This is a genomic window from Thermococcus sp. PK, assembly GCF_000430485.1.
Lineage (GTDB): Archaea > Methanobacteriota_B > Thermococci > Thermococcales > Thermococcaceae > Thermococcus_A > Thermococcus_A bergensis.
Genome location: NZ_KE387145.1, coordinates 42,572 through 98,950, shown reverse-complemented (window position 1 = coordinate 98,950; position 56,379 = coordinate 42,572). Strand labels below are relative to the sequence as shown.

The window sequence follows — 56,379 nt, the reverse complement described above, 5'->3', positions numbered from 1 at the left end:
GGATTTCAGGGACTAGAGGACAGTGACCTCCTTTTCAAAGCAGATCCTACCACTTACGTTGAAGTCCCGTGGGAAGGAATTGCAAAGGTATTCGGATATATCTACAAAGATGGAAAGCCCTACTATGCTGATCCAAGAAGGATACTTGGTTCAGTCGTAGAAGAACTGGAAAAGATGGGGATAACAGCCTATATAGGAGTTGAGCCGGAGTTTTATCTCTTTGAGAAGAACGGGTCGTGGGAGCTCAAGCTTCCTGATGGGGGAGGATATTTCGATCTTGTTAATCTGGACAAAGCGAGGGAAATGAAGAGAGTCATAGCCCATTATATGCCTGCGTTCAAGTTAATCCCCGAAGTTCTACACCATGAAGTCGGTCCGGGACAGCATGAAATAAATTTCCGCTTTGCAGATGCCTTAACAACTGCCGATAACATAGTCAGGTTCAAGTACTTAGTTAAAGCAGTTGCAGAAAGTTACGGCCTTTATGCCACATTTATGCCAAAACCCCTTTTCGGAAAGCCCGGCAATGGAATGCATATGCACATAAGCCTCTGGCAAGATGGGGAGAACATCTTCAGGGGAGAAAAAGGATTAAGTGACGATGCTCTTTACTTCATTGGAGGCGTTTTAAAGCACGCAAAAGCTTTAACGGCAGTAACTAACCCCACTGTTAACTCATACAAACGTTTAGTGCCAGGATACGAGGCTCCAGTATATATCTCGTGGGGATACAAAAACAGGAGTGCTCTAATAAGGGTTCCTGCGTATGTGGGCAATGGGGCAAGGATAGAATACCGCTGTCCTGACCCAAGTGCAAATCCGTACCTTGCGTTTGCAGTTATTTTAATGGCTGGTATTGATGGAATAAAGCATAAAATCGAACCGTTTGCTTATGTGGAAGAGAACGTATATGAGATGGGAGAAAAAGAAAGGTGGTCTCTAGGAATAGATGTTTTGCCTACTACTTTGGAAGAAGCCCTCGGAGAACTAAAGAGGGACAAAGTAATTAGAGATGTCCTTGGAAAGGCTTATCACAACTTCATGGAATACAAAACAAAGGAATGGGAGGCCTATCAGAGATACTTAGAAAAGAACGGGATTAACAGAAGGACAATAAAGGTTACAGAATGGGAACTTGAGCGCTACTTCTATGTTTGATCTTTCTCATTTCTTTCTTCTATGTGGAGCATGAGAGAACCTAAAATTATTAATATGGCTCCAATCACTTGTTTGGTTGTTAGGATTTCGTGGAACAGGAAATATGCGAGAAGTAAGGCAACTACAGGTTCCACTGTAGCAATTATCGATGCTCTGCTGACTTCTATTTCTTTAAGTGCGGTGTTGTATAAAATATATGCTAAGAATGTTGGGAAGAACGCCAGTCCAAAAAGGTAGGGTAAAGAAGACAGAGGGATTTTAAAATTTGAAAACGGCGCTAGGAAAAGAGCTCCAAAGCCTATTGTGTAAAGAAGAGCCTCTTCAGGTTTTTCATTTCTTACAGCAAGTTTTGCTAGGATTCCATAGAGGGCATATGTAAGTCCCGATAAAAGTCCCAGTACTACGGCCACCCTGCTCACATTTTCCCCATTGGGATTAACAACTAGAAGGACCCCCATTATTGCCATTAGAAGTGCTGCGAGCTTTATGGAAGTGATTTTTTCACCAAAAATGAAATATCCCAGTATCGTGGAATAAACCGGGGCGGAATACAGTAGAAGGACTGCCAAAGACACTGATGAAATTTTAACAGTGTAGAAATACAATATGTAAAACAAGAACACTGCAAAAAACCATAAAACGCATAAAAAGGCAATCTATGCTTTTTAACCTGAAGACCTTGGGAGAGATTATACACAAAAAGAAGTCCAAACGCTATGATTGCCCTGTAGAATGTTATCGTAAAAGGATCCAATCCAAAGCCATAGAGCAGTTTAGCAAAAATACCAAGGGTTCCCCACATACTCGCGGCTAAAAAGACGAGTAGGTATCCCTTTTTCACTGCATATCACCGCTAAATTTCTGGTCCTATTGGAAGTCTCCTTTTGTGCTCACTTCTTTTGACAAGATTCTCAACATGTTTAACTTTCTCTATTGGCACGTTTAGTTCTTCAGCAATTTTGTTCTTTTCCATTTTTAAATCCACTAGCCTATAGAGGATTTCGTCGAGGAGCTGGTAGCTGATTCCAAGGTCATCTTCGTCGCTTTGTCCTTCCCATAAGCCGGCACTTGGTTTTTTATTTATTATCCTCTCAGGGACTCCCACCCTCTTGGCAATTTCCCAAACTTCCGTTTTGTAAAGGTTGATTAAGGGCGCATAGTCACTAGCTGCGTCTCCCCATTTTGTGAAATACCCCGTCAAGAATTCGCTTTTATTGGAGGTTCCCAAAACAAGATAATTTTTTGAGTTCGCATAAGCATACAAAATTACCATCCTGGTTCTTGACATCAGATTCCCTTTGGAAACTCTGTCAAGCTCAAATCCAATGCTCTTTTCAAACTGATCCACTATTTCTTTTATGTTGATGAGCTTGTGCTCGATTCCAAGTTCTTTACATACCAACAAAGCATCATCAACGTCCTGATTTATGTAGTAGGGCAGAATAAGGCCAAGCACCCTTTCTTTTCCAAGTGCCTTTGTGGCAAGATAAGCCACGGTTGCGCTGTCTACACCGCCGCTGATTCCTAAAACCACTCCCTTGACTTTGGATTCCTCAACTTTTTCCTGGATAAAAGAAATCAACATGTTTATGACTTTTTCGTAGTCTAAGAACCTCATTTTTCCTTCCTCCGTTTTTGTTGTAGTTTGTTTTCTTTTAAAGATTCTAGAAAACTGAAATACCCCCTAATTGCTAAGACACTTCCCACTATCATTATGAAAAGGGCGGGAAAGCTTAGATAGGCATAGGGGTAATCGACCCATTTTACAGTATAAGAGTACGTGACCTCCCCACTTTCGACAAAGATCAACACTCTTGAAGTAGAGTCAAGAGTGAGCAGTTTGCTATTCCCTGTCAAAGTATAACTTGCCCCGTTACCATCTGCAATTATCCTGACCAATGCATTATCAGAGGACATCTCAAGAGTTCTATTAACAACATCAATAAAGTCTTCCATTTCTCCCCCCAGAGTGTAGTTACCGGGTTTCCACGTCCCAGTCCAAGTTTCTTCTCTGAGAACATTATACGATGCCCCCAAAGACATTACAAGCGCTATAAAAAGCAATATGAATCCCACTTTGATTGGAGGATAAGTAAGACCATCTCGAAGTTTAGTCATTAAGATCACCCTCAAACTAAGAAAGAAAAGTGGAAATATAAAGATTAATACTTTCCAGCTAAGTGACACTCAACCCAGTGGTTGTGCTCGTATTCTATCAGTTGTGGATGTTTGGTATCACAGAGTCCTTTCTCCATGTAAAGACATCTTGGGTGGAATCTGCAGCCCGGAGGAATGTTTGCAGCGTTTGGAACTTCACCCTTAATTGGAATCTCTTTGATTATGTTTCTTCTCTCTGGAATTGGCTCTGGTACCGCTGCAAGTAGGGCTCTTGTGTAGGGGTGTATTGGGTTGTCAATTACTACTTTTGCAGGCCCCATTTCGACGATTCTTCCCAAGTACATAACGGCGATATGGTCAGCGAAGTATCTGGCTGTTGAGAGGTCGTGGGTGATGTAGAGGTATGTAACACCCATCTTTTCTTTGAGCTCTTTCATTAATTCAAGAACCTCTGCTCTAATTGAAACATCAAGCATTGAAACCGGCTCATCAGCCACTATAAACGTTGGATTAAGGATTAAAGCTCTTGCGATAGCTACTCTCTGTCTCTGACCTCCCGAGAGCATGTGTGGGTGTCTTCCCACATAGTCTTCGGGTGGAACGATTTTGACCATTTCAAGCGCCTTGTAGATGAGCTCTTCTCTCTCTGCTCTTGTTTCACCGATTCCGTGAATAAGGAGTGGTTCTTCCAATACATCGTATATTCTGAACCTCGGGTTCATTGAGGAGAATGGATCCTGAAAGACCATCTGGACTTTTCTTCTATATGCCTTAATCTCCTCTTGAGTTTTGAGTTCTGTTACATCCTGTCCCTCAAGATAAATCTTTCCATCTGTGGGTTCTAACAGCTTCATTACTAGTTTTCCAGTGGTCGTTTTTCCACATCCACTCTCTCCTACCAGTGCAAAGACTTCCTGTTTGTAAACTTCAAAGCTAACGCCATCTACCGCTCTGACGAACCTAGGGGGCTCTCCTCTAAGTCCTGCTAGGAATCCTCTCCTAACAGGGAAGTATTTCTTGAGGTTCTCAACTTTTAACACAGGTTCCGCCATTTTTCATCCCTCACAACAACCAGCATGCAGCATAGTGATCTTTATCAACTTTCTTCATTTCTGGGATTTGCTCTTTACATTGTTGCGTTGCGTATGGACATCTTGGGTGGAAGCGACATCCACTGGGTGGGTGTATTAGGTTGGGTGGTTGTCCGGGTATAAACTCGAGCCTCTCGACATCCTCATGCAATCTTGGGATTGCTGCTAGGAGTTTTTGGGTATACGGATGAGCTGGTTCATAGTATATCTTTTCGCTGTCTCCAATTTCCACTATTTTTCCTGCATACATTATTGCCACTCTATCGCTTATCTCCGCAAGAATGCTCAGATCGTGGGTAATGAATATCATCGATAGACCCAGTTCTTTTTTCAGCTTCTTCATAAGGTTTATGATCTGAGCTTGGACAACTACGTCCAAAGCTGTCGTTGGCTCATCCGCAATGACGACTTCTGGTTCGAGGAGCAATGCAGTAGCAATAACAACTCTCTGCTTCATTCCACCACTGAGCTCGTGTGGATATCTATAAACTATCTCCGGGGCAAGTCCAACTAGCTCTAGGTATCTCATGGCTCTATCTAAGGCTTCTTCCTTTGACATGCCTTTGTGATATATTAGTGGTTCTATCATTTGGTATCCGATGGTATAAACTGGGTTTAGAGCGTTCATGGCACCCTGGAATATCATTGAGATTTTCTGCCACCTAATTTCTTTCCTGAGGACATCTTCGGGTAATCCAACTATCTCTCTGCCGTCAATCTTGATGCTTCCTCCAACGATTTTTCCTGGTGGAGTGGGCATTCCCATTAAAGTGAAACCAAGCGATGATTTTCCACATCCACTCTCACCTGCAAGTCCTAGAACCTCTCCTTTCTTGAGGTCAAAGCTTATGTCATCGACTGCTCTCACCATACCCCTGTTAGTGAAGTAATACATCTTAAGGTTGCGAACTTCAAGGACATTTGTCATTTTTACCACCACCTCATAGCCTCTTCAGTCTTGGGTTAAGCACTCTGTCAAGGGCAGTACCGATAAGTACGAAAGTCAATCCAACTAGAGCTATTGCAAGTCCAGGTGGAATAACCCACCACCAGTACCCATTCACCGCAGCACCTGCAACTTGTGCGTCGTGGAGTATTTGTCCCCATGTAACTGCAGTTGGATCACCTAATCCAAGGAAGCTAAGAGATGCCTCCGAAAGGACTGCACTTGGGACACTGAGTGCCATCTGGGCGAATGCATATGGAAGAAGTTGCGGCACCATGTGCTTGAAGATTATTCTTCCAGTTCCAGCACCAAGTGCCTTCGCGGCCTCAACGTACGTCTGCTCTTTAATCTGGAGTGCCATACTTCTAGCAACTCTCGCTATTCCTACCCATCCAAAGAGTACAAGCAGTACTACTATCTGCCAAAGCTTTATGTGGCCTCCAAAGTAAGCACCCATAAGTATAAGTATCGGAAGGCTTGGAATTGACGCCATGAATTCTTGGAACCTCATCATAAGTTCGTCACTCCATCCTCCAAGGTATGCACTTGTAACACCATAAAATATTCCCACTATGACACTAAACACTGCCACTGATATACCGATCACAAGAGACACTCTCGAACCCCAGATAATACCCGCAAGTAAATCTCTGCCCTTAAAATCTGTTCCAAGCTTACCGTAGGTTCTTCCTGTGAAAATAATTTTGGCATTCTCAAAGGACACACTGCTTCCTTCCGGAACATTTACGAGGATTGTGAATGTGTATGTGCCGGTAAGTGGCGTAGGTGCCTCAAGGATATTCTCATTGAGTTCTCCGAAGATAACTTTAGTCGCGTCCATGAGAGTTTTATACTGGAATTCTTGAATGGGATCAACATAAATGCCCTCTGACTTAATCCACTTGATCAAGTTGTCTCTAACTTGAGGATGAGACCCCAGCTGAAGGACAAGACTACCGGAAAACTTGTAGTTTTCCAGCAGTGTTATCTTACGGCCATCTGGCCTCTCCACCATAACACTAATGGAAAGCTTACCTCCAGAGGCATCCCCGGCAAGATCCTTTATTACAATATCCTGTGGGGGAATATCATACTCGTTGTTGTAGGATACCTTTATGAGATACCCTGAATCTGTCTTGGTGATTAAGTTTTGGAGTTCATCGCCCGTTATTGCTAAGGGGGTAGCCATTTTTTGACTTGATAAGGCATTAATCCAAGTAGGAGGCACATTTTTGGGATTGTCTAACCAAAAACCCTGCCACTTCTCAGGAATGTCGGGGGAGGTTAATATCGGGGCTGCAGCGGCAGTAAATACAAACAGGAAGAGCAACACTATACCAAGTAGACCAGATTTTTGTCTTCTGAAATCATACCAGAACTCCGAAAGTGAGTCTTTAACATCAACCCATCTCATTACTTCTCACCTCACACGTTTTGTGAAGCACCGACTTTGACTCTTGGATCAAGGAATCCATAAGTCAAATCTGCAAGAATTACTCCGCTAAGGTAAAGTAGCACGTTTACGAAAGTTAGACCCATAATAAGATTTGTCTCGTTGGTCTCGATAGCAATCCAATAAACCCTACCCATTCCTGGCCAGGTAAAGACGCTCTCTGTAATTATAGCACCTCCAAGAGAACCAAGTAGACTGAAGATAATCATGGTTACAACTGGTGGTGCAGCGGCTCTAAGAGCGTGACCATATATTACCTTTCTTTCAGGCACACCCTTTGCCCTTGCAGCCATTATAAAGTCTTCCTGCATTGTACCTATCATAATGTTTCTAATAACCCATGCCCAAGCTCCAAAGGAAACTATAACAATTGTAGCTACGGGAAGGGTCATACGCTTGAGAAGATCAACTATATGAGCCCAACCCGTAAGGTTAGGGTCTGGAATTGCCCTAGATGGGAACCAGCCTAACTTAAATGAGAATATGAGTAGCATTATCATTCCAAACCACCACATTGGAATACTGCTCATAATTAATGCTAAGACTGAAAGTGCCCTGTCAAAGAAGCTGCCAACCATCTGGGCTGCTTTCACGCCAAGGAGTATTCCAAGGGTTATAATGATTATCTGTGCTGTAGTAAAAAGCTGGATTGTACGGGGAATAGCTACCTTGAGAATTGCCATAACGTCCTTTTCAGATCCAAAAACTGGGTTTTTAGTTTTTCCAAAGTTAAGGGTTATAGTGTTTTTGAAGTAGTACTGAACTCTCCACCAGTATGGTTTATCGAGGTGATACTGACTTCTGTAGTGCGCAATTCTTCCCTCTCTCCAGGCATCTGGATCATCAGGAATTCTCCCCCGTTGTTGGAGGCTTTGGAATTCAGCATTCACTTGTTGAACTATTGTGTTCTCCAAGTCTTTTTCAGCGACCTTAACGAAAAGGGCCGACATCACAAGTGTAACTATGGCTAAAACTACAAGAGCGTTTAGTATCCTAATGACCAAATATCTACCAAACCCCATCCAGTTCCCTCCTATACTTTTGTTGTACTATGGGACTCATTTTTGATCATCATCTTTTTCTGTTCTGTAAAACTTTCTTTAAATACTTTTTGGATCAACAACTATCATCATTATCATATCCAAATAACATCAATGGATACATCTGACCATTTCACTAAGAATTTGCCTAAACAAAGCAAACGTGAGTACATAACTTGTTTATCGCGAGACTATCAGAAGAGTACCACATAGACAACGTTACAAAAAGATAAAATTTAAAGAAAAGAGGAAACCTCACTTCTTCTTTCTGAGAAGGAGCGGGATAACTGCAAGGGCTACGATTGCCGCTGGACCACAAATTCCTCCAGTTTCTTCTGTTGGGCTTGAGGAGCTTGTGGTGGTTGGAGTGGTTGTGGTAGGTGTAGTAGTTGTTGGCGGGCTTGCTAGCTTAGCACTTCTGAGAGACCACGAGGCCGCAAGACCTGCAACTGGGTCAACGATTTCAATCTTAACCCTCTTATTCACGGCATAGAACTCCCAGTTCTCATAGAGGAAGACCCTATAGCTTTCGTAGATACCGATGGCAGTGCCGAGTCTGTTGAAATCCCAGTACTTGCCCTCGCTATCCATCTTTACGCCCTTGTTCTCACCCGCGAGTATAACAACAGCAAAGTCGTCGGCAGTCCAGTTGAGGAGGGGCTGAATCTTGTCAATTGTGTTGTAGTAGTCAAGACCGAGTTTGCTTAGACCCGTAGCAATATCCCCGCCACCAAGGTACTTAAGAACTTCTTCAAGTGTGGCTCTTTGGGTGTTCTCTGGGCTCCACTTCCAGCCTACACGGCCCGGAGCATACCAGCTGCTTGAATAGTACTGCATGATTCTGCCTATTGAGAACTTCACGTTGGTTGAGGAAACCCAACCCTCGGTGTAGAAGTTCCACTGGTAGGAGCTTGGGTCAGCGGTGTAAACCATACCGTTCGCAGTTCGTCTGTCCATAATCTTTGCCTCTGCTTCAATACCTGCCTTTGGTAGAATTTCATTAACTACATATAGAGCAATGTCTTTTCTCTCGTCTTCGGTACGACCAATACCAACGATCTTTACTGGCTCACCTTCGAAGTACCACTTACCGTTAACTTTTTCAAGTTTGTATCCCATCTTAGCAAGCTCTTGTGCAGCCTCTTGCATTCCTTCCTCAATCAGTTGAAGTGCGAACGCTTCGTCGGGTTGTTCAGAGAGGTCGTAAGCCTCAACAACTGATTGGATGTACTCATAACCAGTCTCGCTGGATACCCATGGGGTGTACATTGCACCAGCACTACCCTGGAAGATGTTCTGGGTAACGTGTGCCCTACTTATAAGGTATTGGAGACCAAACCTAACCTTCCTAACTGCAAATGGGTTGAAGTACTTCTTGTCACCAACAGTAATCACGTATGGGTTATCTGGGTCGTGAACTGGGTTGAAAACAAGGTCACCGAATGCAGAGGTACTCTTATAAAGGTCAATGCTCTTCCTTTGCTCCTCGCTAAGGCCGGTAAACTTGTAGGCTGGGAATGGATACCACAGGATATCATAAGTGCCCCTGGCGACTTCCAAGATGGCAGTGTCAGGGTTCTGGAGACCATAAATCTCAATGGTCTCAAAATATGGCTCAACCCTGTACTGGTCTTCCGCAAATGCTGGGACAGTCCACTTGTCAAACTTCTCAAGCTTCAGATAAAGGTTCTCCGGCTGGTATTCAGCTACATAGTATGGGCCTTGGCCAATGACGGCATGACCATATTCGTCAATAAAGCTGGCTATTGCATCATAAACACTCTTGGCGGCATTTTCATCCTCAATATACTCCTTGAGGAACTCTGGAATTGGCTTGGTGTTCTTGAGCTCGAGAAGCTTCTCTTTTATGGCTTGAGCGTGGTTGGGGTTGATCTGGTCAAGCTGTTCTACAGTTTCAGTTGATTCACTCCAGGAGTACTTCTCGTTGTGAGCGACGAGCTCGCTCATCGCATACCAGAGCTGCCAGGGAGTTCCAGTGAACGGAACAACGTAGGCTGCAGTCATTATTTCGCTGGCGGGGAAGAAGTAGTTGTGGTAAACGTCGAAGACCATCCTGTCATCAGTCTGCTCGACGAGCTTGAGACCGAGAATGGTGTTCATGCGCTCGCCACTCCAATCAGCCTCACTGGTATCGTAGTATGGGTCGTCGTCACCGTCCTGGTTAATCCACTCCCACTCCCAGGCGAGGCTGTACATGACGTCTGCTGCGCTAACCTTGTGGCCAGTGTGGAAGTACGGCCTGTCACACTCGATTCTCACGTAGGTCTTGGCAGTTTCGCCGGCGTGAGCGGCAACCCAAGTGTCCGTGGTTGAGTTAAAGATTACTGCATCCTCCGGCACCGTCACGTCGCTCTTGTAATCGACGACGTGGCAGTGATACGGGTGTGGGACACCATCAATTCCGTAGGGGAAACCACTGTCGAAGACGAGGTCTGCAATTCTCCTTGAATAAGTGTCACGGTAACCGTTGGAGCTTGGGTTCCAGACACCCATGAAGAGGGCACCAGTTGAAGAGTATATAACAGTCTTCAGGACTTTGTCGTCCTCTGCTGCAGCAACTGGCCTAGCTACTGGGCTTGCTATCAAACTTAACAACAACAAAATTGCAAAAAACATTTTCAATTTTTTCTTCATTCACTTCGGCCTCCTTACATTTTTCCTTCAATACTGCATGCCTTAGTGTATAATGGCATAAGAATATACATCAAAAGACCTATTTAAGAGTTACGCTTCTGTAAAACTAGGCGTAGTTATACCGGGCCAAAACAAGACCTAAAGGAAAACTAAGTACTTAATGCACGTTAAAATTGCTTTGTGACGCATATAACCTCATGAAACTTGAAAAGAGAGCCATGTTCCAATATAACTGGCATGACAGCTTTTAAAATAGCGCAGAAATCGGGAAAAAGCGTTTGAACACTTTTTAAATATTTTAACTACCCGGCTTTTTAGGATTTAACTTGTTATCCAAAGGCTCGTCAATTCTCGACATAAAGCTTGAACATTTGACAAAAAATAAACCGAAAATCCAATTTTACCTGTAGGCAAGGTTAAGACGGTGATACTCATGAGGGGGGAGTGGGAAACCAATCGATAAAGAAAAAGAAATGGGCTATTCTGAAATCGAAATTTTAGGTGAAATTTTGAGGGAAGGACTATACTGGGCTTATATGGGTCGATCCTTCGAAGTGCTACCGTTTTTGAGGGGTTTACTCCAAACTCTTTCTGTATTGTTGGTAATGCTGGAGTCAGCATTGCTTCGGTGTACATAACTAGCAGAGGAAGGATTACCACGACCAGCATTGCCCTCTTGGCATAGGCAATGTCATAGGTTCCCTCGTTTCTCGCAACTTTCATTTTCATCACCGATGTATCGGTTGATATATGGTTTATAAAAGTTAATAATTGGTCAGGAATTAAAGATATGATTTGGAAGAGTGTAGAAAGAATGCTGTTGTTCCGGCAATCCAAACGAGGCTAAATACACCTGCGGAAATCTGAGGACTTTGAGAATTACATTGGGCGGGCATATGATTAGGCAAAGGAGCTTTGTCTAAAGAGAACGATACTGTCAGAATAAGCTATAGGGCACAGGTTTAGGTTAGAGTTATAAACACTCCTCATGAATTCTTAACATGCATCCACTTTTAAAAAAGGCCATAGAAGAAAAGTTCGGGGGCCTTAATGAGCTCCAAATAAGGGCTTTTGAAGAAGTTAGCTCAGGGAAGAGCGTTTTAATCGTAGCACCCACAGGAAGTGGAAAAACCGAGGCTGCTGTGCTTCCTGTTTTTAACGCAATTTTAGAAGAAGGATTGGCCCCTGTTTCTGCTCTCTACATTGCTCCATTGAAAGCCCTCAATAGGGACTTACTGGATAGATTGCTGTGGTGGGGGGAAAAGCTCGGACTCAATGTGGAGGTCAGACATGGGGACACATCATCGTACAAAAAAGCCCAGCAGGTGAAAAACCCTCCCCACCTGCTCATCATAACCCCCGAAACGCTCGGAGTAATACTCACGATGAAGTCTTTTCGAAAAGCCCTCAAAAACATTAAGTTTGTGGTGATTGACGAGATAGTGGAGCTTGTTGACAACAAAAGGGGCGTCCAGCTCAGCCTGTCCCTCGAGAGGCTTGCTGAAGTTGCAGATTTTCAGAGAATTGGCCTTTCGGCAACCGTTGGGAACGAAGAGGAAATCAAAGCATGGCTCAAAGCCGATGTTGTCGTAAAGCCAAAGATTGAAAAGGACTACAAAATTAAAGTCCTCTTTCCGCAGCCTGATGAGAAAGATCTTGAGCTCTCCAACAGCTTAAGCATTTCTCTCGACGTTGCCACAAGGCTGAGGGTTCTCTGGGAGATAGTGGAAAAGCATGAGAGAGCATTGATTTTCACAAACACGAGGCAGTTCGCTGAGATTCTTGCCCACCGATTGAAAGCGTGGGGCAAACCGGCAGAAGTTCATCATGGCAGTCTTTCACGAGAAGCGAGGATAATTGCAGAGAGGGCTTTGAAAGAAGGCAAGATAAAAGCCCTCGTGTGCACATCTTCCATGGAGCTTGGAATTGATATCGGAGATGTGGACGTTGTAATCCAATATATGAGCCCAAGACAAGTAAACCGGCTTATTCAGAGAATAGGTAGAGCTAAGCACAGGGCGGGGGAGGTTAGTGAGGGCTACATCATTGCCACAAATGTTGAGGATTATCTTGAAAGCCTGGTAATAGCTCAGAGGGCACTTGAAGGCAAGCTTGAGGCAGTGAAGCCATATGAAAACGCCCTTGACGTTCTCGGGCATTTTATTGTGGGCCTTTTAATAGAACACAGAAGATTGCCAAAGGAAGTTCCCTTTGAGATCGCAAAGAGGGCTTATCCCTACAGGAATCTGAAGTGGGAGGAGTATGGCGAAGTTTTGAACATGTTGAGTGAGGCAGGTTTAATCGGCTATGATGAAGAGAAGGGCCTTCTCTACCTGAGGAGAGGAGCTTATCGGTATTATTACGAGAACCTTTCCACGATTCCGGATGAGATCAGCTATAGAGTTTTCGACATAAAAAGCGGGAGGATAATTGGCCGCTTGGACGAGAGCTTTGTTATGGATCTTGAAGAGGGCATGGAGTTTATAATGCACGGCAGGAGCTGGATTCTGCTGGGGATTGATGAAGAGTCGAGGCTGCTGAAAGTAAGGGAAAGCAAGAGTCTGGAAAGTGCTGTACCGAGCTGGGAAGGAGAAATGATTCCCGTCCCCTTTGAAGTGGCCCAGGACGTTGGAAGGCTAAAAAGAGAGCTTCTTTTCGATTTTAACTCCGGTAAGGCATTTATCTCCAAGGTCGATTTCAACGATGAGGAACTCGACCTTGCCCTTTCAATCCTAAAGAAGCAGGAGCCTTTGGGCACTGACAGGGACATTGGAGTAGAATCCCTCCCAAAGGCGTTAATTATCCATGCAGATTTTGGAAACAAAGCTAACGAAGCCATCGGAAGGTTTCTTTTGGCTTTCTTGGCTGCAAAATATGGAAAAGTTTTCTCCATGAAGGCGCAGGCTCATGTAATAGTTATTAATTCGCCCTTCCAGCTCAATCCGGGTGAGATTAAGGAGTATCTCCTTCAAGATGCGAGGGCGCTTCCCTTTGTTCTTTCTAAGGCAGTGAGAGACAGCCCGGCTTACAGGTGGAGAATGTTAAACGTAGCGAAAAGAATTGGGGCATTGCGGAGAGATGCAAAGATAAGAAAGGTTGAGAGGCTCTTTGAAGGAACAGTGATTGAAAAGGAAACATTAAATGAGCTTTTCCATGACAAGATAGACGTAAAAAGAGCTGAAGAGGTTCTGAAAGCAATCAAAGAGGGAAAAATCCGGGTAAAGGGTGTTTTAAGAAGAGAGCCTTCACCCCTTGGCAGTATTAACCTAAGCGTCGGTGGAGAGTTTTTGGTCAGTGGAGAGCTTGAGAAAGACGAAATACTGATGCTGTTTAAGGAAAGGCTTCTCAACACGGAAATTGCGCTTATATGCACCAACTGCGGATGGAAGAGCACCACAAAAGTTCTGCGCTTAAAGAACCGTTTGGATTATCTCCAGTGTCCCAAGTGCTCTTCCAGGATGATTGCAGTTGCGCATCCTATAGATGCGGAGCTTTTTGTCTCTGCATTGAAGAAGCTCAAGAAAGGGGAGAAACTTGAAAAAGAAGAGGAGAGTGCCTATAGGAGACTGATAAAGGCAAGCGACTTAATAAAAGCTTATGGCTTTGATGCGGTTTTAGCACTCGCAAGCTATGGAGTAGGGGCAGATACCGCGGCAAGAATTTTGAGCCAGTATAAGGGAGAAGCCCTTCTGGTTGCTCTTTTGGAAGCTGAGAGAAGGTACATAAGGACGAGAAAGTTCTGGAAAGAGTAGTTAGCTCTCTAAAAAGTCTTCTAAGATTTTCAAAAATTCTTCCGGTTTTTCTTCATGTGGTAAATGTCCGCACTTTTCCATCACAACAAGCTGGGAGTTTGGGAGAATACTGTGTAGTCTCTCGCCACTTTCCAGTGGTACTATTGCATCTTCCCTGCAGTAGATTATTAAAGTTGGAATCATCAGGTTTTTGAGTTCTTCGGTTATATCTGGATAGCTGCTATACTTGGTTACCCAGAAAAGACCTTTGTCCCAATCCTTAGCCTTTAGCGGCATTTTGTATCCTTCCCGGACTTCATCAGTAAGCTTGCTCTTGTTATACCATGCAGTTTCGAGTATGTTCTCAAGTCTTCCAACAGAAAGCCGAAGAACCAGAGGGAAATACTTTTCCGCCCAAGGAAGGGAAAATACGAACTTCTGAAGGGTGCTCTGATTTCTTGCTCCCCATGCAGGGGATACAAGGACGAGTTTTTCTACTCTTTCTGGGGCTTTTATGGCCACCAAAATGGCTATCCCGGCACCGGCAGAATGACCCACTAGGATGGCTTTTTCCATTCCAAGCTTGTCCATTAGTTCTAAGGTCAATTCCGCAGCTCCTTCTGGAGAATAAGGGTTACAGGGCAATTCTTTCGGATTTTTTCTTTCCGTGAGCCCGAAACCTGGGCGATCAAATGCCACCACTCTAACTCTCAAGTCACTTTCGAGCAGGTATCTCCAAGAAAACGTACTGGCACCAAAGCCATGCAAAAGAAGCAGGTTTCCCTCACCGGGCTTTTCCACGTAATGAACCTTTAGCCCACATACCTCAATGAATTTGCTCTCTGGAAGTGATAACCCCTCTACGTCCTGCCCGGTGCTTGGAATTGGAATTGCATAGAGAATAATCAGGAGCAAAAAGAGGGCACCGAAAAATTTGTAGAGTGCCCTTTTCAAACTCAGCTCCTCCCGTAGATCTCGTTGACCTTCCTCAAAAACTCGCTTGCCTTGACCACGTCTCTGACATCTATTCTTTCGCCCTTTGTGTGGGAAATGTCGAGGTTTCCGGGGCCGAAAACAATCGTCTTTGTTCCGTTGTACATGAAGTTAATGGCATCCGTCCAGCTTCTCATTCCTCCGAAGTCTTCCAGATCAACTTCTTCCATGGCTTTTTTAGCCAGCTGCACTATCTCTTCGCTCTCATCAAGCTCATAGCCATCCCATATTTCCGTGTACTCATACCGGAGGGTGTATTCGTCCAGGATGGGTTCCATTAAGTCCAGAACGTCCTCAACTTCCTGGTCAGGCAAGAGCCTCGCTTCAAACCTTCCCTTGCAGAGGGCTGGAATTAGGTAGTAGGGGTTCTCACATATCAGCTCCTGCAGCCCTATGTAGGCATCGAAGTACTTTCCCTTCTGCTTGAAGGGTTCAAGGGCCTTGAGCTCTTCTATCATCTTGTAAGCCTGGTCTATGGCGTTTATCCCGCTTTCAGGGCATGCTCCATGAGCTTCTTTACCATCAACTTCGAAGTAAGCCTCTATGTTTCCTGCATGAGCTATGTGCACTTCAAGGTCTGTTGGCTCTATTACTATTGCCATCTTTGGTTTGTAGCGCTCCATAAACAGGGCAGATCCCATTCCTCCTTTTTCTTCGTCGCTCACGAATACAACTCCGACGTTGAGGTCTTGCTTATCCCTCTTGAGGCTCTCAAGCATTAGGAGAACGCTTGCCAGTCCGCCTTTAACATCACTAGCTCCCGTACCGTAGACGATATTTCCCCTGACAAAAGGCTCGGCTCTTACGTCTATCGTGTCCATGTGAACTTCAAAGAAGAGCTCAGCCTCGGGGTTTACAACGAGGTCGATTACCTTTCCATCGCTCTCTATGTGAACATCATAGTCCAATCTGTGGAGGAACTCCATTATGTGCAATGCAAGACGATCTTCCTGCCCTGATGGTGATGGAATCTTCAAAAGCTCGACCAAAATTTCCTTTGCTCTCTCAGCTTTCATTTGGTTCACCTAAATAAAAGTTGGTACTTTGGCTTAATAAATACTGTGGAAAGGAAAACTTTATTTGCCAACCAGATAATCAAGTCTCAGGCGATGAAGAGATTCATCCCTCCTGACGGGACTTGCTCCCCCGAGATGAAGAGGCGGTCCCCCCTCGAGCCTTTTTGAGGTGATTACAATGATTCCCATAGAAATCCCACCAAACACGGTAATGTTCAAGGGGATAGGGTATGATTCAAACATCTATTTGTTTCGAGATCGGAGAGAGGGCTTGATAGTTGATACTGGCACAGGGGTTTACTGGCACAGGTATTTTGAGGTGTTTGATAGGGAAGGCTACCTTGAGGGTTTAGAAAGAGTCACGATTCTAAATACGCATGAGCACTTTGACCATGTTGGAGGAAATAGAAAGTTTAAGGAGCTTTTGGAGGAGAGAGATATTGAAGTTTTCTTTGCTGCCCACACTCTCACAGCGGAGGCTATTGAAAAGGGAAACGACTACATTATTCTCTCATACGCCTATGGAAGACGGTTTATGCCGCATAGTGTTGATATAAGGCTTGATGATGGAAGCGTTTTGAAGGTCGGAAGTAAGGGGCTTAAAGTCATCTATACACCCGGTCATACTGCAGGAAGCCTCTGTCTATATGAGCCAGAAGAAAAAGTCCTTTTTACAGGGGATACCGTATTTAAAGGCACGGTCGGAAGGACGGATTTGCCCACGGGGAGCTTTGAAGAATTGGTAAGAAGCCTGAAGAAGCTGGAAGCACTGGACGTTTACATCGCTTTGCCGGGGCATGGAGGGCTTATAAAAAACTGGAAGGAGAACTTTGAAATAATTAAAAACGTTTTGGGGGCTTTTGAGTGAGAAAGGGCTTCGTCAAGGAGGTTCTCTCCAAAATTAAATATGACCCGAGAGAGAATGAGGATGATTACTACCTAGTTATTGAGCATAGGGGCGCGTATGGAAATGTTAAGAAAATCCCAGTTAAGCTCATAGAGCTTGGTCACGGCTATTTTTTCATTGAAGACACCCAGATTCCATACCATAGAATCCTGGCTGTCGTTAGAAAAGACGGAAAGGTTGTCTGGAAGAAGAGTGGACTCGGGGATGATGTGAGATTTTGAGCTTAGGAGCTTGAGGATGAAGCTCAAATAAAGGGGGTGCCGAAATGATAGACGCTCATGCTCATGTGGAGATGTTCAAGAAGGAAATCCCTGCAATCGTTGAAGAAAGCCAAAAACACCTTGACGCTATAGTGGATTCCATAACCGAGTACCGGAAATTCCATGTATGGAAAAGCTGGGAGCTCCTAAAGCCGTATTTTGGCTTCATATTCCCAACTCTGGGCTTTGCCCCAAACGAAGCGAGAAGGGGCAACTGGGAGAAGGTCAGGAGGGTTGAGGGGTTTATAATGGAGCATGGGGATGAAATCGTTGCCGTTGGTGAGATTGGGCTTGACTACCACTATGCCGAAACAGAAGAAGAGCGAAAGAACCAGCGTGAAATATTCAGCCATTTCCTTGAGCTTGCTACCGAGCTTGGCAAACCGGTTGTTCTTCACGCGAGGGATGCTGAAAGAGAAGTTTATGAGGCAGTTCAGAGGAGAGGTCTCCATGGCTACTTCCACTCCTATACCGGAGATGTTGAAACAGCTAAAGAGATCGCTGAGAACGGGCATTTCATAGGTATAAGCACCGGAGTGGCTTTCATTCCTGAAGTGAGGGAGGTCGTAAAGGCTTTGGACGTTGAGAACATTCTCGTTGAGACCGATGCCCCCTACATGAGTCCTTTCAAGGGCGAAAGAAATAAACCGTATTATGTGAAGTTCGCCATTGAGGAAATAGCTAAAATAAAGGACATGCCGGTTGAGGAGGTAGAGAGAATAACTCATAAAAACGCTGTTAGGTTCTTTAAGCTGAATCTGAGGTGATTCCTATGGAGGAAGTTGAGAAGGTTAAGGCGTTATGCAGGGAGCTCGGAGAGGAACATCTTGTTAGGGCAGTGGATTCATTTGTATCCCTTCAGAAGGAGCTCTCGAGCAAAAAAGGGGAAGACTTCATAAACATCGCCATACTGGGATTTATTGAGGGGATTCTCGTAAGTCTCTCAAGAAAGTACGAAGACGAAAAAATAGGTGAGCTTTTGGAGGAAGTTAGGGCAAAACGGGCGGAGCTGGAAGAGAAATTTAAGAAGCCAAGAGTTCCACTCTTTGAAAATCCCTAATCAGCCCTGGCTGTACTCCTCATAGCCGCGGGCTCGGGATAGGCTTTCATCACCCTCGTCTCTGAATTCTGGCAATTCTATTTTAATGCTTTTTCCTCAGTAGAAATCCTTGAAGAGCTCGTCCTCTTGCAGGTAGCTTCGCCTCAGTTTGAGGGCAGTTTTTGCCCTTTCTAGCTCTCTTCCGAGATAAAAAGCGTGTCTGGGTGAAATTTCGAAATGTTCTAAGATTGTGTCAATTATTGCGTTTGGTTCTTCTCCAACCACTGTTAGGAGCTGTTTAGTGCCCTTGTGGGCTATCGCCCATATCTTATCGTCCTTGAGGAAAATCCTGAAGTAGATATCCTCAAGCTTCACGCCTTTTTCCTCGGCATTTACGATTGGGGATTTCACGGTATAGGTAACTCCCTTGCTTCTTTTTTCCTTTAAGAGTAATAGGTCAAAGCCAAGGTCTTTGGGAACCTCAAAGATCATCATGTCCAAAGCCATTCTTAGCTCCTTGACGCTTCCTCTGCACTTAGGACTCACCTCTGTAGTGAGGAGGAGTGAAATGTTCAGTTCCTTCGCAACTCCTGCCAATAGGGCGTTAATCCCTACGCTGTCTGCGTCTATCATCTCCACAACGTTTCCGACCCCAGCTAAGAGAACATCTTTCTCGTGCCTTTCTCTGTAGAGCTGGAAGGCTGAGATGGAGCGGGCTAAGTGAGGAACATGCTCAAGAATCAAATCCGGAATAACCCTCTTATACCCTAGGGAAAGCGCTTTTTCTTTGAGCTGCTCTAAGAATTCAACTCTCTCTCGGGGATTGGTTGGGAAATAGCCTTTTTTCTGATTTGTCGGGATCAAAACGACGGGCTTTTCAGTCACCATAGCTTCTAGGTTGCTTTCATCAACGCTTAAAAATAAGTCCGCGAAGTCGAGGGCTTTTTCAAGTTCTCTTGGGTTTAGGGAATCGAAGCTTATCGGAACCGTATAACCGGAGTTTTTTAGGGCTTCTCTAAGCTCTGGAATGCTCTCGATGAAGTCGAGGTTTTCTTCTCCGCTGACCATTCCTATATCAACTATATCGGCTCCGCTCTTAATATAGTAGACAGCCTTATTGAAAAGCTCTTCAAAGCTGAGCTTTGGGGCATCTACGATTTCGGCTATTATTCTCTGCGGAAAGTCAAGTCCGACGGGCAGATTTCCTATAAGGAAGTTATAAGGCCTCTTGAGGGCTTTTTCAATGTATTTTTTGTTTTTTGCCTTGTTTTTAATGTCCTCGACTTTCTTGAGGGCATCTATCTCAAATAGGTCATCAGCGGGAATTTCTTTGCTCAACTTGAACCCATTTTTGAGTGCTTGAAGGACTTGAGGTAAGTCATAGGCATTTCTTGGACCTTTAAACGTCGGAATTCCAATGGCATCTTCTATCTCCTGTGCCGACCCTTTCACGAGTCCGGGGATTAGTATGAGATCGTAATCCTTTATGTGGGCTTTTTTTAAGCAGTTTACAATCATTTTCGGCGTTAGAAAAGCAGCCACACTAACCGGACATACGACCACATCGCACCCTTTTCCATACTTCCTAACCAGAGGCTCCGCAAGGATTCCCGTGACGAGTAAGATTTTCATGTTATCATTTTTGCATTTCATGGTTATAAATCTCTCTCAAAAGGTTTATTAGAGCAGGGGTTCTCAATTAATCGAGGCAGTTCCATGATCGTGGTGAAAAATCTCACTAAGAAGTTTGGCGAGAAAACAGTGCTCAACGGGATAAGCTTTAGGGTTAATGATGGTGAGATTTATGGACTTCTGGGTCCTAATGGAAGTGGAAAATCGACTACAATGAAGATTCTGGTTGGTATACTCAAACCGACTTCTGGAAGTGTAACTATAGAGGGCATTGACCCTTTAAGAGACCCCACAAAGGTGAAAGAAGTTGTAGGGTTTGTACCCGAAACCCCTGTTCTGTATGAAAGCTTAACACCAGAAGAGTTCTTTAACTTTGTTGGGGGTGTTAGGGGTATTGCCAAAGAAAAGCTGGAAGAGAGGGTTAACTATCTCGTCAAGGCCTTTGGAATCGGGGAGTACCTCCATCAGTTTATTGGGACGTTAAGCTTTGGTACGCAGCAGAAGATTTCCCTTATCTCTGCCCTACTCCACGACCCACAAGTTCTTGTTCTTGATGAGGCCATGAACGGCCTTGATCCTAAAAGTGCCCGGATATTAAGGGAGCTTTTGCTCGAATTCAGGGAAGAGGGGAGAAGCATAGTATTTTCCACTCACGTGCTGCCTCTGGCAGAGATGATATGTGACAGGATTGGGCTTATCTACCGGGGAGAGCTTATTGTGGAGGGTACAATGGAGGAGTTAAAAGAGAAAGCTCATGAAGAAAACTTGGAAGATATTTTCCTCAAGCTGACAGAGAGCAAAGGGGAAGTGGAAAATATTTTGCAGGCCCTAAAAGGTGCGCTGTAGGTGATTCTATGCTTAGAATTCTTTATCGCGAGCTTCATTATCAGATAGCAAAGAGGAACCCTCTGATAGCAAATGATGAGAAACAGTTCCAAAAGACAATTAAAAATGCTATGGACATTAAACGGGGCATTGGAGTTCAGGTACTTGGTTTCCTTCCATTTGGCTTGTTGATGGCGTCTACTTTTGCTTTTACCGATGAAAAGTTAGTTATTTCCTCTCTCATGGTCTCCCTCGCACTGATACCATTCGTATTCGCGATGTACGTTACCGCAGTACAGACTTCCTACATTCTTTCGGTGGGCTTATTTGAGCCTTTAAAGCTTCTTCCAATAAAAATGGGCTCCAGATATCTCAGCGGTCTTTTGCTTCTTGAAATTTCTCCATCTCTTGCCACAGTCCTCCCAAGTGCGCTCTTTCTTATGCTGAAGTACCCTTTACCGGGGATTCTCTCATTCCTCTGGCTACTGCTGGGGTTATTTTTGGGACACGCGCTTGGATTGCTTTTGGTTAACTTTTTCTCTCTCAGGATACATCAAAGGGCAGGAAGAGGGCATTTTTTGAAGAGCTTTGCCCGGGTCGTGATGTTCCTGCTCTTCATAGGCATGTTTATGATGATGAATTACCTTCAATCCTACATAAGAGAGCATTCTGGAGAAGTTGCCGCGATAGTGAAAAAGTACTTTGTTGCTTATCCTTTTGCGGTCTCTTCTATCTTTGAGCCTCTGAGAAGTATGGCGCTTTTTCTTGCATATTTGGGTATTTTTGGGTTTGTGTATTATCAAACCCTCAAAGAAGTATGGAAAAAGATCCTCGAACCCCCTGTGGTTTCGGAAAGGCGCATAATCTCGAAGTTTAGGGCGTCGCCAAAGGGCAAAATCTTAGCGCTGGTTTTAAAAGATTTTAAAATATTCGTTAGAAAACCGGCGATGCTTGTTGCCTTTCTCTTTCCTGTCTACATAATTTTTCCGACACTTGTGTCTGTCTTTCAGTGGGGGGAAGTGGAGGTGGAAGAACTCTTACCTGTGCTCTTTGTGATTGGCCTGTTTTCCGTTCCGGGCGCTGATGCAGTTCTCAAAGTCGAAGGAAAGAATCTAGATTTTCTCAGGGCCCTTCCCATAAAAAAGAAAGACTTCGTCATTGCAAAAGTTGTATCAATGGCCCTTATTCCGACCTTCTTAGGGCTTTCCTTAGTTAGTCTTGGAGCTTTTTATAACCCGGCGGCTTTTGTTTTATTGCCCTACGCTCTTTTCCTTCCGTTTATAGCCTCTTCCATAACGATGCTTTATTTTTTCAGGTATAAGGGAGAAGAGATAGGCATTCCTGAGCTTAGGTGGCCGCATATAGTCCTTATGTTCATAATCGTGGGTATAGTTTTTGGTGTCATTGCTCTTCCGATTTTTGTAGGCGCTAATGTAATTGAAAGCGAACTGATAGCCCTTGTGACGTCTTTAACTCTGGCATTCCTCCTTGGAAGGCTCAGCAGGTGATGTGGAATATTCCGAGGGCTTTTTTCTTTTCCTTAAGCTCGTTGAAGACTTTTGCCGCCTCAGGAGTGGGCTTTTCGATTACTTCTTTTCCCTCTATTAGCTTCTTGCTTTCAGGGAGGAGTGAAAGCATTCCATAGATACCCGTTCCAACGACGAGAACTTCGAAGTCTTCTTTTAAGTATTCCTTCAGCTCCCCCGGATCGAGCTTGTGGCTTGTTCCATGTTTTTCTTTTGAAATCCACTTTTTGCGCCTTTCAACTTTTCCCGAGGGGTAGATAACGATGTCGTGAGAGTATTCTTTTTCATTCACGCTTATTCTCCCAAACCCAACTTTGTCTATCATTCTAATCACCTAAAAACACGGAATGCATCTTCTATAATCCTCTCGTGGTCAAAGGCAAGCTTTAGTTTCAATACCTCATCAAGAGTGAAGGCTCTTGCCTCGCTCGCATCGTCTCCTCCTTTCAGCTTTCCCTTTCCTTTGGCTAAGAACGCTATTGTAACCGTATGCCCCCTCGGGTCTCTCTTCGGATCGCTGTAAACACCTATAAGGTCTAAAAGCTCGATATCCAGCCCGGTTTCCTCCTTTGCTTCCCTTATGGCAGCATCTTCTACTCTCTCCCCATACTCTACAAATCCTCCTGGCAGTGCCCAGTAGCCCTTATATGGCTCATTGCGCCTCTTTATGAGCACTATCCCGTCTTTGTGTAGTATTACGAGGTCTACGGTTAAGCCTATGCACCTATGAAGCTCGGCCTTAACCTCGGGATATTTGCTTTGTATGAGCTTTTCTATATCTTCCTTGATTGGATTTATGTTGTATCCCTTGGGGGCTTTTAGGAGGAGGATGTATCGCTCCATACAATCACCTCGGTCAAGTCCCTTATCATCACCCCTCAGCGTGCTGACGTTTCCTCATCGGTATTTAATTTTTCTACCTTTACGAATTTAGTCTTTTCCATGGCTTCAGCAATGGGGAAGTCAATTGTTCGTCTTTCTAAAAATGTTGCTGTAAAGGCATTCGCCCTCTTTAGGGCTTGAATGAAGGGGCATTCCCTGTAGAAATATGCAAAGCTTGCCAGGAAAACGTCTCCAGCTCCTGTGGGCTCCTTTGCATCTATTTTGAGGGGGTAATAGATGTACTTCTCTCCCTTATGGTAAGCTACTCCACTTTCGGAACCGTTTGAGACCAAAAGAACCTCAAGATCATTCGGGTTTAGGTTTTTCACGTGTTGGAACTCATTGACGTCTGCATGAATAACATGTGCATTTTTTAAAAACTCTCCGTTTATCTCTTTTAACCCAACCCTGCCGTTTTTAAAATCTCTAATAAACCCTTGAATATCCACGGCAACTTCATTGGCTTTTACAAGCTCTAAGGCATTTGGAGGAATCTCATTTGCAACGGGATTGAACAGTATTATGTCAAACTTTTCTCGGGGGATTTCATCAAGGGTGAAGGGATCGGCCTTGGAGAGGAGCTTAAGCTGTCTGTTCTCTTCGTCTAGATAGAGGAGTTCATAGGCTGTGCTTTTCTCTGAGGGAATTATTATCGTTGATATTCCGTAAGATTCGAGCTCTTCAAGCCACTCAACTGGAAAGTCCTTTCCGATTTTAGTCAAAACAACAACTTCGCAGAACTTTGAGAGTGCAAGGGATGAATAATATGCCCCGCCGCCGATTCTCTCGGTTTTCCTTCCATCTTTTACTATGGTGTCGTGGGTTAAATGTCCAACCACCAGACATCTCATTTCTCTCACCGCAAGGTTTAATTAGGTAAAGCCCCCTTTTAAATTGATGCCTATGTTTGAAGGAGTTTTTGTCCCCCATATAACCCCATTTGATGATGAAGAAGAAATAAATGAAGAAATGCTGCGCGATCTCGTCCATTACTTTGCAGATGCTGGTTTAAACGGCTTAGTAACTTTGGGGAGCAATGGAGAGTTCCCTTATTTGAGCTTTGAGGAGAAGCTTAGGGTTCTTAAGATTGTGCGAGACGAGTCTCCAGTTCCAGTTATAGCCGGCGTTGCCGAGAACTCTACCAAGGAAACTATAAGGCTTGCGAAAGAAGCTTGGGATATAGGGGTGGATGCTCTCTTGATAGCTCCGCCATATTATTTCAAGCCTGACAAAAGGGAACTTTTCGCTCATTATTCCAGAATTGCCTACGAGGTAGAGGCTCCAATCTTGCTCTACAATGTTCCAAAGTTTACCACAATCAACATAGATCTGGATGTAGTCGAGAAGCTTGTGGAGGAGCACTCCAACATCGTTGGGATAAAGGACTCAAGCGGGTCAATAGGAAGAATAGCAGAGCTTGTAAGAAGGGTAGGAGATAAGATAAATATTCTAGCCGGAACAGCCGATGTTATGTATCCTTCGTGGATGTTGGGGGCACATGGGGCTGTTGTTGCGGTTGCAAACGTCGCACCGAGACTTTGCGTTGAGCTTTACAACACATTTCTTGAGAAAAGGTATGAAAGGGCAAGAAAGCTCCAGCTCATGATAAACTACCTCAATGAAGTTGTTGTCAAGAAATACAACCAGATAAGTGCGATAAAAGAGGCTATGAGGATGCTCGGCTTTGAAGTGGGTTATCCGAGGATGCCGGCTTTGCCCCTTGATGAAAAGGCTCTAGAAGACATAGAACGGGCTTTGATTGAGATAGGCCTCTTATGATACACAACTTTGTGAACAACCTATGGTTTAAAAAAGAATTAAAAACTCCCTTCTGTAGTTTTGATTAGGTGGAGGAAAATGTGTTTAGCAATGCCCGCTAAGGTAGTTGAAATTAAGGATAACGTTGCAATAGTTGATTTTGGCGGAGTTAGGAGAGAAGCCCGTATAGACTTTGTGAAGGACGTTAAAGTTGGTGATTATGTTATAGTTCACACGGGATTTGCCATTGAAAAACTGGACGAAAAAGCTGCCCTTGAGAGCTTAAAAGCTTGGGAAGAGGTCATGAAAGCTATGGAGGAGTGAACATGGAACTTTCGATTTTTCAGGATAGAGAGTTGGCCCAAAAGATTCTCCAGGGTATAAGGCGGGAGGCGAAGAAAATAGGCAGAGAAGTAAAGCTAATGCACGTCTGTGGTACCCATGAAGACACAGTAACGCGAAGTGGAATAAGGTCTCTCCTTCCCGAAAACGTTAAAGTCATGAGCGGTCCTGGATGTCCTGTCTGCATAACCCCCGCAGAAGACATTGCGGCAATGATGGAGATAATGCGGAAGGCGAGAGAAGAAGGAGAGGAGATAATCCTTACAACTTTTGGAGACATGTATAAAATCCCCACAGCAGTGGGAAGCTTTGCCGACTTGAAGAGCGAGGGGTTTGATGTCAGAATTGTTTATTCGATTTACGATTCCTATAAGATAGCACTCAAAGAGAAAGACAAACTCGTGGTTCACTTCTCTCCGGGGTTTGAAACAACCACCGCTCCAGCCGCGGGCATACTAAGAGAAGCAATCGAGAAGGGAATAGACAACTTCAAAATATACTCAGTTCACCGCTTAACTCCTCCAGCAGTTGAGGCGTTAATTAAACAAGGGACGGTTTTTGATGGGCTTATAGACCCTGGACACGTTTCGACAATAATCGGCGTGAAAGGATGGGAGTACATAACAAAAGAATATGGAGTCCCGCAAGTGGTTGCAGGGTTTGAGCCCGTTGATTTTCTCATGGGAATATTCATGCTCCTGAGGATGATAAGAAAGGGAGAGGTAAAAATAGAAAACCAGTACACGAGGGTTGTAAAGTACGAAGGAAACGTTGAAGCCCAAAAAGCGATAGAGTCCCTTTTTGATATAGTTGACGCGAAGTGGAGAGCTCTAGGAGTAATACCAAAGAGCGGCTTAGAACTCAAAGAAGAGTACAAGGACTATGAAGTAAGAACCTTTTACAAGGTCAAACCCCCAGAGCTGCCCGAGCTGGAGAAGGGATGTATATGCGGGGCAGTGCTTAGGGGACTGGCGTTGCCAACGCAATGTCCCCTCTTTGGAAAGAAGTGTACCCCAAGAAACCCGGTTGGGCCGTGTATGGTCTCCTATGAAGGAACCTGCCAGATATTCTACAAATACGGGGCGCTCTTTTGATTTTGCAATTTTTATTTCCGATATTGCCTAGGGTTAGAAAAGGGCTCGGAGGGTGTTCACGTCATCACTTCTCAGCATGCTTGCTAATCGTCATCGCCTGAAGTAGCTACGCTTTCTCTCTTTTAAAGCTATCTCCAAAACGTGAAACCTTATGTTAGGAAAAATTTTTATGCTTGTAAAACAACATTTCTCTGATTTATACGGAGGTGTTGTTATGGTTAAAGCGTCAAAAAGAGCGATGAGTATTGAGTATGCCATTAGGGACGTTGTTCTGCCTGCAAGGGAGCTTGAAAAGCAGGGAATAAAAATCATCAAGCTCAACATCGGTGATCCCGTGAAGTTTGACTTTCAGCCCCCAGAGCACATGAAGAAAGCTTATTGCGAAGCAATAATGGAAGGTAACAACTATTACAGTGACAGTGAGGGAGAAAGAGAGCTCAGGGAAGCTATCGTGGAGAGGGAAAAGAAAAAGAACGGCGTGGACATTACTCCAGAGGATGTCCAGGTTACAGCTGCCGTTACCGAGGCCCTGCAGTTTGTCTTCGGGGCACTCATCGAGGGGGGAGAAGAGATATTAATCCCCGGACCAAGCTACCCGCCATACGTTGGGCTTGTAAAGTTCTATGGCGGTGTCCCCAAGGCTTACAGAACAATTGAAGAAGAGGGCTGGCAGCCTGATGTAGATGACATGAGGAAAAAGATAACCGAAAAAACGAAAGCAATAGTTGTTATAAACCCAAACAACCCCACTGGAGCCCTCTATGGAAAGAAGACCCTTCAGGAGATAATAGACCTCGCCGGTGAGTATGGTCTGCCAGTAATAAGCGATGAGATTTACGACCTTATGACTTATGAAGGAAAGCACGTTTCTCCGGGCTCGTTAACAAAGGATGTGCCCGTAATAGTCATGAACGGTCTCTCAAAGGTTTACTTTGCGACGGGATGGAGATTGGGCTATATGTACTTCGTGGATCCAGAGAATAAGCTTGCTGAAGTTAGGGAAGCCATAGGGAAGCTCGCGAGGTTGAGGCTCTGTCCAAACACTCCGGCCCAAAAAGCGGCAATCGCTGGCCTTAGGGGCCCAATGGATTATCTCGAGGAATACATGGCAAAGCTGAAAGAGAGAAGAGACTACATCTACAAGCGCCTTAATGAGATGCCCGGAATAAGCACCCAGAAGCCCCAGGGAGCGTTCTACATATTCCCCAAGATTGAGGAAGGTCCATGGAAGAGCGACAAAGAGTTCGTCCTTGACGTCCTCCACAACGCCCATGTGCTCTTTGTCCACGGCTCTGGCTTTGGCGAAGGTGGCGAAATGCACTTCCGTTCAATATTCTTAGCTCCGGTTCCAGTGTTAGAAGAAGCCATGGACAACCTGGAGAAGTTTATGAAAGAAAGGCTTGGATGACCTTTCTTCTTTTTTACCCTCCTGAGACAACTGGAATTACTTCGACGTAGTCGTTGTCGTTAATCGGATCATCTTCCAAAGCAACTTTTCCGTTTACCTTCGCTATTGCGCTTTCCGTGTTGAATCCAACAGCTTTGAGAACGTCTTTGACTTTCATTCCCTTCTGATACTCCAGCTCTCTCTCGATTTTTCTTCCGATTACCCTCACTTTGATCATGAGCATCACCGGAGAAGAATTCCTGTGTGGGTTTTTAACTTTGTCGAAAAACTCTTTAAGTTTCTGAAGGATATATAAACGTCGATGATGGTCGAGGCCCGGCACTGAAGGGTGATGAAGGCCATCACACCTGAGACAAACTCTATACTGCTCTTATAACTTTTTCTCTTTTCTGAGAACAGCACTTTCAACAGTTTTTGTAATTTCAATAGGAGTTCTTGATAATAGCATCAGAAAGTTCCAGAACAGAGCAAATTTATGGCGGACCGGCGGGGATTTGAACCCCGGACCCTCGGCTTAGGAGGCCGATGCCCTATCCTGGCTAGGCTACCGGTCCACTCCCGTTTCTTATCGCCCATTTTTGGCTTATAAATCTTTTGTTAAACAAAACTATTTAACATCGATCAAAGGGTATTTAAGTTATGTTTCAGACTCCCTTTTGGTGTGTGTAGCATGATAGATGAACTGGATAGAAAAATAATCTCCATTCTTCAGGAGGATGCTCGGCTATCCTATAGGGAAATAGCGAAAAAACTGGGGGTTGCCGTAGGAACTGTGTACAACAGAATAAAGAAGCTTGAAGAAGAAGGAGTTATCAGAGGATTTGCTCCAAAGCTGGATTACGCTAAACTTGGCTATGACCTTACGGCAGTAATCGGTGTTAAAGCTCAAGGGAGGAGGATAATTGATATTGAAAATGAGATAGCAAAGGATCCCCACGTTGTCTGTGTCTACGATGTCACAGGGGAATATGACATAATAGTAATTGCAAAATTTAAGGGAAGAGAAGACATGAACATGTTTGTCAAGAAGCTTTTGAGAATAGATGGGGTGGAAAAGACACACACGCATGTTGCGATGGACATAGTAAAGGAGGACTTAACGTTAGAGGTCTAAAAAATTCCTTGCGAATCTCTTCGCCAGACTTTCCAGAGTCTCAGCGGGCAACTTTACTTCTTTTCCATTCACTGTGCCTTCGAATATCAAGGGGGCTGGATTTAGAGTTTCTATGACCCGAAACTCCTCGTTTTCGTTTAGTGTCTCCTTCAGGACTTTTCGGTATTCTTGAGGGTTTACAATCTTTATAACACCGTGCAGCTCTAGTCTCTCCCCACATTCCTTCTCACTGCAGATAAAGTGAAACTCTTCTCCAAGCCGTGCCTCCACCATTATACTCTTTCCGGCCACATTGTATATCATAAACCTGTCTTCATTTTCTAAATTTTCCATCCTAACTCCTCCAAATAAATAATAAAGGTCAAAGCCTTACCATAACATCCACGGGGATGTTGTATTCTTCCCTTATCCGGTCTATTGAATTGCCGGCACTTATAAGGAAGAACATCCCCACAGGCGTTGCATTTGCTTGCTTGCACATCTCTATGAGGGCTCTCTGTGTCTCTCCACTCCTCACAACGTCGTCAACTATCAGAACCCTCTCTCCCTTTTTAATGGCCCATGAAGGAAGGTACAGCGTCATAACGCTTCCTGAGGAGCTTGACACATAATTTACTTCGTAAAACTTCTCTACTCCGACTTCTTTCTTCTTCTTTGCATAGACGACGTCAACTCCCAGCTCGTTTCCTATGTGGATTGCCAGAGGAATTCCATCTGTAGCTGCTGTTAGTATTTTGTCTATGTCCATGTCCATGTACTTTGAGGCAACGTTCTCTGCAACAAGGCTCATCAGATCCGTATCACTTAGAATTTTCAAGTTGTCAAACAGTCCATGCTTATCAAAGACTATCCTCCTCTTAACTTCCTCCTCGAGGTTTACGTATGGGGAGAGGACCTTTATTAGCTCTTTGGCACGCTGGGTGCTTGGAAGAACCTTCCCCCTTACGTATCTATTGAGCACAGTGATTGGAAGCCCGGTAATCCTTGAGAGCTCTTCATACGTGTAGTTCTTTTTTAGGAGTCTTAGTATCCTGATGACACGGAGTTTCTCTTTAACTGCCTCTATCTGGCTCAATCTCTCACCTCCCGCTGGTAAGATAATGTTGACAAGAAAATGTATAAATAGGTTTCGGTTTATAGCTAAATTGCAAGGTTTGCTGGTCTATTCGGATGGTTGAAGATTCCCATTTTCTGCCGATATTCAGATATTACCTCACCAAAGTACTTCATTACAAAATTCAAATCTATACGCTCCCCTTCTGGGTGATCAACGCCCTTGCAGAATGGATCCTTCTTTACGTATACTTCGATAACAGCTCCGTGTTTGATTAGAATGAATGGGTGGAGCTTACATGCCAACGGCCGTTTTGGGTAAATCTTGCACTTTCCGTCCTCTTCCAGAAAAACGCAGCCATCATCAAAGGGCCTCTTCCTGATACCATACCCTAAAAACTTGTCCCCTCTGTAGAACATTTTCTCATAATCTACGAACTCCCATGCATTGAACCCTAAATCTTCTATTCTTGTTATATCTTCGTCTCTGAGAGGTATCTCAAGGTTCATGCAGCAACTGGCACACTGGAGGCACTTAAATTTAAAAGAAGGGTCGCTTTCAACCTGCAGGGTTTCTAAATTTATTGTTGCAACCCATCTCTTCTCCACGGCTTTGTCACCTCAGCTCCCGTAGGAGCTTGCTATCAGTGTTTCAGTCATCTCTATCTCATTTATTTTTCTTAGAACCTCATCGTGGAATTTGTCCAGCTCTTTAATGTCATTAACTTCGACTCTTATGATTATGTCGTATTCCCCATAGACTTTGTAGGTCTCCTTCACTTGGGGTATATTCTTCAGCTTCTCATATACGAGGTCTTCATTTCCGGGTTTTACAATGATTAGAATAAACGCCTCAATCATATACCTAGCCCCCCGAAGTTAAACCTCTTGGCCATCTTGGCCAATTTTCTTTTGTCCATACCCTTAAAGAATTTTTTCATTTGGTTGTACTGGTTAAGCAGTTCCTTCACGTCTCTTGTACTCGTGCCGGAACCCCTTGCTATCCTCTTGATTCTTGAGTAGTTTATTATCTCGGGGTTTTCGAGCTCTTCTTCTGTCATAGAATCCATGATAACTTTGAATTTTTTCAGCCTTTCCTCGCTTACCTTAATCACCTCATCTGGAATAGAGTAGCCCATTCCCGGAATCATCTTCAGTATCTGCTGCAACGGCCCCATTTTTCTCATGGCCTCTAATTGGGCATACATGTCTTTGAGGTTAAACTTTCCTTTCAGGAACTTCTCAACGTCTTCTTCTTTAAATTCGGTCTCCTTGCTGAGTTCCTCAAACTTCTCCAGCAATCCTTGGATATCTCCTAACCCTAAGAGCCTTGAAACAAAACGTTTCGGGTCAAAGGGTTCCAGATCGTCTATTTTCTCACCAACACCGATGAACTTTATCGGGGCTCCGGTTGCTACAACGGCGGAAAGAGCACCTCCCCCTTTGGCCGAACCGTCGAGCTTTGTTACAATTATCGAGCCTATGGGAGTTGCCTCCTTAAAGGCCAGCGCCTGATTATACGCCTGCTGCCCAATAGTTCCATCGATTACGAGGATAACCTCGTGGGGCTTTATCGCCTCGCTTATCTGCTTCATTTCCTCTATGAGTCCTTTCTCTTCCTTGTGCCTTCCTGCGGAGTCCACTATGATAATATCAACGCCCTTCTTTTTGAAGTACTCCACTCCATCTTTGGCAAGCTTCACGGCATCTTTTTCTTCGGGATTTCCAAAAACCTCAATACCGTAAGGCTCCACCAGCTGCTTTAGCTGGAAATAAGCACCAGGGCGCCAGGTATCTGAACATACCAAGCCAACCTTATATCCATGCTTTTGGAAATACCTCGCAAGCTTTGCTATGCTTGTTGTTTTTCCTGATCCTTGAATACCAACGGTTAGGAGAACAGTCGGCTTTTCTTTTATTTCTATTGGCTTTGCTTCTTTTCCCAGGAAGTTTGTCAGCTCTTCATAAACTATCTTAATTATGTGCTCCTTTTTAGAAACTCCAGCCGGCGGCTTTTCTTCCAGGGCTCTCTTCTCAATTTTTTTGGTAAGATCGAGAACCAGACGTACATTAACGTCACTCGTAAGTAGGGCTCTCTGAATGTCTCTAACTACCTCTCTCACAAGAGCTTCATCAACAGTACTTGCACGCGCAAGCTTTCTTAAGGCGTTATTGAGTGACTGACCGAGCTTGTCTAATACCATTTTTCTCCACCATATGAAAAAGCTGTCCTTAGGTTTATAATCCTTAGCTCTACAATTTATGTATTTATGAGTTCATTTAGGAAAAGAAATCCTTTGAGAGTTGCTTTAATAGTTCACATATGTACATTAAACTTTGAAAACGATCACCTGGCTCCTTTTCAAGGAGTTTTGCATTTTACTGCTCATCCATAGCTAAAAAAGGGCTGAAAATGTTTTTAAAGGAAATTAATTTAGTAATATTCGAGCGAGAACTTAAAAAAGAAAGGAGGTGAGAGAAATGGACATACTACTGTGGCTTTATGATTATCTTTACACAAAGGAGCTCGAAAAAAGAAAAAGAAGGCCAATAGTTGAGGAGCTTGCATTCCTTGAGCAGTTATACTAGTTCCTCTCCTTTAGTTTCTTTTCCGAGGACAAGGACATCCAAAGCTCCCATAATTGAGATCACGGCCATTATAAGCACTGCTGCTCCTGCAGTTGAGGTTTCCATAATTTTCCCGGCCAATATTGGGGCCAATCCCCCTCCGATTCTTCCCATTGCTCCTGCCCATCCTGTTCCCGTTCCTCTGACTTCTGTTGGATAAAGTTCGGGAGTGTAGGCGTATATAGCTCCCCATGCTCCAAGATTGAAAAAGCTGAAGAGAATCGCGCTTGTGAGTATCATATTAACGTTTCCTGAGCTTGCATAGTGGTAGAACATGACTCCCGCTAAGCCAGATAGCAACAAATAAGTGGAGAGCGTTTTCTTCCTTCCTATTTTTTCGAGAAGATAAGCTGCGCTCCAGTATCCCGGTAACTGGGCTGTGGCGGTTATTAGAAAGTACTGAAAGCTCTTAAAGACGGTTATATTCAAAGTTGTTGCCAGAAACTTTGGAAGCCATATGAAGAAGCCGTAGTAAGCGAAGGCTATGCTGAACCATGCAATTGACAGCATTAGCGTTATTCTGCCATATTTTGTCCAGAGCTCGATTATCGTTATCTTTACTTGCTTACCCTCTTGCACCTTGATTTCCGCTTTTCTACCGAATATCCGCTCTACAATCCTATTAGCCTCTTCGGTTTTTCCTTTAAGGGCCAAAAACCTCGGGGACTCCGGAATCCAGAGTATTATCGGGAGCAACAGCAATACACTTCCTCCAAACAGGAGAATGCTTCTCCAGCTGGCTTTTAAGAGGATTGCAACTATTCCTACTATTATGGTACCAATCGCCCAGAAACTTTCTAATATAGATATCATTGCACCTCTAACTTTTGCAGGCATGAATTCGGCAAAGTAGGAGCTTGCAACCGGTAAAGCTCCTCCCAGTCCAAGCCCTACTATAAACCTGAGGACTATGAGCTGATTTAAGCTATTGGCAAAGCTACTTGCGATGCTTCCCAATCCAAACAGCGAAACTGCAATGGTTAGGGCTTTTTTCCTTCCTATATAATCGGCAACTGTTCCGAAGAACCATGCTCCGAAGAGCATCCCCCATAATGCCGCGGACCCCATGGCTCCGAGCTTGCTTAAGCTACCCTGAAATGCAGGTTCTTTGCTTAACAAAGGAATTACAAAGCTTACAGAGAGAGTATTTACTGCTATAAATGCCCATACCGTTCCGAGAATTGCTAGGAGGATATAATGAAATCTTCCAAATTTTGCCTTGTCTATGACCTCCATGATCATCACCGAACAAATGTTCGGTTAACGCTTTTTAAACCTATTGCGAACCTTGAGGGGGGTAGGTATGAAGATACACTACGAATGTTTTACCTGTATCGCAAATCAGTGCCAGAGGATAATTGAAATGAGCACCGAAGATCTAGCAAAAAGAAAGAAAGCTGCTGTTTTCAGCGCAAAACTTATGGGGAAGTTTGAAGAAGACTCAATACCCGCTATAGTTTCCAGCAAAATATTTTTTGATCTCTATGCGTTCCTTAGAGTTCAGGACCCATTTAAAGCCTACAAAGAGACCTCCAATAGGTTAGCGGAGAGAGTTCTAAATGATATTGAGAAAATCATAAAAATTGACCTTAAAACGGCGTTAAAGCTTGCGATAGTAGGCAACGTAATCGACTTTGCCGTTGGATACTCGCCAGAAAAGATTGAAGAAGATATAATGAGGCTCATTAAAGAAGACCTCTACATAGACCGCTCTGAAGAGCTCTTTGAAAAACTTGGAAACGCCAAGGTCTTGCTGTACCTTACCGACAACTGCGGGGAGATATACTTTGACAGGCTATTCTTGAGAAAGGTTCAAGAAGCTTTTCCTCACCTGAAAATCTACATTGCCGGAAAGGAAGCTCCGATAATAAACGATGCCACAGTAGAAGATTTAAAAGCGGCTAAACTCGATGAAATCGGGACGATAATTTCAACGGGTTCTAGGATTGTGGGTGTTCCATTTGGAGAGGTCTCAGAAGAATTTATGGAGATTTTTGAAAAAGCCGACGTCATTATTGCAAAAGGACAGGGGAACTTTGAGACCCTCAGTGAAATTAACGATAAGCGCGTCTTTTATCTTCTGAAGGCGAAGTGCCGCCCGGTAGCAAGGGAATTGGGGGTTCCTCACGGAAGCATGGTGTGCATATAGACATCTGACGATACTATCCTTGACAAGCATCGATTAGAAAGGCTTTTATACTTTGAAGTTGTATAATATAGTGGTGATGTCTATGTCAACGATAATTAAAAAGGATTTAAAGAAGTTCATGAAAGAACTAAAACTTCATTACGACGATGTCTGGCGCGTTCCTTCAAGCGAGTACCTTAAGAAGCCTGATTTTGTTGTAGTGGATCCTAAAACTGGCAAAAAAATGAAGGTTAGCTTCGTGTCATTAGATGATGGCGAGGTTGTTAGTGTAGTTTATGACGAACTTAGCTAGTTCGTTTTTTGACGAATTTCTTTCCGACTTTTGTTTTATGGCTGTAAAATAAAAATCGTCAAAACGGTTAAATATTTCTTTGTCCAATTTTCTATGATGAGGAACAATGAAAGATGCCGTGATTAATGATATTTTTGATCTCGTCGGGATAATAGCGGATCCAAAAATTAGGGCACTTACATACGCTAATATCGGAGTCGAACTTTTTCGCATGGGCAACAAAAAGTACAAAGATGCCTTTAGAAAAGCCCTAGAGACTGCAGAGGAAATTGAAGATGCTGCTGAACTTACTTTTCTGCTTATTCAAATTGCCACTTATTTGGGGGAAACAAACAAAGCCATTGCTATAGGAGTTTTTGACAGGGTTCTCGAACTAGTCGAGCGCATGCCTTCTAAAACACGGAATAGTGCGCTGGAAAAGATGGTAGAAGCTGCGTTAAAACTCAAGCTCTACGATTTAGCTGTTTCTTATGCGATGAAAATCAAAGACGATAAAGTGAGAAATAGCATGCTTATTCCAATCATCAAAGGATATCTGTCCGAAGGTCAGCTTGCTAAGGCAATTAAAGTCTCAAAAGAGTTGCTTGAAGAACCCTGGAGCTCAATGGCGAAATCAGAGATAATAAAATATCACATTAAGAGCGGAGAAATCACAAATGCCCTGGACATCTTTAACACGATCGAGGAAAACAGAGAGAGGTTCATCAGCGAGATTGTGGAAGAGCTTGTTGAGTCTCCCGAGCATGTTTCAAAGTTCTTTGAACTCCTGAGAGGGGAAGAATTAGTAATCGCTGCAAAGAAACTGCTGGACATTTTAATAAAATCTCCGACGAGAGAATACATCGAGCTGGTGGAGAGGATTGCGGAGAGAATACCTGATGAGAGCGTGCAGGTAAAGGTAGTGGCATTTTTAACAAGGGTCGGAGAAAAAGAAAATGCCCTAAAATATGCAAACAGAATGCAGAATGACTATTTACGCTCCTTGGCATTTGGAGAAATTGCTTTGGGTTACCTAAAGGAGAACGACCTGGATCGGGCCATAGAAACGGTAGAACACGTTAGAGATTTAAAATGGAACTCACGGCTTTTGGCGGAGATACTGATCAAGATTCTAAAACTTACAGCAGAAGGGGAATCCAAGCAGGGACATTAGCTTTAAATTCTTTTCTTCCAACTTTTTCCGGTGATGCTTGTGGTAAGGATAGCAATAATAGGTGGCTCTGGAGTTTACGATCCAAAGCTCTTGGAAAACATAAGAGAGAAAAGAGTTGAAACCCCCTATGGGGACATTAAGGTGAAAATTGGGACGTATAAGGGCGAAGAAATTGCGTTTTTGGCAAGGCACGGAGAAAAGCATAGCGTTCCACCGCACAAGATAAACTACCGCGCCAACATATGGGGGTTGCATGAGCTCGGCGTCGAGAGGATACTCGCAACTTCTGCAGTTGGATCCCTAAACGAAGCCATGAAGCCGGGGGATTTCGTTATACTTGACCAGCTCATTGATTTTACAAAAAACAGGGTTTATACTTTCTATGATGGAGAAGATTCACCCCATGAAAGGAAGTTCGTTGCTCATGTTGATTTCACTGACCCCTACTGTCCAGAGCTTAGAGATGCTTTAATAAGAGCAGCCAAAGAGTTAGGCTTCAGCTATCACCCGAGAGGGACTTACGCTGCAATGGAAGGGCCCAGATTTGAAACAAGGGCGGAGATTAGAGCGTTGAAAATCCTCGGTGCTGATGTGGTAGGGATGACCCAATCTCCTGAGGCAATCTTGGCAAGGGAGCTTGAGATGTGTTATGCGAGTGTTGCCATTGTGACCAACTATGCCGCTGGCATAAGCAAGACCAAGCTCACCCATTCGGAAGTTGTGGAACTCATGCAGCAAAAAAGCGAGGAAATTAAGCTCCTTTTAATGAAATCTGTGGAGTACATTCCAAAGATCAGGAGATGTGCGTGCAAAGACGCTTTAAAAGGTGCCACTGGGTGATTATCTTCTTCTATCTTTTCAACTTAAGTTTGCTTCTGGTAATTTCTTGGAAGGTATAACTTCTAAGTTATTATTTTGAAGATACACTGTTTCTATTCTCGGTGGAGGAATTTTTCTACTGCCCACACTAGAAATTTGTAAATATTGTCTTGGACAAAAACAAATGTTTTTATACCAATAACTCCATAAATATAAATGATATTATTAACATACTGCCGTCAGCTCTTTTCTTTGAGGTTGGTGGTGGTATTGTTAATAATGTCAGTCGAGATGATGGAGGGTCTCGAGATGAAGAAAACGCTGGAAAAATTGGGGGTCCCGTTCTTTTTGGTATTATTACTTGGGATGTTTTTTGGAATACCACAAGTGAGTGCGGCAACAGATTATGAGCTCCTCTGGCATAAGACCCATAATTTCTGGCTCTCTGAAGGCGTAGGGGGCATTGATGTTGCCTCAAATGGTGATATAGTAGTGGTGGGACATACGTACTTTTCTGCATTTTTCCAGAGGTTCTTGATCTTCAAAACTGACGAGAATGGCACTCTTAAGTGGAACCAAACATTAAATTACAGTCACATAGGTTATGCTGTTAAGGTTCTTTCGAATGGCGATATTATAGCAGCAGGATATGCATTTGGATTTCTTTCTCCAAGTCATCTAACAATATCCAGATTTGACAGTGAAGGCAACGAAAAATGGCATAGTGTATATTACGTGGGGTCCTCGGAGGTTATCTATGGAGCTGCCATCGCTTCCAATGGAGACGTTATAGTTGTAGGTAGTAAATACGGAGGGTCTTCAGAAGGTGGAGAAAACGGGAAGTACCTAGGAGATGGAGGAGAATCCCCTGGTAATGACGTATGGGCTCTTAGACTCAATGAAAATGCCACGGTAAAGTGGGAAAAGACCTTTGATGTGAACGGGGATGACGTGGCTCACGAAGTTTCGATTGCTTCAAACGGAGATCTTATAGTGGTGGGGGAATCAGGAAGCTATTATTCCAAGGATTTTTTGGTTCTAAGGCTTGATGAGAATGGTAACTTGATCTGGCAAAATACTTACAACAAAAACAGCTTAGATGTTGCCAATGCAGTTTCGACGGCTTCTAATGGAGACATTATAGTCGTTGGTCAAACTGGAGAAAGTGAAAATGCATTAGAAGATATTTGGATTGTCAGAGTATCTAGTAGCGGAACTCTAAAATGGGAAAAACAATTTGGGGGAGAATCAATGGACTTTGCCTATGCTGTAAGGGCTCTCTCCAACGGTGACATTGCAGTTGCGGGCTTCACTAAAAGCTTCGGTAAACCGGAAGGAGATGCATGGGTTCTAGTTTTGGATAGCTTGGGGAATGTGAAGTGGAATTACGCATACGATGAAGGTCATACAGAGGTTATCCACTCGATCGATATTGCGCCGAATGGTAATCTCATAGCAGCAGGATGGTCAGCGGGAGATTATGTGGATAGCATACTGTTGATGGCAATAAAACCACCCGGATCCGAATTTATCCCTATCAGAGAAAGAGAACCCCAAGAGAATCCCTATCTTTTAATTGCCCGTGTATGGACTGAGCGGTTCCTCATGTATCATGACATATTTGATGAGCTATATGAGAGGGCAGTTTCGCTGGGTGTTGATAACGAAACTTTAGAAACTTCGTTGGGGCTTCATAATAATGCCACCAGCTTAATTCTGGACGCCTGGAGGTGCAACACTCTAGAAGAGGTACTTAGAAAAATGAAATTCGGAATACCAAAACTCTACAGCATCAGGAGAGCACTTCTTATGGAACTAGAAGCAATAGAGCTTCTAAAGGATGCAATAACTGAGTTGCAGCCTCACTGATTCTTTTTTTATGTTTTTAGAAGTTTGGGTTTTGGTCATCAAAAGAACTTTAAGAACAAATTGTGGTGCGGTGGCCGGGATTTGAACCCGGGCCCGCGGCGTGGCAGGCCGCTGTCCTGGGCCAGGCTAGACTACCACCGCACAAGCCCGGTAGATAATCAATTGCAGACGCTTTATAAATTTTTCGCCTTAATGCTTTTAAATACCCCCGCTCTCTCTCACCCTTTTCCTAACGTTTGGATCCCTATCGGCTATCATTTTTAGGGCTTCCTCAAAGCTCATCCAGTCAGGGACTTCTTCGTTAAGATAAATGCCAGTTCTCCCGATAGAATCTCTTCTTGTTAGAACTTTCACCCTTTCCTGCACTGTATCTATACTCACTCCGAGAATCTTTGCAACCTCGCTCTCTCTCCCAATAACTTCTCTCTCTATATGGCCTTTTTCAGTTGGGATTATCAGTATCAACTTTTTGTTAACTCCCGGCACCCGGAGGTTTGTTTTTAGTCCCCAGATGTCAACCATCCCGCCCCATCTGTAAAATTCGAGCTCTCTATCGTTGGGGTCTATAAGCGGAAACGTTACTGTAGTTTCTTCGTCGATTTCGATGTGTCCTTTTATTAAGTGCCAGGGAGTGGCCATAACGATCCTTCGCCTTTGAATTGGGATTCCCTCCAAGCTCAGCTCAATTAAAAAGCTGGGAACTTTATATGGAATAACAATGTCAATGTCGCTGTCCTTCCTGACGTCTCCTCTCGCTACACTCCCATAAACATGGGGCTCAAATTGGGCCAGCCTTTCCATTATTTTCAGGGCTTTTTCACGTTTCTCTTTTAAGATTCTCCATCGCTTGGGGGAATACACAATTTCCCTCTCGTCCCATATACGAGCAACTTTTTCTCTTGGCATGGTAGGATTTTATCGCCGTTCTTTTTAAACTCAATCGCTGACCTCCTCCCATAATTGGCGAGAGTTTATCTTAGTCCCTCACTAATGATGGGGAAGTTTGAGGGGTCTCATTCAGGCCCAGGCTAAAGCGGGTCTTCGACCCCTCGGGGAGGGTCTTCCCCCCGTTACCCCTACCCCCCGCAAGAAGGTTTTCAGATTTTGCATCCCCACCCTAAAGGGCGAGGCTTTCAAGAAAAAAGTAATCTTTAATAGGCAGACTATTCATCTTTATGTGGAGGTGGAAAAATGCCTGTTATAGGTGTTAACATAACGAAAATTGAAGTCGAAAAGCAAGGGGGAATAATTGGTAACGTTGAAGTAAACCTCTCCCCAAAGATTGAGGAAGTCAGATTGGGGGAAGTAAGAACTCCCTCTGGGAAAGTGAATGGTGTTGAAGTGCTGTTCACCTATCAGATAGGATACAATCCCGAAATTGCGAGGGCACTGATAAAAGGAGCGGTGTTTTATCTACCCCCCAAAAAAGAACAGACAGACGAGATACTTGAGGGCTGGGAAAAAGAGAAAAAGATACCCCCAGAAATGTTTGCAGAGTTGGTGAACTTTTTGACTAATGAAATAACTCCTCTAATAATGATAGTCTCCAAAGAAATGAGGATCCCATATCCAATCCCTCTCCCAAGGGTAACCATAAAGCAGCAATCTTGAATTGCCTCTATCAAAACTCTTATAAACTCCCCTTATTTTTTCTTTTTGGTGGTTGTGATGAGGGGGGATTTACTTTGCTTTGCCAAAATCAGCGCTTCAAGTGCTTAATGCCTTAGGAGACAAGCCGGTGTCGTCTAAAGAGCTTGCACGAAAAACAAACCTTTCTGAAAGAACTGTTCGATATGCCCTAAAGATTCTCAAGGAGAAGGAGCTTGTTGAGGAGATATTTTTCTTAAGAGATGCTAGACGGAGGGGTTATAGAAGGAAAGTTATTCCGGGCTGAGCCCTTCCACCTTTTGTAATCCTTTTTTAATCTCTGGGTATTTTGTCTCGAAGATGAGTTCTGCCAGTTCTACTGCCTGTGCGTAGGCTCCTCTCTTTGTATAGAATTCCATGTGCTCAACAAATTCCAGATAGTTTCTGCTTCTTTCTTTGGCGGCTAGATAGAGAAGGAGGGCCTTTCTTATTCTGTATCTGTGTTCCAAAGTTACCTCTACCTCTAAGATGAGGTCTTTATAAGTTTTGAGGCCATCTAGAAGCTTATCAAGAGGGAATAGTGATTGTGCCAGCATTAGTAGAGTCTCCCCGAGCTCCTCCGTAAAGCCCTCTTTCCTGTATTCTCCTGAGAGCTGGTAGAGCATCTTTGCAGTATTTAGGCCTATAATTTTCGTTCTTTGAGAGTCTCCTGCCAGCATATAGGAGTATTCAGCACTTAGGAAAGTTTTTGCGGTGTGATAAAGATTTCCATCAGCGTACCATTCTCTACCTGCTTTCTCATAGTTCCTTCCTGCATTCTCCATAAGCTCCATGAAGTGGTCGTCATAGCCAAAAACGTCCTTAACAATAAATGCGAGCTTGAAAAAAGTGTCCCCTGCTTTTTGGTATTCTTTTTTGGTCACAAATATTTCCGCCCCTTTCCCATAGAAGTCAATCAAGATGTTTGCCATGTCCTCAATGCCATGTGGATCATGAATTATCTTGTAATACCTATATGCTGCTTCATATGCTTCAATTGCTTTCTGGATTTTTTTCTTTTTCATTTGGGTGTTGCCCATGGACTTATACATTGCGGCAAATTCCGTTGCATATTTCTCGAATTTATCTTTTTCACCAAGAATCTCAAATATTCTGAGAATGTTGGAGCAGAATTCGTCGAGAAGTTCTAAATCGGGCTCTTCAATTTCAACGGCTTCTTCCAGAATATCCAGGTAATAATATGCGCTCTTAAGGAGAAAAGGTCTGGCATCGTTTAGTGCCTGGGGGTTGGTACTAATGATGATATCTCCAATGTATCTATAAATCCGGGCAGCGTCTAAAATTCTCTTTTGTTTTTCATACTCTCTTGCGGATTTTATAAGAAGTTGTATACCGGCTTTCAGGTTTCCCCGGGTTATCATGCTTTTTCCAGCTAGCTCAAGCTCATCCGGACTAGACCTTATTATACCCGCTATCAAAAGGGCCACCCCACTTGGTTTTAACGAATGTTTATTTTACCTCGATGTATTTAACGCTTTCTCTGATGAACAACAGAGCACACTAAAATTCAAAAAATTTCGAAAAAATTAGACTTTTATCACTCTATATCCCGCCGCCTTCCTAAGCCTGTTCATAACTGCAAGCCCCAGTCCCTTTTCTTCAATCCCCTCGGCCAATATTACATCTACTCCGGACTTGTCGAGTTCTCTGAGGGCTTTAAACAGATTCCTTGCTATCTCTTCCTCGCTCTCGCCCATGTTGAAATATGCATCTGCCTTGTAGAAGTCCCCGGTGGCCATTACACCGACCCGCATACCTTGGGCTTTATACATCTTGATGAGCTCATTGATTTTTTCTTTAACCCTCTCACGCTCTCCTTCGATGACTATAACCTGAGCATCTGGGGCGTAGTGTTTGTACTTCATCCCGGGAGCTTTTGCAAGGTTTACGGGTTTCCCTTTTACGGCTGGATGGATTTCCACTTTTCCAATTACCGCTTCGATCTCCTCAAGGGGCAATCCGCCGGGTCTTAGGAGCATTGGAGGGTCTGTGGTTAAGTCTATTACCGTTGACTCAACTCCTACTTTTGTCTCGCCGCCGTCTATTATGCACTCTATCTTACCATAAAAGTCATCGACAACGTGCTCTGCCAAGGTGGGGCTCGGCTTTCCGCTTATGTTGGCGGAGGGTGCAGCAATTGGTCTTTCGCTTGCCTTTATCAGTCCAAGCGCAATCTCGTTGGCGGGCATTCTTATCGCCACAGTCTCTAACCCGCCTGTAGTTGCATATGGAACTTTGTCCCCCTTGGGGAGCACTATTGTCAACGGCCCTGGCCAGAACTTTTCTGCAAGTATTTTAGCCTTCTCTGGAACTTCACTTGCGAGTTCATAAACTTGCTCGAACTCGGCTATGTGGATTATCAGAGGGTTGTCAGGGGGTCTGCCTTTTGCCTTGAAGATTCTTTTGACGGCATTTTCATTCAGCGCATCCGCACCTAACCCATAGACAGTCTCCGTAGGAAACGCAACAAGCTTCCCTTCTCTAATAAACCTCGCACCTATCTTGATTTTTTTCCAGTCAAGGCCCTCTCGCATGTTTATTACTACAGTCATGTTCCTCACCTAAAACTTCCTTATAAACCTCTTCAACTCTCTCGGCAACTTTCTCCCACTTGTATTTTTCGCTGATTCTTCTTCCGATTCTGCCCATTTTTAAAGCTTTTTTATTGTCGAGTAAAAGCGCTACTTTTTCAACAAGCTCGTCAAAGTCTTTAAAGAGATACCCATTTTTTCCGTCCCGTATAAGTTCTTTTATTCCTCCAACAGCCCTTCCGACTACAGGCACACCAAGGGAATTGGCTTCAACAACTACAAGCCCAAATCCCTCCCTCAAAGAGGGGACTATTAGCATTTTGCTCTCTGCGAGTATGTTGTCGATATCATCTCTATAACCGAGAAACTTAACGTTAGGTGGTGCAATGCGTTTTAGCTCTTCCCTCAACGGACCATCCCCAACAACAAGAAACTCTTCATGGGGGAAGTACTCCGCAAGACGTATAAACGTCTTTGGATCTTTATAGGATGTTAGCGCTCCGATGAATGTTATGTACTTCTTTACGGCTTTTTTCGCTTTTAGCGGCCTTATCCCGTTTGGAATTACTCTTACCCTTTTTGCCCCGAGCGATAGGGCTCTCTTTTTCAAGTAATGGCTTACAGCGATTATGCCATCACTCTTTGCTAGGCTTTCTCTGACAAAATACCTCCCGAGTGGAAGTTTTGACATAAAGTCAAGATCACTCCCGTGGGCTGTCGCAACTAATGGCAGTTTCAGCTTCCTTTTTGCGAGAACTCCGGCAAAGCTGGTTGTTCCAATGTAGTGGGCATGAATGACATCAAAATTCAATTTTTTGTGGAGCTTTACTATCTTTAAGAAACCTAAAAGGGCGAATAAAGTTCCCCTCAAACCGAAGACCGGGGGCACTTTAACCTGATAAACTCTCTCCTTCTCAAACTCTCTGGGTGTTATGGAGCCATAAGTAAGAACATAAACATCATGTCGCTTTCTAAGCTCCCTAACTAAGTTGTCAGTGTGATTTGCAACCCCGCCTCTGTGAGGAGGATAGTGTCCTACTACCAATATTCTCATGAATGAAAAATGTAAAAGAGAAGTAAAAAGCCTTTCTATGGTCTGCCTTTACCTTTTCCACGTGGTGGATTTACCGGCAAATACTTCTCCTTTATTTTGCCCCTTCCCTGCATAAAGGCTTCCCTTAGCATGTTCTTAGCATCTTCGATGAGCTCTCTGGCAGTGTCGTAGTCTCCCGCTTGAATTGCAGCTTTTGCAGCTTCTAGCTTCCCTTTTATTTGAGTTACATCGATTCCAGCTTTTTCGAGAACCCTTAATTTAATTTCGAGCCTTTGTACTTCCCTGTTAAGTTGGAATTTGGGACTCGCATGAATAAACTTCTGCCACTCCTTGCCGGCAAGCCTAATTACTGTCTCTGCGTGAGCCTTTGCAGCAATTGCCTGTCCATATGCTTTTTCATAGTTTCCTTGGCTGTAGCTCTCGTTTGCAATTTGTATCTTCTCCTCTGCAAGTTCAATCTGTATTTTAGCGGCTGGAATTGGGAGATTATCGAGCATTTCTTTTGCTGTTTCAGTTCTGTTGATAGCCAACTGTATTGCTTCCCATGCCATTTCTGGGGTTATGGTAACGTTTTCTTCTGTTATGTTTCCATCTCTGACTCTCTCTCTAATGCGCTCTCTTATTTGTTCGGCTGTTCTGTTCATTAATTGGCTCTTGAGTATTATTACGTTTCTAGTTTTGAGCAAGACGCCAATTACTTCAGTTGTGTTTGTTATGTTGTTGTCAACATACAGGATGAACTTCTTCCCTTCTATGTTTCTGGCTTGTTTTATTGCTCCTATATCCCTTCCGTGGGCAATTACTACTTTAACGTTATCAAAAAGTTCGGGATATTCTTGGATAGCCTTTCTAAGTACATCTAAGTTGGTCTCATACCTAGTATTGCCATACCATCTAACGTATGAGATTCCAAGCTCGTCTAGTTCTGTTTCGTAGTCTTTTGGCACGGCATCGGGACCACCTATGATTATGACCTTATCCGGAGTCTTCTCCATGATCTCTGCTGTGACATTTGGGTTATATACTCCCCATGTCGTAATGACTACTGTTGCGTTCAGTAGCTCTGCGAGCTCTTCTGCAAGTGCTGAATCCGCTTCATTGTCACTTACTAGGATAACTATTGAGGAAACCTGAGCTTCTGATAATGGTATTATGCTTGCTAAGAGCAATGCACCAAACAACAATGCAAACACTTTTTTCGCCACCATGGCTTATCACCTCACTTTATTATAGTGAAAAACTCCTATTTAAGCTTTTTTCATGAAATCGTTTTGTTCTGTCTTTGTTTGTTTATTCAAATGCTACGAAAACTCTTTTTGACTTTGCGAGGGTTAAAAAAAGTTTAAAACCGTTTATGTATGTTCAAAAACCTCATAAAAGACTTTTTCGGCAAATTGAGATAACCTCAGGCCCTCTTTCTTTGCTATCTTTTCGAGAATCTTTTGTGCATTGCTTCCGTATTGACAGGCCTTCTTTTCCCTGTATGCTACCTCTTCAGGAAGGCCTATCTCAAGGGCTACCTCTCTTAGGATGGCCTTTCTTATCCCGTTGTTGATTTTATACTCCAAGGGCGTTCTCAGCCCGCTTCTGACGACATTGAGGTCTAAGAAGGGAAACCTTCCTTCGACACTGTTCAGCATGGCAATTTTGTCATCTCTGGCAAGGTTCTTTTCTGCTATCTCGACGATGTCCTTTTCCATCAGTGAAGGGTTCGTAAGGTACTTCGCATATCCTCCAAAGAGTTCATCGGCCCCCTGACCGCTTAAAAGAACCTTGGTATTGTCCTCTCTGGCCAGCTTTGTTGCGAAGTAGAGGGGAATTCCTATCGCGAGGTTCATGGGGTTGGGTTCTTCTATGGCAAACATCACTTTTTCGAGGGAGCTCCTTACGTCATCGAGGTCAAACACGTACTCCCTAAGCCTCAGGCCAAGTTTCTCACTAACTTTTCTTGCCCACTCCAAATCTTGGCTTCCCTCAGCTCCCGCGGTGTAAAGGACAACGTCGGAGTATTTTGAAGCGAGAAGCGCTATCAAAGAGCTGTCCAGCCCTCCGGAGAATAATACCCCTACCTTTTTTGCACTTCTAAGCCTTACGGCATATTCCAGGCTTTTCTTTATGCTCAGCTTTGCTCTTTCATAGGAAAAAGGTTCTCCTTTTAGCTCTGAGAGGGTAAGGAGCTGAATCCGTTCAATGCCATTCTTTGATATTTTAACGAGCTCTCCAGGATTTACCGGGATTGCTCTTTCCCCTATGCTCCAGAGAACTTTCTTTTCCGAAGCAAAGAAACCGTTAAGGGAATAGTAAAGAGGCCTAATTCCCACAGGGTCCCTGAAGAGGTAGATGTTTTTCTTATCGGAGAATGCAACAGCATAATCCCCATTTAGGGTCCTCATTAGGGTTCTCACGCTTTCTGGTATTGAACTGCCATTTTCAACTTGAAACTCCAGCAGACGTAGGATTACTTCCGTATCAACGTCGCTCTCAAATCCAACCCCTCTTCTTTCCAGAAACTCCTTTATCTGTCTGTGATTGTATATCTCACCGTTGTGAACTAGGGCAAAATCGTTGAAAAACGGTTGGGTGAATCTTTTTGAACCTGTCATGGCCAGACGACACTGGAGAAGCCCTATACTACCGTCTGGAACTTTAGTAATTTCGGAGAAATCTTCGCTCTTTAATACTCCTCCATCAGTCCATACGCCAAAGGAATCGCTGCCCCTATGTTTTCCAGAATTTATCATTGCTATAAGTTTGGGTTTTAGATGTTTTCCTATTCCTCCCGCTATAAGGCACACTTTTCTCACCAGAGTAGCTTATTTGTTCGCTAATAAAAACCTTCTCAGTTTCTCTCTAAAAAAGGGTTCATTTTGAGAAAATTTTATTGAATGGAAGTTCTATTATCATCGTTCTCTATTGAACTCATGTTAAGTCCCCACAGGTACAGTAGTGTTCATAGGCCAGCGTCTCAAGGTCATCAAACCCACTTCTCGTTTTTGCTGAGAGGTAAACCACTCTAACGGGGGGTGAGACTTCGGGCAAAAATTTACACAGCTTGTATGCCAAAAGCCCCTGCATTGAAGTGTCAAGCTTTAAACGACTTGATAGATATTCCACGTCTTCGAGGTATCTTTTTGTCTTTTCCAAATCCCTAATGAGGTCTATTTTGTTAAGGGCAGGTATGGTCGTTGCGCCAAGCCTAAGGTCTATTAAAAGAGCAAAAAACCTGACAAAGCAGTAATCGTGGGCCTTTCTTAATATTGTGGGGTCAAATAAGTACACGACGAGGGGATTTGGAAGGTTTTCCATCAGCTTAACTCCAAAATCATGGAAGAGGAACGTTTCCATCTGGCCCGGAGTGTCTATAAGGACGTATTCATATTCTTTTTCCAGCTTTAGTATTTTTTCAATGTATTCGTCGAGATAATCCATTAAAAAGTCGTAGCTCTCTACAATAGCTCCATTTGGTCCGTATCCCTTTTTCATAAGCTCCTCTACGGTTATGTGTTCCCTAACGTCCACAGTGGGAGTGTATGGAAGAACCCTAACTCCAGTATCCAGGTTGACATATGCTACTCTCTTTTCATTTTCATCCAAAAACTTTCCAAATTCTCCCGTTAAAGTTGTTTTGCCGCTTCCAGCGGTTCCAACAAATACTATTATCACCATGATCACCATTGATAATCTGTTTCCATTCCTATAAGCTTCTCCGCAAGTTCAAAAAATGCTTTTGAGGCTTTTGAGTCTGGATCATATGCCACCACCGGCATTCCTTCCAATGTTGCTTCTCTCACTTTTGGGTCTTCTGGGATAACAGCCAAAAGCGGAAACTCCATAACTTCCTCGGCAGCTTCGGGAGGTATATCTGTTTTATGCCCTCCGTATCTGTTGAGTACAAACCCCAATACTCCTCGCCCGGCCTTTCTCAGGACTATCCCCACTTTCATTGTATCGCTGATGCTTGCTATTTCTGGATTGGTCACCAAGAGAATTTCCTCTCCGCTTAACATGGCACTCATGGCATCTATTTGCAGTCCAGCTGGACAGTCTATAAGGATGTAATCAAAATCTTTCTTTAGCTTTGGTATCACTTCAGGTAAATTCCTAGGATCTGCTTTGGCAACGCGCTCCCAATCTACCGCAGCAGGAACTACATATACAAATTCGTACTTCGTGGTGTGTACTGCTTTTCTTATGTCTTCCCCTTCAATTAGTACATCGTGGATAGTCTTTCTGGCATCGTCAAGCCCAAAGTGCAGGCTTAAGTTTGCCATAGTCAAATCTGCATCAACCGCACACACTTTTTTCCCTAGCATTCCTAAGGCAATCGCCAGGTTTGCAGTAGTGGGTGTTTTTCCAACTCCACCTTTTCCAGAGGCTATTGATATTAATCTCCCCATATTTACTCCCAATTATACTCTCCCTAAACCTTTATGAACTTTTACCAAAAGGTTATAAATGGAGAGACAAGCCAAGAGGAAGGTGAGAAAAATGAAAGTGTTTGTTGCGGATACGAGTGTTATAGTTGATGGAAGGCTCACTCAGTACCTTAACACGCTTAAAGAAAAAGTTAAGATCATTATTCCAGAGGCTGTTATTGCCGAGATTGAACACCAGGCAAACGAAGGCAAAGCCATAGGGCACACTGGACTGGAAGAGCTGAAAAAACTCAGAAAGCTTGCGGAAGAAGATAAAATCCTTTTGGAATTCTATGGAGAGAGACCCGATCTATGGCAGATTAGAAGGGCAAAGGCAGGAGAAATTGACCACATGATAAGAGAAGTTGCCAGAGAACTCAATGCAATCCTAATAACCGGCGACCAAGTGCAGAGAGACATTGCCATAGCCAAGGGTATAGAAGTAATCTATCTGGAGAGCAAAAAAGAGGTCAGACACAGACTTGAAGACTTTTTTGATGAGCATACGATGAGCGTTCACCTTAAGGCTGGTGTAAAGCCCCTAGCAAAGAAAGGAAAGCCCGGTCAATGGAGGCTTGTTCCGATAAGGGATGAAGAACTCACGGATGAAGAACTTGAAGAGATAGCAGATGACATAGTGGAGAGGGCTAAGAGAGATCCAGAGTCGTTTATAGAGCTTGATGAACCAGGAGCTACTGTTGTTCAGCTGAGAAACTATCGTATAGTAATAGCAAAGCCTCCGTTTGCCGATAGAATAGAGATTACAGCTGTAAGGCCGATAACCAAATTGAGCATAGACGATTATGACCTCCCAGAGAAGCTCTTAGAACGTTTAACTGACAAAGCCGAGGGAATACTTATAGCTGGTGCGCCTGGAGAGGGGAAGTGCTTACCCCCAGAAACCCCCATTCTTCTTGGAGATGGTTCGTTTGTTCAGATTAAAGATGTTAAACCCGGAATGAAAGTTGTTACTTTTTCACACGAGAAGGTAGAAGTCCAACCCATCCTCAGAGTTTATAAGAGAAATGAAACTGCCTTGATAAAGCTAAAAACAGCTACTGGAAGAAAAATAATTCTCACCCCCAACCACCCAGTTCTCACGATAAAAAACGGCTTCGTTATGTGGATGGATGCAGGCTCTCTAAAAAAAGGTGATCCAATAGCGGTTCCTAGAAGGCTACCAATTAAGGGCAACCTGCCAGAAAGTATTTGGATCGGAGAGTTAGTAAAAGAAGGATTCTTTGCAACAACCAAAGATGGTAACATTGTTCCACTTGTGAAGGCCAATCCTGAAGACACAGTGACAGTGTTTTACAAGGGCAGAAATCACAGAAAGTCTAGAGATGTGCCTGCGCATCTTACTCTTAGCGAAGAGTTCTTTGAGTTTCTAGGCCTTATGTGGGCTGAGGGATCAGGGAGTGTCTTCGAGTTTAATAACTTCGATGAGAAACTTATTGAACACTTCAAAAATCTGGTTTCAAACATATTTGGGGTTAAGAGCGAGGAGTTTTACTTTGTTGCTCCAGGAAGACTAAGACTTCGGAATTCGAAGACAATAGAAAAAATACTGCGTGCTTTTGGATATCCAGAGCGGAACAAAGCATCTTCATTAAGAGTACCTGAAATTGTTATGAAATCGGACGAGAAAAGAATAGCAGCTTTTATTAGGGGGGTATTTGAAGGTGATGGTTACATTGGGAAAGAACTGGAAATTTCAACTGCTAGTGAAGAATTCGCCGCTGGATTACAATATCTTCTCCTTAGATTAGGTATCCAGGCACTCTTCAAAGAAAAAACAATAAATGGCAAGGTCTACTATAAAGTTGTTCTAAAGGACTCTAGATCGATAAGAAAGTTCTACGAGGTTGTAAAGCCGAGGTTCAAGGTTAAAGGCTTTGAAAAACATCTAACAAAAAATTCAAATCCAAATATTGATACTATTCCTGCTGGAGAACTTGTGAAATCTCTTGGTGTTCTAACGGGATATAGAGTTAAGGGGGCTACTAAAACTACTTACTCTCGTGAAAGACTTTCAAAAGTGTATCAAAACTTCTTGAGTGTTTACAGAGAATACCTTGCCCTCGAACCAACCGTCAAGAAACTAGTCGAGTACTCAAAGTATATCTCAAAATGGAGAGAACTCGTGGAATTTATTGATAAAAACGTTAATATCGAATTTTACAGAAGAAACCATATAGATCATGTTGCTCCTAAACTTTGGCTGGAGGGTAAGAGAAAGCCCATGATGTCAACAGTAGCTAAGTTGCTTTCAGCGTTTGCATATGAAACAGGGCTTTTGGCTAGGGAGTCAGAGTTGTGGAATAAGGCAGTAAAAGAAATCAGAGAACTCATGAAATCTCTTTTTGCGCTCCTTGGTCAGAATTCTCAGAGTACGGTTTCTCAGTCAATGATAAGCCTCTTTCTGAATGGTGCAGAGCTTAATGTGGATCGCATGCTAAGGCTAATCGAAGAAGTAGTCTCGGAGTATTATCATAAAGCAGAGCTTGTTGAAGAACATCTTGCACACATGCTGCTCATGCTTGATTCCAATATTCTATGGGACAAGGTTGCCTCTGTTGAAACCATGATAGGAGAATTCGACGTTTATGACATAACTGTGCCCAATCACAACTTCATTGCTGGTATACTCCCTGTGATAGTCCACAATTCCACCTTCGCTCAAGCTTTAGCTGAGTACTATGCCTCCATGGGTAAGATAGTCAAGACGATGGAAAAACCCAGAGACCTTCAGGTTAGTGAAGAGATAACCCAGTATACAGCACTTGGGGGAAGAATGGAGAAAACTGGAGATGTTCTATTGCTTGTAAGACCTGATTACACCATATTCGACGAGATGAGAAAGACGAGTGACTTCAAGATCTATGCTGATCTAAGGCTTGCGGGAGTTGGAATGATAGGCGTTGTGCACGCTACAAAGCCCATAGATGCCATTCAGAGGTTCATTGGAAGAGTGGAGCTTGGAATGATTCCACAAATAGTTGATACAGTGATATTCATAAAAGCGGGGAATGTTGATAAAGTTCTGACTCTGGAGTATAAGGTCAAGGTGCCAAGTGGAATGACTGAAGAGGACCTGGCGAGGCCGGTTATTGAGGTCAGGGACTTCATGACGGGTGAGCTTGAATACGAAATCTACACCTATGGAGAAGAGATAAGCGTCGTTCCGGTAAAGAAGGAAGGGAAGCCTCCGGCACTGAAGCTTGCTGAGGAAAAGCTTAAACAGGAGATCAAGAAGTTCCTGCCGGACGTTTACGCGGAAGTTGAGCTTGCAAGCCCGCACAAGGCTGTAATATACGCGGATGAGTTTGACATCCCGGCAATAATAGGGAAAAAGGGCAAGAGAATAAGCGAAATAGAGAAAAGGCTCGGCATAAGCATCGATGTAAGGAGCTTTGACGAAAAACTCGCTGAAATACCCAAGGAAAAAATTCCCGTCGAGGCAGAAGAGAAGAAAAAGCAAATAGTCCTAAGAGTTTCACCAGATTTTGCCAAAAAGCCACTGAAGTTCTTTGCAGGGGAACAGTACATATTCACCGCCACGCCTTCGAGGAAGGGAATGGTGAAAGTTAACAAAAACACTCCAATAGGAAAAGAGCTTAAGAGAGTGTTGGATGCAGGTATAGAGCTCTGGGCTTCCCTTTAATCTCTTTTTGGCTCAGTTGCGAGGGTACTCATCATTACTCAGCTAGCGAAATTGTCTTCATCGCCCGAAATTTTTATATTTTCATCCTTTAAGTGCCTTTTGATGAGGCTGATCTTAGCGTCCCAAAGTCCAAGGAGAAGGGAGATACTTGCGAAGTTCTTTGGTGCCTTTGATGTCATCCCGAGCAACGTTAGTGAGGACTCCAAAGCTTCAGACCCCGCAGAACACGCTATGGAAGTGGCAAGGAAAAAAGCCCGTGATGTGTATTCTCGATACGGGGGCACAGTTGTAGGCGCGGATACAATAGTCGTCTTAGATGAAAAAATCCTCGGAAAGCCAAAAAATGAGGAAGAAGCAAAGGAAATGCTCAGAGCTTTAAGCGGAAGAATACACAAAGTAATCACCGGATACTGCATTGTCCATGAGGGGAGGGAGATTACGGGTTATGTTGTCACGGAGGTCAAGTTCCGGGAGCTCAGCGAGGAAGAGATAGAATGGTACGTCTCTACAGGCGAACCCCTTGACAAGGCAGGTGCCTATGGAATCCAAGGGAAAGGAGGAATTCTGGTGGAATGGATAAAGGGTGACTACTACAATGTTGTCGGCTTCCCGATGAAGATAATCCTTGAGCTTAGAAACCTTGGATTTAAGCTACTATAAGAGCTCCGAAAAGAGCAAATCTTCCTTTTTGCCCCCGGCTTTTTTAAATGCTTTTAAACTCCAGCTTATGCTTCCAACGTCTTTCGGCCTGTGGGCATCGCTCGCGAAGGTTAGCTTTACTCCTTTTCTGATGCACAGCTTTATGAAATCCAAATCCGGAACTCTGTAGCGGGAGCTTATCTCAAAAGCCTTCCCATGCTCTTCTGCCAGCTCGACTATCTCTTTATACTCTTCAATCGAAGGATAGCCTACATAGGGAAAGACGTTTCCAAAGTGTCCTATTATATCGATGTTTTCATCCTGAATGGCGAGCTTTATGAGTTTGAGGTATTCATCATGCCCTCCCGGCTCAAAGTACAGGTGAACGGAGGCTATTACATAGTCAAGCTTTTTTCTAAAGTCGTCGTTTATATCGACTCCGTCTGGGAGAATATTCGCTTCTATTCCTGTCAGAACAGTTATCTCGCTTTCTTTTTTGGCCTGCTCTATAAGGGAGATGTAGGAGTTGAGCAAGTGAGGGGTAAAGAAATGCACGTGATCGCTGATTCCAACAATCTTTAGTCCCTTCCTCTCAGCCTCGGCAATATTATCCCTTATGTAACCGATTCCATCAGAAAACCTTGTATGGGTGTGAAGGTCCATCATCTTAGCTCCCGTATCTCATCCGCTTAAAAATTTAAAAGCCTTGCACTTTTTGGATAAAATATCCAATGTAAACCTCAACCTTTAGGTTTGACAACGTTTAAATACTATTTCACTCTAATGAAAGTTGGTGGTGAATATGGTCGAGCGCTCAAAAGTTAGGGTTCTAATAGCAAAGCCAGGACTGGACGGCCATGATAGAGGAGCAAAGGTTATAGCGAGAGCCCTTAGAGATGCCGGTTTTGAGGTCATCTATACTGGAATAAGACAAACGCCCGAGCAGATCGTGGAAACTGTCATTCAGGAGGATATAGACGTTCTCGGGTTGAGCATTCTCTCCGGAGCACACATGGTTCTCATACCAAAGATTCTCAGACTTCTGGAAGAGAAGGGCATAAAGCCAAATGAAGACATCCTTGTTCTTGCTGGAGGCATAATACCGCCCGATGATGCTCAAGAGCTTGAGAAAATGGGTGTTGCAAGGGTTTTTGGCCCTGGAAGCCCAATTGAGGAGATTATTAAATTCATCGACGAGAACATTCCAAAGCTCAAGAAGTTCAGGGGAGAAAGCTAAGGTTTATATTATTCTTTTTTGGATAATTAATCCAAGTGATAGATATGATCGATGAGCTAATTGAGAGAATGCTTAAAGGAGATAAGAGGGCAACTGCAAGGCTGATAACTTTAGTAGAAAACGATGAAGAAAAAGCAAGGGAAATAGTCAAGAAGGTGTATCCATACACCGGAAACGCCTATATCGTTGGAATAACAGGCCCCCCTGGCTCTGGAAAGTCGACTCTAGTTGACAAGCTCATAAAAAAAGCCAGGGAAGAAGGGAAAATAGTGGGGGTTATAGCCATAGACCCCACATCTCCGTTCACGGGAGGAGCTCTTCTTGGAGATAGAATAAGAATGCAGAGACATTCCACAGATCCAGGCGTATTTATAAGGAGCATGGCAACGAGGGGCTCTCTCGGAGGGCTGGCGAAGGCAACAAACGATGCTATAAAGGTTCTTGATGCCTACGGGTGTGACGTTATCTTTGTAGAAACCGTTGGTGTGGGGCAGATTGAGGTTGATATTGTAAAAACCGCCGATACCGTGGTTTTGGTCACCGTTCCAGGCTTAGGAGATGACATTCAAGCCATAAAGGCGGGGCTTATGGAGATAGCTGACATCTTCGTTGTTAACAAAGCCGATAAAGAAGGCGCGGAGGCTACAATGTTCGAACTTGAGCTGATGCTGGACCTGGAAAAGGAGAAGTGGGAAAAAAGAGGGTGGAGGCCACCGATAGTTTCCACCATTGCCTTTACCAATAAAGGGATTGACCAGCTTTGGGAAGCAATTAACAAGCATAGAGCATTTCTGTTTGAGCGCGGTGAAATCGAGAAGAAGAGGAAGTTCAGAATTGAGGAGGAGATTAAAGCAATCGTTTCGAGCACCATCGCAAGGAAAATTGGAGAGATGATGGGAGATAACGAAATATCCCAGCTCATAGAGAAGATCGCCAACAGAGAGATTGATCCTTACTCTGCTGCTGATCTTGTTTTGGAAAAAGCCCTGGGGGTGAAAGTGTGATAAAGAAAGTTGACCACATTGGGATTGCTGTTAAAAACCTTGAGGAGGCTATTAAGATTTGGGAAAACCTCGGGTTAAAGGTCGAGGAGATTGAAGAAGTTCCGGATCAAAAAGTTAGGACAGCTATTTTCCACGCCGGTGAGACAAGGATCGAGCTTTTGGAGGCAACCTCAGAAGATTCTCCAATAGCTAAGTTTATTGAAAAGAGGGGCGAAGGAATACACCACATTGCCCTCGGTGTTGACAACATTGAGGAGCACCTGGAGAAGCTCAAAGAAAAGGGGTTCAGGCTTATTGATGAAAAGCCCAGAATAGGTGCTGGTGGTGCGAAGATAGCTTTCGTACACCCGAAGAGCGTTGGTGGAGTTCTCCTCGAGCTTTGTGAAAGAGAAGAATAACATCTCTTTTTAGTTTTTATATTTTTCTTCCGAAGGCCTCGCCATTCAGGGTGTGGGAGGTCAGAACTTTCAAACAAAACGCAACAATGTATTTCCTTTTTGTTTTCATTCGTTCTTAAGAGCTCACAGAAAAGTTTGTTGAGTGGCCGGCGGCGTCCCCGGTTTCCCGCCCCCTCTCGGAGGGCAGTACACCCGGGATCGCTGGCGGGCTTAACTTCCGGGGTCGAAACGAGTCCGGGTGTGACCCCGCCGCTATGACCGCCGTACCGATATTAGGTCTTGGCATAGGGTTTATAAACTTTACGGTTGTGTTGGGCGTGTTTATAGTAACCTTTATTAGGGTTTTTGCTGAATTCTTTCAGGTGGTTGTCGTGATCCCCAGATGGGATCACAGACTCAAAGACCCTGAAAGCGTGGCATTCGCAATTCTTTGACGTTTTAGCAGACTTCGAATCAGAAGGAAAGCTGAAGAACCTGCCAAAAATCCTACAAATTTACCAGTAAAAACAATACTGGCAATACTCCTCTTTAAACAATACTACAACCTACCCCTCAGAGACGCCCAGCACTACGGCAGAAAATTCTTCGGAGCAAACATTCACTACTCAACCCTCCACAACTAGGGAGAAAAAGCTGAACCTCGAAGAACTGACAAACCACCTACCTGAAAAAACTCCAGAAATTACCCTACGCCAGCACTCAAGCAGACTCAACCATTATCACCAAATAAAAAGGACAGGATAGAAGTTCAGGCAATAACGAGAATCCTGCCGGGTTTACTGTATCCGGTTGCTGTGAAGATCACAACTTCTGAGAACGAGCTGATTGAACTCCTGCCG

At 43.8% G+C, this 56,379-nt stretch carries 55 protein-coding genes, 2 tRNA genes, 1 rRNA gene and 1 pseudogene (1 of these 59 running past the window's edge); 25 read left to right on the top strand and 34 right to left on the bottom strand.

Going from position 1 to position 56,379, the window contains the following annotated elements; genetic code table 11:
* Window positions 1-1,158 carry the 3' portion of a type I glutamate--ammonia ligase gene (gene glnA, locus THEPK_RS00545; RefSeq protein ID WP_042696995.1) on the top strand. It extends 165 nt beyond the left edge of the window, so only the last 1,158 of its 1,323 coding nucleotides appear in the window; the start codon falls outside the window, past its left edge; the stop codon is at window positions 1,156-1,158.
* Here the strand turns inward: glnA and THEPK_RS00540 are convergent.
* From THEPK_RS00540 to THEPK_RS13510, 9 genes and pseudogenes are all read right to left on the bottom strand, one after another.
* Window positions 1,149-1,999, bottom strand: a pseudogene (locus THEPK_RS00540) (DMT family transporter). The gene glnA and the pseudogene THEPK_RS00540 sit on opposite strands and share 10 nt — an antisense overlap.
* 12 nt (window positions 2,000-2,011) lie before the next feature.
* Window positions 2,012-2,776, bottom strand: coding sequence for an NAD+ synthase (locus THEPK_RS00535; protein ID WP_042696992.1), 765 nt, complete (start codon window positions 2,774-2,776; stop codon window positions 2,012-2,014).
* A complete protein-coding gene (locus THEPK_RS00530; RefSeq protein WP_042696989.1) occupies window positions 2,773-3,276 on the bottom strand; it encodes a hypothetical protein in 504 nt (167 codons plus the stop codon). The genes THEPK_RS00535 and THEPK_RS00530 overlap by 4 nt, the downstream gene beginning before the upstream one ends.
* Window positions 3,277-3,320: 44 nt before the next feature.
* Window positions 3,321-4,328: an ABC transporter ATP-binding protein gene (locus THEPK_RS00525; RefSeq protein ID WP_042696987.1), complete on the bottom strand. Its 1,008-nt coding sequence runs from the start codon at window positions 4,326-4,328 to the stop codon at window positions 3,321-3,323.
* A 10-nt stretch (window positions 4,329-4,338) separates the two neighbouring features.
* Window positions 4,339-5,295: an ABC transporter ATP-binding protein gene (locus THEPK_RS00520; protein ID WP_042696985.1), complete on the bottom strand. Its 957-nt coding sequence runs from the start codon at window positions 5,293-5,295 to the stop codon at window positions 4,339-4,341.
* Window positions 5,296-5,308: 13 nt separating this feature from the next.
* Window positions 5,309-6,727: an ABC transporter permease gene (locus tag THEPK_RS00515; protein ID WP_042696982.1), complete on the bottom strand. Its 1,419-nt coding sequence runs from the start codon at window positions 6,725-6,727 to the stop codon at window positions 5,309-5,311.
* Between the two features lie 11 nt (window positions 6,728-6,738).
* Entirely contained in the window at window positions 6,739-7,788 is a 1,050-nt protein-coding gene (locus THEPK_RS00510) for an ABC transporter permease (protein ID WP_042696978.1), read from the bottom strand.
* Between the two features lie 273 nt (window positions 7,789-8,061).
* Entirely contained in the window at window positions 8,062-10,461 is a 2,400-nt protein-coding gene (locus THEPK_RS00505) for an ABC transporter substrate-binding protein (protein ID WP_042696975.1), read from the bottom strand.
* A 321-nt stretch (window positions 10,462-10,782) separates the two neighbouring features.
* Window positions 10,783-11,184: a hypothetical protein gene (locus tag THEPK_RS13510; RefSeq protein ID WP_042696972.1), complete on the bottom strand. Its 402-nt coding sequence runs from the start codon at window positions 11,182-11,184 to the stop codon at window positions 10,783-10,785.
* A 278-nt stretch (window positions 11,185-11,462) separates the two neighbouring features.
* On the opposite strand from THEPK_RS13510, the gene THEPK_RS00495 reads away from it, so the two are divergent.
* Window positions 11,463-14,213: a DEAD/DEAH box helicase gene (locus THEPK_RS00495; protein ID WP_042696969.1), complete on the top strand. Its 2,751-nt coding sequence runs from the start codon at window positions 11,463-11,465 to the stop codon at window positions 14,211-14,213.
* On the opposite strand, the gene THEPK_RS00490 is transcribed toward THEPK_RS00495, so the two are convergent.
* Window positions 14,214-15,146: an alpha/beta fold hydrolase gene (locus THEPK_RS00490; protein ID WP_052315861.1), complete on the bottom strand. Its 933-nt coding sequence runs from the start codon at window positions 15,144-15,146 to the stop codon at window positions 14,214-14,216. It lies immediately after the preceding gene.
* A 2-nt stretch (window positions 15,147-15,148) separates the two neighbouring features.
* Window positions 15,149-16,201, bottom strand: coding sequence for a M20/M25/M40 family metallo-hydrolase (locus tag THEPK_RS00485; RefSeq protein WP_042696966.1), 1,053 nt, complete (start codon window positions 16,199-16,201; stop codon window positions 15,149-15,151).
* 178 nt (window positions 16,202-16,379) lie between these two features.
* On the opposite strand from THEPK_RS00485, the gene THEPK_RS00480 reads away from it, so the two are divergent.
* Genes THEPK_RS00480 through THEPK_RS00465 form a run of 4 tightly spaced genes read left to right on the top strand, consistent with a single transcriptional unit; the run spans window position 16,380 to window position 18,428 of the window.
* Window positions 16,380-17,069 carry an MBL fold metallo-hydrolase gene (locus THEPK_RS00480; protein WP_042696964.1) on the top strand — a complete coding sequence of 230 codons (690 nt, stop codon included), beginning with the start codon at window positions 16,380-16,382 and terminating at the stop codon, window positions 17,067-17,069.
* The gene (locus THEPK_RS00475; RefSeq protein WP_042696961.1) at window positions 17,066-17,329 is read left to right on the top strand and encodes a DUF504 domain-containing protein; all 264 of its coding nucleotides are present in this window, start codon (window positions 17,066-17,068) and stop codon (window positions 17,327-17,329) included. The genes THEPK_RS00480 and THEPK_RS00475 overlap by 4 nt, the downstream gene beginning before the upstream one ends.
* Window positions 17,330-17,373: 44 nt before the next feature.
* Complete coding sequence (locus THEPK_RS00470) at window positions 17,374-18,135, top strand: YchF/TatD family DNA exonuclease (protein ID WP_042696958.1); 762 nt, start codon at window positions 17,374-17,376, stop codon at window positions 18,133-18,135.
* 5 nt (window positions 18,136-18,140) lie between these two features.
* Window positions 18,141-18,428 (top strand): DUF3216 domain-containing protein, encoded by a 288-nt coding sequence (locus THEPK_RS00465; RefSeq protein WP_042696955.1) that lies wholly within the window; start codon window positions 18,141-18,143, stop codon window positions 18,426-18,428.
* 96 nt (window positions 18,429-18,524) lie between these two features.
* Here THEPK_RS00465 and THEPK_RS00460 read toward each other — a convergent pair whose 3' ends face one another.
* The gene (locus tag THEPK_RS00460) at window positions 18,525-20,039 is read right to left on the bottom strand and encodes a dihydropteroate synthase-like protein (protein ID WP_042697307.1); all 1,515 of its coding nucleotides are present in this window, start codon (window positions 20,037-20,039) and stop codon (window positions 18,525-18,527) included.
* Window positions 20,040-20,123: 84 nt separating this feature from the next.
* Here THEPK_RS00460 and THEPK_RS00455 point away from each other — a divergent pair, with 84 nt between their 5' ends.
* Window positions 20,124-20,885 (top strand): ABC transporter ATP-binding protein, encoded by a 762-nt coding sequence (locus tag THEPK_RS00455; protein ID WP_042696952.1) that lies wholly within the window; start codon window positions 20,124-20,126, stop codon window positions 20,883-20,885.
* A gap of 8 nt (window positions 20,886-20,893) precedes the next feature.
* Window positions 20,894-22,372 (top strand): hypothetical protein, encoded by a 1,479-nt coding sequence (locus THEPK_RS00450; protein ID WP_042696950.1) that lies wholly within the window; start codon window positions 20,894-20,896, stop codon window positions 22,370-22,372.
* Here THEPK_RS00450 and THEPK_RS00445 read toward each other — a convergent pair.
* The 3 genes from THEPK_RS00445 to THEPK_RS00435 are packed head-to-tail and all read right to left on the bottom strand — an operon-like array spanning window position 22,362 to window position 24,123.
* Window positions 22,362-22,715, bottom strand: coding sequence for an Mth938-like domain-containing protein (locus tag THEPK_RS00445; protein WP_042696948.1), 354 nt, complete (start codon window positions 22,713-22,715; stop codon window positions 22,362-22,364). The two genes, THEPK_RS00450 and THEPK_RS00445, sit on opposite strands and share 11 nt — an antisense overlap.
* 5 nt (window positions 22,716-22,720) lie before the next feature.
* Window positions 22,721-23,233, bottom strand: a complete 513-nt coding sequence (locus tag THEPK_RS00440; protein WP_042696945.1) for an NUDIX domain-containing protein — start codon at window positions 23,231-23,233, stop codon at window positions 22,721-22,723.
* 35 nt (window positions 23,234-23,268) lie between these two features.
* Window positions 23,269-24,123, bottom strand: a complete 855-nt coding sequence (locus THEPK_RS00435; protein WP_042696942.1) for a PfkB family carbohydrate kinase — start codon at window positions 24,121-24,123, stop codon at window positions 23,269-23,271.
* 46 nt (window positions 24,124-24,169) lie between these two features.
* Here THEPK_RS00435 and dapA point away from each other — a divergent pair, with 46 nt between their 5' ends.
* The 4 genes from dapA (at window position 24,170) to THEPK_RS00415 (ending at window position 27,874) form a co-directional block, all read left to right on the top strand.
* Entirely contained in the window at window positions 24,170-25,051 is an 882-nt protein-coding gene (gene dapA / locus THEPK_RS00430; RefSeq protein ID WP_232194495.1) for a 4-hydroxy-tetrahydrodipicolinate synthase, read from the top strand.
* 78 nt (window positions 25,052-25,129) lie between these two features.
* The gene (locus THEPK_RS00425; RefSeq protein ID WP_042696936.1) at window positions 25,130-25,354 is read left to right on the top strand and encodes a HypC/HybG/HupF family hydrogenase formation chaperone; all 225 of its coding nucleotides are present in this window, start codon (window positions 25,130-25,132) and stop codon (window positions 25,352-25,354) included.
* A gap of 2 nt (window positions 25,355-25,356) precedes the next feature.
* The gene (hypD, locus tag THEPK_RS00420; protein WP_042696934.1) at window positions 25,357-26,466 is read left to right on the top strand and encodes a hydrogenase formation protein HypD; all 1,110 of its coding nucleotides are present in this window, start codon (window positions 25,357-25,359) and stop codon (window positions 26,464-26,466) included.
* A 214-nt stretch (window positions 26,467-26,680) separates the two neighbouring features.
* Window positions 26,681-27,874 (top strand): pyridoxal phosphate-dependent aminotransferase, encoded by a 1,194-nt coding sequence (locus tag THEPK_RS00415; protein WP_042696931.1) that lies wholly within the window; start codon window positions 26,681-26,683, stop codon window positions 27,872-27,874.
* A 13-nt stretch (window positions 27,875-27,887) separates the two neighbouring features.
* Here the strand turns inward: THEPK_RS00415 and THEPK_RS00410 are convergent, their stop codons facing one another.
* Window positions 27,888-28,091, bottom strand: coding sequence for a MoaD/ThiS family protein (locus THEPK_RS00410; RefSeq protein ID WP_042696928.1), 204 nt, complete (start codon window positions 28,089-28,091; stop codon window positions 27,888-27,890).
* Window positions 28,092-28,350: 259 nt separating this feature from the next.
* Window positions 28,351-28,428 (bottom strand) — tRNA-Arg (locus THEPK_RS00405).
* Between the two features lie 116 nt (window positions 28,429-28,544).
* On the opposite strand from THEPK_RS00405, the gene THEPK_RS00400 reads away from it, so the two are divergent.
* Window positions 28,545-28,988 (top strand): Lrp/AsnC family transcriptional regulator, encoded by a 444-nt coding sequence (locus THEPK_RS00400; protein ID WP_042696926.1) that lies wholly within the window; start codon window positions 28,545-28,547, stop codon window positions 28,986-28,988.
* Here THEPK_RS00400 and THEPK_RS00395 read toward each other — a convergent pair.
* The 6 genes from THEPK_RS00395 to THEPK_RS00370 all read right to left on the bottom strand — a co-directional run bounded on the left by THEPK_RS00395 (window position 28,977) and on the right by THEPK_RS00370 (window position 33,905).
* Complete coding sequence (locus tag THEPK_RS00395; protein ID WP_042696923.1) at window positions 28,977-29,321, bottom strand: hypothetical protein; 345 nt, start codon at window positions 29,319-29,321, stop codon at window positions 28,977-28,979. The genes THEPK_RS00400 and THEPK_RS00395 overlap by 12 nt on opposite strands.
* A 28-nt stretch (window positions 29,322-29,349) precedes the next feature.
* The gene (locus THEPK_RS00390; RefSeq protein WP_042696920.1) at window positions 29,350-30,063 is read right to left on the bottom strand and encodes a phosphoribosyltransferase family protein; all 714 of its coding nucleotides are present in this window, start codon (window positions 30,061-30,063) and stop codon (window positions 29,350-29,352) included.
* A 65-nt stretch (window positions 30,064-30,128) separates the two neighbouring features.
* Window positions 30,129-30,650 carry a YkgJ family cysteine cluster protein gene (locus THEPK_RS00385; protein WP_042696918.1) on the bottom strand — a complete coding sequence of 174 codons (522 nt, stop codon included), beginning with the start codon at window positions 30,648-30,650 and terminating at the stop codon, window positions 30,129-30,131.
* A 12-nt stretch (window positions 30,651-30,662) separates the two neighbouring features.
* Window positions 30,663-30,902 (bottom strand): Lrp/AsnC family transcriptional regulator, encoded by a 240-nt coding sequence (locus THEPK_RS00380; RefSeq protein ID WP_042696915.1) that lies wholly within the window; start codon window positions 30,900-30,902, stop codon window positions 30,663-30,665.
* Complete coding sequence (locus THEPK_RS00375; protein ID WP_042696912.1) at window positions 30,899-32,245, bottom strand: signal recognition particle protein Srp54; 1,347 nt, start codon at window positions 32,243-32,245, stop codon at window positions 30,899-30,901. The genes THEPK_RS00380 and THEPK_RS00375 overlap by 4 nt, the downstream gene beginning before the upstream one ends.
* Before the next feature lie 376 nt (window positions 32,246-32,621).
* Complete coding sequence (locus tag THEPK_RS00370; RefSeq protein WP_042696909.1) at window positions 32,622-33,905, bottom strand: MFS transporter; 1,284 nt, start codon at window positions 33,903-33,905, stop codon at window positions 32,622-32,624.
* A gap of 67 nt (window positions 33,906-33,972) precedes the next feature.
* Here THEPK_RS00370 and THEPK_RS00365 point away from each other — a divergent pair, with 67 nt between their 5' ends.
* The 5 genes from THEPK_RS00365 to THEPK_RS12365 all read left to right on the top strand — a co-directional run bounded on the left by THEPK_RS00365 (window position 33,973) and on the right by THEPK_RS12365 (window position 38,951).
* The gene (locus THEPK_RS00365) at window positions 33,973-34,818 is read left to right on the top strand and encodes a damage-control phosphatase (protein ID WP_042696907.1); all 846 of its coding nucleotides are present in this window, start codon (window positions 33,973-33,975) and stop codon (window positions 34,816-34,818) included.
* A gap of 82 nt (window positions 34,819-34,900) precedes the next feature.
* On the top strand, window positions 34,901-35,110 hold the full coding sequence (locus tag THEPK_RS00360; protein WP_042696904.1) for a hypothetical protein: 210 nt from the start codon (window positions 34,901-34,903) through the stop codon (window positions 35,108-35,110).
* Window positions 35,111-35,216: 106 nt separating this feature from the next.
* Window positions 35,217-36,263 (top strand): tetratricopeptide repeat protein, encoded by a 1,047-nt coding sequence (locus tag THEPK_RS00355; RefSeq protein WP_042696902.1) that lies wholly within the window; start codon window positions 35,217-35,219, stop codon window positions 36,261-36,263.
* A 39-nt stretch (window positions 36,264-36,302) separates the two neighbouring features.
* Window positions 36,303-37,103, top strand: coding sequence for an S-methyl-5'-thioadenosine phosphorylase (gene mtnP / locus THEPK_RS00350; protein WP_042696899.1), 801 nt, complete (start codon window positions 36,303-36,305; stop codon window positions 37,101-37,103).
* A gap of 195 nt (window positions 37,104-37,298) precedes the next feature.
* Window positions 37,299-38,951 carry an outer membrane protein assembly factor BamB family protein gene (locus THEPK_RS12365; RefSeq protein WP_156882082.1) on the top strand — a complete coding sequence of 551 codons (1,653 nt, stop codon included), beginning with the start codon at window positions 37,299-37,301 and terminating at the stop codon, window positions 38,949-38,951.
* Window positions 38,952-39,014: 63 nt separating this feature from the next.
* On the opposite strand, the gene THEPK_RS00340 is transcribed toward THEPK_RS12365, so the two are convergent.
* Together THEPK_RS00340 and THEPK_RS00335 are read right to left on the bottom strand one after the other, a co-directional pair.
* A tRNA-Gly gene (locus THEPK_RS00340) sits at window positions 39,015-39,092 on the bottom strand.
* 57 nt (window positions 39,093-39,149) lie between these two features.
* Window positions 39,150-39,857 carry a nucleotidyltransferase domain-containing protein gene (locus tag THEPK_RS00335; RefSeq protein ID WP_042696896.1) on the bottom strand — a complete coding sequence of 236 codons (708 nt, stop codon included), beginning with the start codon at window positions 39,855-39,857 and terminating at the stop codon, window positions 39,150-39,152.
* A 285-nt stretch (window positions 39,858-40,142) separates the two neighbouring features.
* Here THEPK_RS00335 and THEPK_RS00325 point away from each other — a divergent pair, with 285 nt between their 5' ends.
* A complete protein-coding gene (locus tag THEPK_RS00325; RefSeq protein ID WP_042696891.1) occupies window positions 40,143-40,562 on the top strand; it encodes a hypothetical protein in 420 nt (139 codons plus the stop codon).
* A 79-nt stretch (window positions 40,563-40,641) separates the two neighbouring features.
* Window positions 40,642-40,845 carry a winged helix-turn-helix domain-containing protein gene (locus tag THEPK_RS00320; protein WP_042696888.1) on the top strand — a complete coding sequence of 68 codons (204 nt, stop codon included), beginning with the start codon at window positions 40,642-40,644 and terminating at the stop codon, window positions 40,843-40,845.
* Here THEPK_RS00320 and THEPK_RS00315 read toward each other — a convergent pair.
* The 7 genes from THEPK_RS00315 to minD form a co-directional block, all read right to left on the bottom strand.
* Window positions 40,832-42,025, bottom strand: a complete 1,194-nt coding sequence (locus THEPK_RS00315) for a hypothetical protein (RefSeq protein WP_232194494.1) — start codon at window positions 42,023-42,025, stop codon at window positions 40,832-40,834. The two genes, THEPK_RS00320 and THEPK_RS00315, sit on opposite strands and share 14 nt — an antisense overlap.
* Before the next feature lie 99 nt (window positions 42,026-42,124).
* Window positions 42,125-43,150 carry an L-threonylcarbamoyladenylate synthase gene (locus THEPK_RS00310; RefSeq protein WP_042696884.1) on the bottom strand — a complete coding sequence of 342 codons (1,026 nt, stop codon included), beginning with the start codon at window positions 43,148-43,150 and terminating at the stop codon, window positions 42,125-42,127.
* Window positions 43,116-44,183: a glycosyltransferase family 4 protein gene (locus tag THEPK_RS00305; RefSeq protein WP_042696882.1), complete on the bottom strand. Its 1,068-nt coding sequence runs from the start codon at window positions 44,181-44,183 to the stop codon at window positions 43,116-43,118. The genes THEPK_RS00310 and THEPK_RS00305 overlap by 35 nt, the downstream gene beginning before the upstream one ends.
* Before the next feature lie 35 nt (window positions 44,184-44,218).
* Entirely contained in the window at window positions 44,219-45,391 is a 1,173-nt protein-coding gene (locus tag THEPK_RS00300) for a cell wall-binding repeat-containing protein (RefSeq protein ID WP_042696880.1), read from the bottom strand.
* 144 nt (window positions 45,392-45,535) lie between these two features.
* Window positions 45,536-46,978 (bottom strand): asparagine synthase (glutamine-hydrolyzing), encoded by a 1,443-nt coding sequence (asnB, locus tag THEPK_RS00295; RefSeq protein ID WP_042696878.1) that lies wholly within the window; start codon window positions 46,976-46,978, stop codon window positions 45,536-45,538.
* A 124-nt stretch (window positions 46,979-47,102) separates the two neighbouring features.
* A complete protein-coding gene (locus tag THEPK_RS00290; protein ID WP_042697302.1) occupies window positions 47,103-47,846 on the bottom strand; it encodes an ATP/GTP-binding protein in 744 nt (247 codons plus the stop codon).
* 5 nt (window positions 47,847-47,851) lie between these two features.
* A complete protein-coding gene (gene minD / locus THEPK_RS00285) occupies window positions 47,852-48,580 on the bottom strand; it encodes a cell division ATPase MinD (protein ID WP_042697299.1) in 729 nt (242 codons plus the stop codon).
* 91 nt (window positions 48,581-48,671) lie between these two features.
* Here minD and THEPK_RS00280 point away from each other — a divergent pair, with 91 nt between their 5' ends.
* Both THEPK_RS00280 and THEPK_RS00275 read left to right on the top strand, forming a co-directional pair.
* The gene (locus THEPK_RS00280; RefSeq protein ID WP_042696875.1) at window positions 48,672-52,262 is read left to right on the top strand and encodes an LAGLIDADG family homing endonuclease; all 3,591 of its coding nucleotides are present in this window, start codon (window positions 48,672-48,674) and stop codon (window positions 52,260-52,262) included.
* 102 nt (window positions 52,263-52,364) lie between these two features.
* Entirely contained in the window at window positions 52,365-52,922 is a 558-nt protein-coding gene (locus THEPK_RS00275) for a Maf-like protein (protein WP_042696872.1), read from the top strand.
* On the opposite strand, the gene THEPK_RS00270 is transcribed toward THEPK_RS00275, so the two are convergent.
* A complete protein-coding gene (locus THEPK_RS00270) occupies window positions 52,917-53,564 on the bottom strand; it encodes a PHP domain-containing protein (protein WP_198011268.1) in 648 nt (215 codons plus the stop codon). The two genes, THEPK_RS00275 and THEPK_RS00270, sit on opposite strands and share 6 nt — an antisense overlap.
* Before the next feature lie 139 nt (window positions 53,565-53,703).
* On the opposite strand from THEPK_RS00270, the gene THEPK_RS00265 reads away from it, so the two are divergent.
* Genes THEPK_RS00265 through mce form a run of 3 tightly spaced genes read left to right on the top strand, consistent with a single transcriptional unit; the run spans window position 53,704 to window position 55,540 of the window.
* Window positions 53,704-54,138, top strand: a complete 435-nt coding sequence (locus THEPK_RS00265; RefSeq protein WP_042696868.1) for a cobalamin B12-binding domain-containing protein — start codon at window positions 53,704-53,706, stop codon at window positions 54,136-54,138.
* A gap of 44 nt (window positions 54,139-54,182) precedes the next feature.
* Window positions 54,183-55,142 carry a methylmalonyl Co-A mutase-associated GTPase MeaB gene (gene meaB / locus THEPK_RS00260; protein ID WP_042696866.1) on the top strand — a complete coding sequence of 320 codons (960 nt, stop codon included), beginning with the start codon at window positions 54,183-54,185 and terminating at the stop codon, window positions 55,140-55,142.
* Window positions 55,139-55,540 (top strand): methylmalonyl-CoA epimerase, encoded by a 402-nt coding sequence (gene mce, locus THEPK_RS00255; protein WP_042696863.1) that lies wholly within the window; start codon window positions 55,139-55,141, stop codon window positions 55,538-55,540. The genes meaB and mce overlap by 4 nt, the downstream gene beginning before the upstream one ends.
* Window positions 55,541-55,684: 144 nt before the next feature.
* On the opposite strand, the gene rrf is transcribed toward mce, so the two are convergent.
* Window positions 55,685-55,806, bottom strand: a 5S ribosomal RNA gene (rrf, locus tag THEPK_RS00250).
* Window positions 55,807-56,379 lie beyond the last annotated feature (573 nt).

What these genes read in the sequence shown, in the direction of transcription:
- THEPK_RS00450 (WP_042696950.1), top strand. Translation starts at nt 20,894, where the DNA reads ATGCTTAGAATTCTTTATCGCGAGCTTCATTATCAGATAGCAAAGAGG.
- THEPK_RS00415 (WP_042696931.1), top strand. Translation starts at nt 26,681, where the DNA reads ATGGTTAAAGCGTCAAAAAGAGCGATGAGTATTGAGTATGCCATTAGG.
- THEPK_RS00270 (WP_198011268.1), bottom strand. Translation starts at nt 53,564, where the DNA reads ATGGACCTTCACACCCATACAAGGTTTTCTGATGGAATCGGTTACATA.
- THEPK_RS00480 (WP_042696964.1), top strand. Translation starts at nt 16,380, where the DNA reads ATGATTCCCATAGAAATCCCACCAAACACGGTAATGTTCAAGGGGATA.
- THEPK_RS00335 (WP_042696896.1), bottom strand. Translation starts at nt 39,857, where the DNA reads ATGCCAAGAGAAAAAGTTGCTCGTATATGGGACGAGAGGGAAATTGTG.
- THEPK_RS00495 (WP_042696969.1), top strand. Translation starts at nt 11,463, where the DNA reads ATGCATCCACTTTTAAAAAAGGCCATAGAAGAAAAGTTCGGGGGCCTT.
- THEPK_RS00470 (WP_042696958.1), top strand. Translation starts at nt 17,374, where the DNA reads ATGATAGACGCTCATGCTCATGTGGAGATGTTCAAGAAGGAAATCCCT.
- THEPK_RS00370 (WP_042696909.1), bottom strand. Translation starts at nt 33,905, where the DNA reads ATGGAGGTCATAGACAAGGCAAAATTTGGAAGATTTCATTATATCCTC.
- THEPK_RS00410 (WP_042696928.1), bottom strand. Translation starts at nt 28,091, where the DNA reads ATGATCAAAGTGAGGGTAATCGGAAGAAAAATCGAGAGAGAGCTGGAG.
- hypD (WP_042696934.1), top strand. Translation starts at nt 25,357, where the DNA reads ATGGAACTTTCGATTTTTCAGGATAGAGAGTTGGCCCAAAAGATTCTC.
- THEPK_RS00400 (WP_042696926.1), top strand. Translation starts at nt 28,545, where the DNA reads ATGATAGATGAACTGGATAGAAAAATAATCTCCATTCTTCAGGAGGAT.
- THEPK_RS00440 (WP_042696945.1), bottom strand. Translation starts at nt 23,233, where the DNA reads ATGGAGCGATACATCCTCCTCCTAAAAGCCCCCAAGGGATACAACATA.
- THEPK_RS00530 (WP_042696989.1), bottom strand. Translation starts at nt 3,276, where the DNA reads ATGACTAAACTTCGAGATGGTCTTACTTATCCTCCAATCAAAGTGGGA.
- dapA (WP_232194495.1), top strand. Translation starts at nt 24,170, where the DNA reads ATGCCTATGTTTGAAGGAGTTTTTGTCCCCCATATAACCCCATTTGAT.
- THEPK_RS00455 (WP_042696952.1), top strand. Translation starts at nt 20,124, where the DNA reads ATGATCGTGGTGAAAAATCTCACTAAGAAGTTTGGCGAGAAAACAGTG.
- THEPK_RS00275 (WP_042696872.1), top strand. Translation starts at nt 52,365, where the DNA reads ATGAGGCTGATCTTAGCGTCCCAAAGTCCAAGGAGAAGGGAGATACTT.
- THEPK_RS00515 (WP_042696982.1), bottom strand. Translation starts at nt 6,727, where the DNA reads ATGAGATGGGTTGATGTTAAAGACTCACTTTCGGAGTTCTGGTATGAT.
- THEPK_RS00360 (WP_042696904.1), top strand. Translation starts at nt 34,901, where the DNA reads ATGTCAACGATAATTAAAAAGGATTTAAAGAAGTTCATGAAAGAACTA.
- THEPK_RS00435 (WP_042696942.1), bottom strand. Translation starts at nt 24,123, where the DNA reads ATGAGATGTCTGGTGGTTGGACATTTAACCCACGACACCATAGTAAAA.
- THEPK_RS00355 (WP_042696902.1), top strand. Translation starts at nt 35,217, where the DNA reads ATGAAAGATGCCGTGATTAATGATATTTTTGATCTCGTCGGGATAATA.
- THEPK_RS00460 (WP_042697307.1), bottom strand. Translation starts at nt 20,039, where the DNA reads ATGAAAATCTTACTCGTCACGGGAATCCTTGCGGAGCCTCTGGTTAGG.
- THEPK_RS13510 (WP_042696972.1), bottom strand. Translation starts at nt 11,184, where the DNA reads ATGAAAGTTGCGAGAAACGAGGGAACCTATGACATTGCCTATGCCAAG.
- THEPK_RS00375 (WP_042696912.1), bottom strand. Translation starts at nt 32,245, where the DNA reads ATGGTATTAGACAAGCTCGGTCAGTCACTCAATAACGCCTTAAGAAAG.
- THEPK_RS00465 (WP_042696955.1), top strand. Translation starts at nt 18,141, where the DNA reads ATGGAGGAAGTTGAGAAGGTTAAGGCGTTATGCAGGGAGCTCGGAGAG.
- THEPK_RS00485 (WP_042696966.1), bottom strand. Translation starts at nt 16,201, where the DNA reads ATGAAAGCTGAGAGAGCAAAGGAAATTTTGGTCGAGCTTTTGAAGATT.
- THEPK_RS00520 (WP_042696985.1), bottom strand. Translation starts at nt 5,295, where the DNA reads ATGACAAATGTCCTTGAAGTTCGCAACCTTAAGATGTATTACTTCACT.
- THEPK_RS00325 (WP_042696891.1), top strand. Translation starts at nt 40,143, where the DNA reads ATGCCTGTTATAGGTGTTAACATAACGAAAATTGAAGTCGAAAAGCAA.
- minD (WP_042697299.1), bottom strand. Translation starts at nt 48,580, where the DNA reads ATGGGGAGATTAATATCAATAGCCTCTGGAAAAGGTGGAGTTGGAAAA.
- THEPK_RS00265 (WP_042696868.1), top strand. Translation starts at nt 53,704, where the DNA reads ATGGTCGAGCGCTCAAAAGTTAGGGTTCTAATAGCAAAGCCAGGACTG.
- THEPK_RS00445 (WP_042696948.1), bottom strand. Translation starts at nt 22,715, where the DNA reads ATGATAGACAAAGTTGGGTTTGGGAGAATAAGCGTGAATGAAAAAGAA.
- THEPK_RS12365 (WP_156882082.1), top strand. Translation starts at nt 37,299, where the DNA reads ATGATATTATTAACATACTGCCGTCAGCTCTTTTCTTTGAGGTTGGTG.
- THEPK_RS00280 (WP_042696875.1), top strand. Translation starts at nt 48,672, where the DNA reads ATGAAAGTGTTTGTTGCGGATACGAGTGTTATAGTTGATGGAAGGCTC.
- THEPK_RS00305 (WP_042696882.1), bottom strand. Translation starts at nt 44,183, where the DNA reads ATGAGAATATTGGTAGTAGGACACTATCCTCCTCACAGAGGCGGGGTT.
- THEPK_RS00380 (WP_042696915.1), bottom strand. Translation starts at nt 30,902, where the DNA reads ATGATTGAGGCGTTTATTCTAATCATTGTAAAACCCGGAAATGAAGAC.
- THEPK_RS00425 (WP_042696936.1), top strand. Translation starts at nt 25,130, where the DNA reads ATGTGTTTAGCAATGCCCGCTAAGGTAGTTGAAATTAAGGATAACGTT.
- meaB (WP_042696866.1), top strand. Translation starts at nt 54,183, where the DNA reads ATGATCGATGAGCTAATTGAGAGAATGCTTAAAGGAGATAAGAGGGCA.
- THEPK_RS00535 (WP_042696992.1), bottom strand. Translation starts at nt 2,776, where the DNA reads ATGAGGTTCTTAGACTACGAAAAAGTCATAAACATGTTGATTTCTTTT.
- THEPK_RS00525 (WP_042696987.1), bottom strand. Translation starts at nt 4,328, where the DNA reads ATGGCGGAACCTGTGTTAAAAGTTGAGAACCTCAAGAAATACTTCCCT.
- THEPK_RS00395 (WP_042696923.1), bottom strand. Translation starts at nt 29,321, where the DNA reads ATGGAAAATTTAGAAAATGAAGACAGGTTTATGATATACAATGTGGCC.
- THEPK_RS00510 (WP_042696978.1), bottom strand. Translation starts at nt 7,788, where the DNA reads ATGGGGTTTGGTAGATATTTGGTCATTAGGATACTAAACGCTCTTGTA.
- THEPK_RS00300 (WP_042696880.1), bottom strand. Translation starts at nt 45,391, where the DNA reads ATGGTGGCGAAAAAAGTGTTTGCATTGTTGTTTGGTGCATTGCTCTTA.
- THEPK_RS00365 (WP_042696907.1), top strand. Translation starts at nt 33,973, where the DNA reads ATGAAGATACACTACGAATGTTTTACCTGTATCGCAAATCAGTGCCAG.
- THEPK_RS00310 (WP_042696884.1), bottom strand. Translation starts at nt 43,150, where the DNA reads ATGACTGTAGTAATAAACATGCGAGAGGGCCTTGACTGGAAAAAAATC.
- THEPK_RS00505 (WP_042696975.1), bottom strand. Translation starts at nt 10,461, where the DNA reads ATGAAGAAAAAATTGAAAATGTTTTTTGCAATTTTGTTGTTGTTAAGT.